The sequence below is a fragment of the Candidatus Arsenophonus triatominarum genome (genome assembly GCF_001640365.1).
In the GTDB taxonomy this organism is placed as follows: Bacteria; Pseudomonadota; Gammaproteobacteria; order Enterobacterales; family Enterobacteriaceae; genus Arsenophonus; species Arsenophonus triatominarum.
The window spans coordinates 56,681-114,351 of record NZ_LWMI01000014.1 but is presented as its reverse complement, the minus strand read 5'-3'; the positions used below and the strand labels follow the sequence as shown (position 1 = coordinate 114,351).

48 protein-coding genes, 20 pseudogenes and 1 other annotated feature (1 of these 69 cut by a window edge) are annotated in these 57,671 nt (G+C 37.1%); of the genes and pseudogenes, 26 read left to right on the top strand and 42 right to left on the bottom strand.

The features are described from left to right. From arnD to AYJ55_RS13040, 6 genes and pseudogenes are all read right to left on the bottom strand, one after another. A protein-coding gene (gene arnD / locus AYJ55_RS13065) for a 4-deoxy-4-formamido-L-arabinose-phosphoundecaprenol deformylase (protein ID WP_063656841.1) crosses the window boundary here: on the bottom strand, window positions 1-727 show its 5' portion. It extends 167 nt beyond the left edge of the window; the window shows 727 of its 894 coding nt (coding positions 1-727); the start codon lies at window positions 725-727; its stop codon lies beyond the left edge, outside the window. Continuing rightward, on the bottom strand, window positions 727-2,709 hold the full coding sequence (gene arnA, locus AYJ55_RS13060; protein ID WP_063656840.1) for a bifunctional UDP-4-amino-4-deoxy-L-arabinose formyltransferase/UDP-glucuronic acid oxidase ArnA: 1,983 nt from the start codon (window positions 2,707-2,709) through the stop codon (window positions 727-729). Before arnA ends, arnD begins: the two co-directional genes overlap by 1 nt. Beyond that, on the bottom strand, window positions 2,709-3,701 hold the full coding sequence (gene arnC / locus AYJ55_RS13055; protein ID WP_063656838.1) for an undecaprenyl-phosphate 4-deoxy-4-formamido-L-arabinose transferase: 993 nt from the start codon (window positions 3,699-3,701) through the stop codon (window positions 2,709-2,711). Before arnC ends, arnA begins: the two co-directional genes overlap by 1 nt. Continuing rightward, window positions 3,701-4,846 (bottom strand): UDP-4-amino-4-deoxy-L-arabinose aminotransferase, encoded by a 1,146-nt coding sequence (arnB, locus tag AYJ55_RS13050; protein ID WP_063656836.1) that lies wholly within the window; start codon window positions 4,844-4,846, stop codon window positions 3,701-3,703. Before arnB ends, arnC begins: the two co-directional genes overlap by 1 nt. A gap of 264 nt (window positions 4,847-5,110) precedes the next feature. Further along, window positions 5,111-5,350 (bottom strand): annotated as a pseudogene (locus AYJ55_RS13045) (transposase); the annotation flags it as partial. Window positions 5,351-5,582: 232 nt separating this feature from the next. After that, window positions 5,583-6,064 (bottom strand): annotated as a pseudogene (locus AYJ55_RS13040) (IS982 family transposase); the annotation flags it as partial. 69 nt (window positions 6,065-6,133) lie between these two features. On the opposite strand from AYJ55_RS13040, the pseudogene AYJ55_RS13035 reads away from it, so the two are divergent. Next, window positions 6,134-7,325, top strand: a pseudogene (locus tag AYJ55_RS13035) (IS256 family transposase). 32 nt (window positions 7,326-7,357) lie between these two features. Here the strand turns inward: AYJ55_RS13035 and AYJ55_RS36045 are convergent. Then, window positions 7,358-7,465: pseudogene (locus AYJ55_RS36045) on the bottom strand (IS982 family transposase); the annotation flags it as partial. A gap of 116 nt (window positions 7,466-7,581) precedes the next feature. Between AYJ55_RS36045 and AYJ55_RS13030 the strand changes: the two are divergent. Beyond that, window positions 7,582-8,031, top strand: a pseudogene (locus AYJ55_RS13030) (IS982 family transposase); the annotation flags it as partial. 240 nt (window positions 8,032-8,271) lie between these two features. Further along, window positions 8,272-8,465: pseudogene (locus AYJ55_RS29005) on the top strand (transposase); the annotation flags it as partial. 108 nt (window positions 8,466-8,573) lie between these two features. On the opposite strand, the gene ihfA reads toward AYJ55_RS29005, so the two are convergent. The 8 genes from ihfA to AYJ55_RS12990 all read right to left on the bottom strand — a co-directional run bounded on the left by ihfA (window position 8,574) and on the right by AYJ55_RS12990 (window position 16,798). After that, complete coding sequence (ihfA, locus tag AYJ55_RS13025; RefSeq protein ID WP_026821649.1) at window positions 8,574-8,870, bottom strand: integration host factor subunit alpha; 297 nt, start codon at window positions 8,868-8,870, stop codon at window positions 8,574-8,576. A 4-nt stretch (window positions 8,871-8,874) separates the two neighbouring features. Continuing rightward, window positions 8,875-11,262 carry a phenylalanine--tRNA ligase subunit beta gene (gene pheT / locus AYJ55_RS13020; RefSeq protein WP_063656828.1) on the bottom strand — a complete coding sequence of 796 codons (2,388 nt, stop codon included), beginning with the start codon at window positions 11,260-11,262 and terminating at the stop codon, window positions 8,875-8,877. A gap of 14 nt (window positions 11,263-11,276) precedes the next feature. Further along, entirely contained in the window at window positions 11,277-12,260 is a 984-nt protein-coding gene (gene pheS, locus AYJ55_RS13015; protein WP_063656826.1) for a phenylalanine--tRNA ligase subunit alpha, read from the bottom strand. A gap of 65 nt (window positions 12,261-12,325) precedes the next feature. Then, window positions 12,326-12,446, bottom strand: a sequence feature (Phe leader region). Between the two features lie 95 nt (window positions 12,447-12,541). Continuing rightward, window positions 12,542-12,898, bottom strand: a complete 357-nt coding sequence (gene rplT, locus AYJ55_RS13010) for a 50S ribosomal protein L20 (RefSeq protein ID WP_063656825.1) — start codon at window positions 12,896-12,898, stop codon at window positions 12,542-12,544. Window positions 12,899-12,955: 57 nt separating this feature from the next. Further along, window positions 12,956-13,153, bottom strand: a complete 198-nt coding sequence (gene rpmI, locus AYJ55_RS13005; protein WP_063656824.1) for a 50S ribosomal protein L35 — start codon at window positions 13,151-13,153, stop codon at window positions 12,956-12,958. Between the two features lie 87 nt (window positions 13,154-13,240). Then, a complete protein-coding gene (gene infC, locus AYJ55_RS26155; RefSeq protein ID WP_074168059.1) occupies window positions 13,241-13,780 on the bottom strand; it encodes a translation initiation factor IF-3 in 540 nt (179 codons plus the stop codon). A 3-nt stretch (window positions 13,781-13,783) separates the two neighbouring features. Next, window positions 13,784-15,706: a threonine--tRNA ligase gene (gene thrS / locus AYJ55_RS12995; protein WP_063656823.1), complete on the bottom strand. Its 1,923-nt coding sequence runs from the start codon at window positions 15,704-15,706 to the stop codon at window positions 13,784-13,786. A 432-nt stretch (window positions 15,707-16,138) separates the two neighbouring features. Beyond that, on the bottom strand, window positions 16,139-16,798 hold the full coding sequence (locus AYJ55_RS12990) for a transglycosylase SLT domain-containing protein (protein WP_063656822.1): 660 nt from the start codon (window positions 16,796-16,798) through the stop codon (window positions 16,139-16,141). 216 nt (window positions 16,799-17,014) lie between these two features. On the opposite strand from AYJ55_RS12990, the gene AYJ55_RS12985 reads away from it, so the two are divergent. Genes AYJ55_RS12985 through AYJ55_RS12970 form a run of 4 tightly spaced genes read left to right on the top strand, consistent with a single transcriptional unit; the run spans window position 17,015 to window position 20,566 of the window. After that, window positions 17,015-17,926 (top strand): metal ABC transporter substrate-binding protein, encoded by a 912-nt coding sequence (locus AYJ55_RS12985; RefSeq protein ID WP_063656821.1) that lies wholly within the window; start codon window positions 17,015-17,017, stop codon window positions 17,924-17,926. A 2-nt stretch (window positions 17,927-17,928) separates the two neighbouring features. After that, entirely contained in the window at window positions 17,929-18,813 is an 885-nt protein-coding gene (locus AYJ55_RS12980; RefSeq protein WP_063656820.1) for a manganese/iron ABC transporter ATP-binding protein, read from the top strand. A 3-nt stretch (window positions 18,814-18,816) separates the two neighbouring features. Further along, a complete protein-coding gene (locus AYJ55_RS12975) occupies window positions 18,817-19,707 on the top strand; it encodes a metal ABC transporter permease (RefSeq protein ID WP_063656818.1) in 891 nt (296 codons plus the stop codon). Further along, window positions 19,700-20,566, top strand: coding sequence for a metal ABC transporter permease (locus AYJ55_RS12970; protein ID WP_063656816.1), 867 nt, complete (start codon window positions 19,700-19,702; stop codon window positions 20,564-20,566). Before AYJ55_RS12975 ends, AYJ55_RS12970 begins: the two co-directional genes overlap by 8 nt. A 506-nt stretch (window positions 20,567-21,072) precedes the next feature. Here AYJ55_RS12970 and AYJ55_RS26150 read toward each other — a convergent pair. After that, entirely contained in the window at window positions 21,073-21,192 is a 120-nt protein-coding gene (locus tag AYJ55_RS26150) for a YniB family protein (RefSeq protein ID WP_245677374.1), read from the bottom strand. Between the two features lie 52 nt (window positions 21,193-21,244). Between AYJ55_RS26150 and AYJ55_RS12965 the strand changes: the two are divergent. From AYJ55_RS12965 to AYJ55_RS12935, 7 genes and pseudogenes are all read left to right on the top strand, one after another. Then, window positions 21,245-21,658: pseudogene (locus AYJ55_RS12965) on the top strand (HAD-IA family hydrolase); the annotation flags it as partial. A 186-nt stretch (window positions 21,659-21,844) separates the two neighbouring features. Continuing rightward, on the top strand, window positions 21,845-22,393 hold the full coding sequence (locus AYJ55_RS12960) for a metal-dependent hydrolase (RefSeq protein WP_063656812.1): 549 nt from the start codon (window positions 21,845-21,847) through the stop codon (window positions 22,391-22,393). A 202-nt stretch (window positions 22,394-22,595) separates the two neighbouring features. Then, window positions 22,596-23,309 (top strand): annotated as a pseudogene (locus AYJ55_RS12955) (cation:dicarboxylate symporter family transporter); the annotation flags it as partial. 36 nt (window positions 23,310-23,345) lie between these two features. Next, window positions 23,346-23,711 (top strand): IS630 transposase-related protein, encoded by a 366-nt coding sequence (locus AYJ55_RS12950; protein ID WP_063653415.1) that lies wholly within the window; start codon window positions 23,346-23,348, stop codon window positions 23,709-23,711. Then, on the top strand, window positions 23,635-24,168 hold the full coding sequence (locus AYJ55_RS26145) for an IS630 family transposase (RefSeq protein ID WP_342668157.1): 534 nt from the start codon (window positions 23,635-23,637) through the stop codon (window positions 24,166-24,168). Before AYJ55_RS12950 ends, AYJ55_RS26145 begins: the two co-directional genes overlap by 77 nt. Window positions 24,169-24,171: 3 nt before the next feature. Then, window positions 24,172-24,408 (top strand): annotated as a pseudogene (locus AYJ55_RS12940) (cation:dicarboxylate symporter family transporter); the annotation flags it as partial. Between the two features lie 161 nt (window positions 24,409-24,569). Beyond that, window positions 24,570-25,039: pseudogene (locus AYJ55_RS12935) on the top strand (cation:dicarboxylate symporter family transporter); the annotation flags it as partial. Between the two features lie 267 nt (window positions 25,040-25,306). Here AYJ55_RS12935 and thiD read toward each other — a convergent pair. The 8 genes and pseudogenes from thiD to AYJ55_RS12910 all read right to left on the bottom strand — a co-directional run. Beyond that, window positions 25,307-26,104 carry a bifunctional hydroxymethylpyrimidine kinase/phosphomethylpyrimidine kinase gene (thiD, locus tag AYJ55_RS12930; RefSeq protein ID WP_063656806.1) on the bottom strand — a complete coding sequence of 266 codons (798 nt, stop codon included), beginning with the start codon at window positions 26,102-26,104 and terminating at the stop codon, window positions 25,307-25,309. 792 nt (window positions 26,105-26,896) lie between these two features. Further along, window positions 26,897-27,067: pseudogene (locus AYJ55_RS26140) on the bottom strand (transposase); the annotation flags it as partial. 43 nt (window positions 27,068-27,110) lie between these two features. After that, window positions 27,111-27,329 carry a transposase family protein gene (locus AYJ55_RS34645; protein WP_162505268.1) on the bottom strand — a complete coding sequence of 73 codons (219 nt, stop codon included), beginning with the start codon at window positions 27,327-27,329 and terminating at the stop codon, window positions 27,111-27,113. A gap of 23 nt (window positions 27,330-27,352) precedes the next feature. After that, on the bottom strand, window positions 27,353-28,009 hold the full coding sequence (locus tag AYJ55_RS12925; protein WP_063656804.1) for a transposase family protein: 657 nt from the start codon (window positions 28,007-28,009) through the stop codon (window positions 27,353-27,355). 67 nt (window positions 28,010-28,076) lie between these two features. Further along, on the bottom strand, window positions 28,077-28,565 hold the full coding sequence (locus tag AYJ55_RS12920) for an IS630 family transposase (protein WP_063653499.1): 489 nt from the start codon (window positions 28,563-28,565) through the stop codon (window positions 28,077-28,079). Further along, window positions 28,534-28,899, bottom strand: a complete 366-nt coding sequence (locus AYJ55_RS12915) for an IS630 transposase-related protein (RefSeq protein WP_063653415.1) — start codon at window positions 28,897-28,899, stop codon at window positions 28,534-28,536. Before AYJ55_RS12915 ends, AYJ55_RS12920 begins: the two co-directional genes overlap by 32 nt. Window positions 28,900-28,976: 77 nt before the next feature. Next, window positions 28,977-29,397 (bottom strand): annotated as a pseudogene (locus tag AYJ55_RS33200) (IS982 family transposase); the annotation flags it as partial. Between the two features lie 29 nt (window positions 29,398-29,426). Further along, a pseudogene (locus AYJ55_RS12910) lies at window positions 29,427-30,299 on the bottom strand (IS256 family transposase); the annotation flags it as partial. 20 nt (window positions 30,300-30,319) lie between these two features. Here AYJ55_RS12910 and AYJ55_RS12905 point away from each other — a divergent pair. From AYJ55_RS12905 to AYJ55_RS34640, 3 genes and pseudogenes are all read left to right on the top strand, one after another. Next, entirely contained in the window at window positions 30,320-30,685 is a 366-nt protein-coding gene (locus tag AYJ55_RS12905) for an IS630 transposase-related protein (RefSeq protein ID WP_063653415.1), read from the top strand. Further along, window positions 30,609-31,142: an IS630 family transposase gene (locus AYJ55_RS12900; RefSeq protein ID WP_162505291.1), complete on the top strand. Its 534-nt coding sequence runs from the start codon at window positions 30,609-30,611 to the stop codon at window positions 31,140-31,142. Before AYJ55_RS12905 ends, AYJ55_RS12900 begins: the two co-directional genes overlap by 77 nt. 926 nt (window positions 31,143-32,068) lie before the next feature. Further along, a pseudogene (locus AYJ55_RS34640) lies at window positions 32,069-32,176 on the top strand (Rpn family recombination-promoting nuclease/putative transposase); the annotation flags it as partial. Window positions 32,177-32,236: 60 nt separating this feature from the next. Here AYJ55_RS34640 and AYJ55_RS12895 read toward each other — a convergent pair. After that, window positions 32,237-32,571, bottom strand: a pseudogene (locus tag AYJ55_RS12895) (anion permease); the annotation flags it as partial. A gap of 595 nt (window positions 32,572-33,166) precedes the next feature. Continuing rightward, window positions 33,167-34,585 (bottom strand): annotated as a pseudogene (gene gndA, locus AYJ55_RS12890) (NADP-dependent phosphogluconate dehydrogenase). Window positions 34,586-34,820: 235 nt separating this feature from the next. On the opposite strand from gndA, the gene AYJ55_RS12885 reads away from it, so the two are divergent. Both AYJ55_RS12885 and AYJ55_RS12880 read left to right on the top strand, forming a co-directional pair. Next, on the top strand, window positions 34,821-36,377 hold the full coding sequence (locus AYJ55_RS12885) for a TerC family protein (protein ID WP_063656800.1): 1,557 nt from the start codon (window positions 34,821-34,823) through the stop codon (window positions 36,375-36,377). A 139-nt stretch (window positions 36,378-36,516) separates the two neighbouring features. After that, window positions 36,517-37,389, top strand: a pseudogene (locus AYJ55_RS12880) (IS982 family transposase). Window positions 37,390-37,479: 90 nt separating this feature from the next. Here the strand turns inward: AYJ55_RS12880 and asmA are convergent. From asmA to apbC, 4 genes are all read right to left on the bottom strand, one after another. Continuing rightward, entirely contained in the window at window positions 37,480-39,303 is a 1,824-nt protein-coding gene (asmA, locus tag AYJ55_RS12875; protein ID WP_063656798.1) for an outer membrane assembly protein AsmA, read from the bottom strand. Between the two features lie 140 nt (window positions 39,304-39,443). Beyond that, window positions 39,444-40,046: a dCTP deaminase gene (gene dcd, locus AYJ55_RS12870; RefSeq protein ID WP_063656796.1), complete on the bottom strand. Its 603-nt coding sequence runs from the start codon at window positions 40,044-40,046 to the stop codon at window positions 39,444-39,446. Window positions 40,047-40,089: 43 nt separating this feature from the next. After that, a complete protein-coding gene (gene udk / locus AYJ55_RS12865; RefSeq protein WP_063656794.1) occupies window positions 40,090-40,731 on the bottom strand; it encodes a uridine kinase in 642 nt (213 codons plus the stop codon). A gap of 187 nt (window positions 40,732-40,918) precedes the next feature. Beyond that, on the bottom strand, window positions 40,919-42,034 hold the full coding sequence (apbC, locus tag AYJ55_RS12860; RefSeq protein WP_063656792.1) for an iron-sulfur cluster carrier protein ApbC: 1,116 nt from the start codon (window positions 42,032-42,034) through the stop codon (window positions 40,919-40,921). A 220-nt stretch (window positions 42,035-42,254) separates the two neighbouring features. On the opposite strand from apbC, the gene metG reads away from it, so the two are divergent. From metG to AYJ55_RS12845, 3 genes are all read left to right on the top strand, one after another. Further along, window positions 42,255-44,282: a methionine--tRNA ligase gene (gene metG / locus AYJ55_RS12855; protein ID WP_063656790.1), complete on the top strand. Its 2,028-nt coding sequence runs from the start codon at window positions 42,255-42,257 to the stop codon at window positions 44,280-44,282. A 133-nt stretch (window positions 44,283-44,415) separates the two neighbouring features. Beyond that, window positions 44,416-44,868 carry a CidA/LrgA family protein gene (locus tag AYJ55_RS12850; RefSeq protein ID WP_162505572.1) on the top strand — a complete coding sequence of 151 codons (453 nt, stop codon included), beginning with the start codon at window positions 44,416-44,418 and terminating at the stop codon, window positions 44,866-44,868. A gap of 5 nt (window positions 44,869-44,873) precedes the next feature. Beyond that, the gene (locus tag AYJ55_RS12845; RefSeq protein WP_063656789.1) at window positions 44,874-45,569 is read left to right on the top strand and encodes a CidB/LrgB family autolysis modulator; all 696 of its coding nucleotides are present in this window, start codon (window positions 44,874-44,876) and stop codon (window positions 45,567-45,569) included. A 284-nt stretch (window positions 45,570-45,853) separates the two neighbouring features. On the opposite strand, the gene AYJ55_RS12840 is transcribed toward AYJ55_RS12845, so the two are convergent. Both AYJ55_RS12840 and AYJ55_RS12835 read right to left on the bottom strand, forming a co-directional pair. Next, the gene (locus AYJ55_RS12840) at window positions 45,854-46,195 is read right to left on the bottom strand and encodes a transposase (protein ID WP_245677373.1); all 342 of its coding nucleotides are present in this window, start codon (window positions 46,193-46,195) and stop codon (window positions 45,854-45,856) included. A 25-nt stretch (window positions 46,196-46,220) separates the two neighbouring features. After that, window positions 46,221-46,586, bottom strand: coding sequence for an IS630 transposase-related protein (locus AYJ55_RS12835; RefSeq protein WP_063653415.1), 366 nt, complete (start codon window positions 46,584-46,586; stop codon window positions 46,221-46,223). Between the two features lie 223 nt (window positions 46,587-46,809). On the opposite strand from AYJ55_RS12835, the gene sanA reads away from it, so the two are divergent. Next, the gene (sanA, locus tag AYJ55_RS12830; protein WP_063656956.1) at window positions 46,810-47,505 is read left to right on the top strand and encodes an outer membrane permeability protein SanA; all 696 of its coding nucleotides are present in this window, start codon (window positions 46,810-46,812) and stop codon (window positions 47,503-47,505) included. A gap of 340 nt (window positions 47,506-47,845) precedes the next feature. Beyond that, window positions 47,846-47,995, top strand: coding sequence for a hypothetical protein (locus AYJ55_RS30805; protein ID WP_187153259.1), 150 nt, complete (start codon window positions 47,846-47,848; stop codon window positions 47,993-47,995). 190 nt (window positions 47,996-48,185) lie between these two features. Here the strand turns inward: AYJ55_RS30805 and AYJ55_RS12825 are convergent. Further along, a protein-coding gene (locus AYJ55_RS12825; protein ID WP_162505545.1) for an IS3 family transposase occupies window positions 48,186-49,351 on the bottom strand; the annotation gives its coding sequence in 2 pieces (ribosomal slippage) (window positions 48,186-48,937 and window positions 48,937-49,351; 1,167 coding nt in all). Window positions 49,352-49,420: 69 nt separating this feature from the next. Further along, window positions 49,421-49,687: pseudogene (locus tag AYJ55_RS12815) on the bottom strand (transposase); the annotation flags it as partial. Between the two features lie 258 nt (window positions 49,688-49,945). On the opposite strand from AYJ55_RS12815, the gene AYJ55_RS12810 reads away from it, so the two are divergent. Then, window positions 49,946-50,527 carry a biotin transporter BioY gene (locus AYJ55_RS12810; RefSeq protein WP_063656773.1) on the top strand — a complete coding sequence of 194 codons (582 nt, stop codon included), beginning with the start codon at window positions 49,946-49,948 and terminating at the stop codon, window positions 50,525-50,527. Between the two features lie 117 nt (window positions 50,528-50,644). Further along, window positions 50,645-50,923 (top strand): DUF1284 domain-containing protein, encoded by a 279-nt coding sequence (locus tag AYJ55_RS12805; RefSeq protein WP_245677372.1) that lies wholly within the window; start codon window positions 50,645-50,647, stop codon window positions 50,921-50,923. A gap of 343 nt (window positions 50,924-51,266) precedes the next feature. On the opposite strand, the gene AYJ55_RS12800 is transcribed toward AYJ55_RS12805, so the two are convergent. The 8 genes and pseudogenes from AYJ55_RS12800 to mlaA form a co-directional block, all read right to left on the bottom strand. Further along, complete coding sequence (locus AYJ55_RS12800; protein WP_063656771.1) at window positions 51,267-51,818, bottom strand: ORF6N domain-containing protein; 552 nt, start codon at window positions 51,816-51,818, stop codon at window positions 51,267-51,269. Between the two features lie 200 nt (window positions 51,819-52,018). After that, window positions 52,019-52,398 (bottom strand): annotated as a pseudogene (locus AYJ55_RS28995) (KilA-N domain-containing protein); the annotation flags it as partial. A 268-nt stretch (window positions 52,399-52,666) separates the two neighbouring features. Further along, the gene (locus AYJ55_RS12790; RefSeq protein WP_063656767.1) at window positions 52,667-53,107 is read right to left on the bottom strand and encodes a single-stranded DNA-binding protein; all 441 of its coding nucleotides are present in this window, start codon (window positions 53,105-53,107) and stop codon (window positions 52,667-52,669) included. After that, window positions 53,085-53,710: pseudogene (locus AYJ55_RS12785) on the bottom strand (ERF family protein). The gene AYJ55_RS12790 and the pseudogene AYJ55_RS12785 overlap by 23 nt, the downstream one beginning before the upstream one ends. Then, window positions 53,694-54,011 carry a hypothetical protein gene (locus AYJ55_RS12780; protein ID WP_187153258.1) on the bottom strand — a complete coding sequence of 106 codons (318 nt, stop codon included), beginning with the start codon at window positions 54,009-54,011 and terminating at the stop codon, window positions 53,694-53,696. The pseudogene AYJ55_RS12785 and the gene AYJ55_RS12780 overlap by 17 nt, the downstream one beginning before the upstream one ends. 325 nt (window positions 54,012-54,336) lie before the next feature. After that, window positions 54,337-54,651 carry a hypothetical protein gene (locus AYJ55_RS12775; protein WP_162505541.1) on the bottom strand — a complete coding sequence of 105 codons (315 nt, stop codon included), beginning with the start codon at window positions 54,649-54,651 and terminating at the stop codon, window positions 54,337-54,339. Window positions 54,652-54,754: 103 nt separating this feature from the next. After that, a protein-coding gene (locus AYJ55_RS12770) for an IS3 family transposase (RefSeq protein ID WP_162505540.1) occupies window positions 54,755-55,920 on the bottom strand; the annotation gives its coding sequence in 2 pieces (ribosomal slippage) (window positions 54,755-55,665 and window positions 55,665-55,920; 1,167 coding nt in all). Window positions 55,921-56,662: 742 nt separating this feature from the next. Continuing rightward, entirely contained in the window at window positions 56,663-57,433 is a 771-nt protein-coding gene (mlaA, locus tag AYJ55_RS12760; RefSeq protein ID WP_245677358.1) for a phospholipid-binding lipoprotein MlaA, read from the bottom strand. Window positions 57,434-57,671 lie beyond the last annotated feature (238 nt).

The following is a 57,671-nucleotide window of genomic DNA, read 5'->3' as shown; positions in this document are numbered from 1 at the left end:
ATTTAGACATACCTTCTACTTCAGTATGAATAGTATAAACAGGCGTTCCTGCATCTTCCTGCATCGCGTTAATAATAAAATCATTAAAGTTTTCATCTTTAACCAAAGTGCCAACAACTTCATCATAAGTCGGTAGTGTTACTGGAATTTGTACAGTACCAATCGAACCATCCGCTAAAATAGGACGAAAAGGATGGGTACCACGGCAATCACTATTATAGTCAAATTTAAAATTTTCTTTCGCCGTTAATACGCGTTCATCGGCCCGCCAACCAGCCACAGCTGAACATTTCACGGTAGCGCCCGTTGCGGCTTCAAGCACATCCACGCCTAATTTAATTTGTTCGACTAATTTGGTTCTTGGCCATTTACCTACATTAGCTTGCCAGCCTTGATGATCCCATGCATGTAGCCCAACTTCATGACCTGCATCCAATGTTTGTTTCATTAAGTAACCTAGATCATTGGCTATTTTTTTACCTGACCAGGCTGTACCGGCTAATAAAATATCCCAACCATAGAGTGATGTCGCATTCGATCTTAATATTTTCCATAAAAATTTAGGTCGAAACAGGCGCCATAAATGACGCCCCATGTTATCTGGACCGACACTGAAAAAAAAACTGGCTCGAATTTGATATTTAGCGAGCACTTTAAGTAACTGTGGCACACCTTCCTTGGTACCTTGATAGGTATCCACATCAATTCTTAAGCCAATTTTCTTCATTATTTTTTACCTAATTCTTCCGTCGCAGATTGCAAAAAGAAATCTAAAGTTTCATCAATAGTCTGTTTCATATCAACAGTTGGCTCCCAATCGAGCAAGCGCCGCGCATTTTCAATACTCGGTCTACGGTGCTCAACATCTTGATATCCTTTACCATAATAACTACTACTTTCAATCTTTTTAAGACCAGCAAATGGAGGAAAGTGTTTACGTAACGGATGTTTTTCAAAACTGTCAAGTAGCATATCAGCTAATTGAGCAATGCTTGCTTCATTGGTTGGATTACCAATATTAATAATTTGACCATCGCATTTTTCATCTTTATTTTCAATAATACGAAATAATGCTTCAATACCATCTTTAATATCGGTGAAACAACGCTTTTGAGCGCCGCCATCCACTAATTTTATCGGTGAACCTTCTACCAAATTTAAAATTAGTTGGGTAATCGCTCGCGAGCTACCAATACGGGCAGAATGTAAACTATCGAGACGTGGGCCCATCCAATTAAACGGTCTAAATAGAGTGAATTTCAACCCTTCTTTAACACCATATGCCCAAATAACGCGATCTAATAGCTGTTTAGAAACAGAATAAATCCAACGCTGTTTGTTAATTGGCCCGACAATTAAACGAGAAGTATCTTCATCAAATTCTTTATCATCACACATCCCGTAAACTTCAGAAGTTGATGGGAAAATAATACGTTTATTATATTTTACACAATAACGCACTATCTTTAAGTTTTCTTCAAAATCTAACTCAAAAACTTTTAATGGATTGCGGGTATATTCAATCGGTGTTGCAATAGCAACCAGTGGTAAAATGATGTCACATTTTTTAATATGATATTCAATCCACTCAGTATGAATACTGATATCGCCTTCAACAAAATGAAAACGCTGATCATTAATAAAACGTGCAACAGCAGAAGAACTAATATCCAAGCCATAGATATCATAGTGACCATCTGCTAATAAACGTTCGGTTAAGTGATTACCAATAAAACCATTTACACCCAAGATCAAAACACGCTTACGCCGTTTTACCTGGGTCGTCGGTTTAGCACCAACACGCACGTCATTCACAATTCCCATTTCAGCCGCTAAACGCGATCCTTCAACGTATAATCCAGCTCCACTCTGCCCGGTCAGAATTTCAAGCACACCTTGACCACAAGCTATTTGCAATGGTTCAGTAGAAATGATTGTACCCGGTAATTTATCGTGTGATTTTTCTAGCACACGGGCACGCCAGACAATCATTTTACTTTCAGCTAAATAAGTAAATGCACCTGGATATGGCTCGGTTACCGCTCGTACTAAGTTATTCACTTCGTTAGCAGATTTAGACCAATCAATTAAACCATCTTCAGCGCTACGACGGCCAAAATAGGTTGCCTTACTTTCATCTTGTGGCGTTGCTGAATAATCACCCATTTTAATTAAGGGTAATGTATCAGCCAAAAGCTGTTCAGCCGCCTGACGAATTTTCTTATGTAACACTAATGCGGTATCTGTTGCATCAATGGAGATTTTTTTCTGTGCAACAATATCACCCGCATCCGCCTTGGCTATCATCTTATGTAATGTGACACCCGTTTCTGTTTCACCATGCAAAATAGCCCAATTAATCGGCACACGACCACGATATTTAGGCAATAAAGAACCATGCAAGTTAAAAGCACCTTTAGGGGCTAACGCCAATAACTCTTGACTAAGCATGTGGCGATAGTAAAAAGAGAAAATAACATCCGGTTGCATTTTCTCAATACGCTCAATCCAAAGTGAATGATTGACATTTTCTGGCGCAAATACAGATAAGCCCATCTCAACCCCCAAACGCGCAGCTGAGGAAAAGAAATGATTCTCTTTAGGATCATCTGTATGTGTAAAAACAGCCTGAATTTCAAAGCCCGCCTTCTGTAGCGCCTTTAATCCCACACAACCAATATCATGGTAAGCAAAAACAATAGCTTTCATTATTTTTTTTCCTGATTTTCGTCAGTATCTAGATGAACACCAACTATCTTTTGAATAAAGTAACGGGGTCGGGCACGAACATCATTGTACATTCTGCCAATATATTCACCGAGTAGTCCCATGGCAATAAATTGCGCGCCAATAAATATGAATAGAATAGCAAACAGCGTAAAAACACCCTCTGCAGCCCACATTGCACCAAAAATAAGGCGCAAAATAATTAACAGAACCGCCAATAAAAATCCACTTGCCGCAATAAAACTACCAACAACACTCAACAAACGTAACGGGGTAGTAGTTAAACAAGTGAGTAAATCAAACATTAAATTGACTAACTTCATCAAGCTATATTTTGAATCACCAAACTCACGTTCTGCATGGGCAACATCAATTTCGATCGTTCTTTTAGCAAACGTATTTGCTAAAATGGGAATAAATGTACTGCGTTCATGACACTGTAGCATCGCATTAATAATATTACGCCGATAAGCACGCAACATGCAGCCATAATCGCCCATGGTGCGCCCAGTTGCTTTGGTGATCATGGCATTAATGATTTTTGACGCTGTTTTACGAAACCAAGAATCTTGCCGATTCATCCGTCTGGTACCGACTACGTCATAGCCTTCTTCCGCTACCTGTACCAGATGTGGAATTTCTTCAGGCGGGTTTTGTAAATCAGCATCTAAGGTTATCACAAGATCACCGGTTGCCTGTTTAAAACCAGCCATAATGGCAGAATGTTGACCATAGTTACGATTTAAAATCACTGCGATAACGTGATTTGCCAGATTTTCAGCAGCATCCATCAGCAATCTAGCTGAATTATCAGCACTACCATCATCAACTAAAATTAATTCATATGGCTGTTTCAATCTCTGACAAGCAGCCAATGTTCTTTCCAATAACTGGGGTAAGCTTTGCTCTTCGTTATAAATAGGGATAACGATAGAAACTTTTTTTATTTCTTCAAAATCATTTTGAAAAGACACTATCTCGGCTCCGAAAAAATTTCATTAATAGCAGCAACAACGCGATCAACATCTTGAGCATGCATGTCAGGGAATAGTGGCAATGAACATAAGGTCTTCGAGTTCCATTCAGAATTAGGTAGAGAAAGCGATGGATAATGTTCTCTATAATATTTTTGCGTATGAGCCGCTCGGAAATGTAGACCAGTACCAATATTCTTCTCTTTTAAGCGCTCCATAAAACTATCACGGTCAATGCCACAGACAGCTTTATCGACTCGAACCATAAACAGATGATTGGCATGTAAATGGGGATAATCGGGTACATCCAACATTTTTAACGGCAGATTGGCAAGCGCCTGTCGATAATAAGCAACAAGCTCTGCACGACGTTTATTTATCTGTGTTAACTTTGTCAATTGAACAACAGCAATTGCCGCATGAATATCAGAAAGATTATATTTAAACCCAGGTTCAACAACCTCTGCCTGTGGTTTACGACCCTGTATTTGTCGATCGAAGGCATCCACACAAAAACCATGAAATTTTAAACATCGCAGACGTGTGGCCAAGGCATCATCATCGGTAGCGACTAAGCCACCCTCGGCGCAAGTGATATTTTTAATAGCATGAAATGAAAAAATGGCGGTGCCCTGTTGACCAATCCATTCACTTTGATACTGAGTACCTACGGCATGAGCCGCATCCTCGATCAATGCGATATTGTTTCTTTGTGCTATCTCACGTAACGCATTAAGATCGCATGGCGCCCCGGCGTAATGTGCCGGAATAATCGCTTTTGTCTTAAGGGTAATCGCCTTCTCAACGACATCAGGCTGAACCATTAAAGTGTCACGATCTACATCAATCATGACTGGATGTGCCCCTAACAAGGTGATCATATTAATGGTTGAAACCCATGTTAATGAGGGGGTAATAACTTCATCTCTAGGACCAATTCCTAAGGCCATAAGCGTTATATGCATACCCGCTGTTGCCGAACAAAAAGCAATTGCATGCCGACAACCAAATTTATGGCGAAAGTCTTCTTCGAGTTGATGATTTTGCGGCCCTGTGGTGATCCAACCAGAACGTAATACATTTTCTACCGCCCTGATCTCTTCGTCACCTATTGCTGGGCGAGAAAAAGGAAGAAAATCATTCATGAGATTAACCTACTAACAATTCATCTGATATTTTTTTAGAGTCAGTTGTCTATAATATCATAAAATAGCTTAACTACACATCAACATGACAATAACTTTCCAATCGAACTAATCAGAACGGATTAATTTGTTAAATATACTTGGCTAAAGAGAATTTCATATTAGTTAAGTAAATTAAAAAACAAAATAAAACCCCTAATAATCTCTTACCAATAAGAAAGTGAGTAAATAAGAATAACCTGAGTTCGGGATAAGCATTATCAATTATGCTTGAAGATATGTTCCTGCCACCGGTATCTTTGGTTTAGATGGAATTAAACAATATGCAACCAGCCCTGCTAATAAATTCACTACAAAGTTAGCAGGAGAGCGGTGCCGCGTATGCGCTATCTGACAAAGATTTTTTAACTCATCAAATACCGTTTCAATGACAGAACGATGACGCAAGATGACTTTGTCGAAACAAGTCTGTTCAACAGGCTTCATTTTCTTCTTGACACGAGTTTCGCACCAATAAAAAAACGCTCTATTTTTAAGTTTAATTCAGCATAATATATAAATAGAAAAAATCTTATAAATTAAAAGCAACTTATTGTAATTTAAACAAATTTATACGTTTTAGTAACTTGCAAATTAACCATTGCTTTTAAGCCATTTCTGGAATTTTATATGCCTGTGCGAAACTCGTGCTTGATATTCGTTATAAGGTTAATTCCCATTGTTTTCGGTTGCTGTTTCAGTGAAGCCGATAAATACCCTTTAATCCGCATACAAACAACCAGAAAGATCTTTTATCAGCTCAGGTAATGGTTTCCGATCATCTGTGTTTCCTGGTGTAAGTCGAAAACTGAGTATTTCCCCCAAATGATTGATAATTACATGAAGTTTGAAACCAAAGAACCAACCTGTTGAGGTTTTTCCTCGTTCAGCTATCCCATCGAAGACTTTATGACGGCGGATCCGTAAGTTATCACACACAGCTATCGGAGTAGAATCGGCAACCGACAGAACCGTGCACTTTCCCTTAATTGACTCAAACAGTGCCGTTAAAGCTAAGGCACTGCGCGGAAGTAACTCTACGCAGCGTGAACATGATGGCAAGTTAGGAAATTCCTTCCTGAGATATAAACGAACATAATAGAGATAAAATACCTTGAATTGTCTGAATCGGAGTTGATGAAACAAAACAACCAGTGTCATCATTTCAGCCAATGAAAGCTGAGTCGTCTAGGTAGTGTTCAAAAATCTGTGTCATATCTTAAACTCAAAAAAAAAGAGGTATGACATATGAGAAATCAATCATTTAATTTTGATGAAGCGTTGAAGCAATTACAATCAGGTAAAAATTTACTCGGTACGGATGGAATACTCACACCACTCATAAAACAGCTGACCGAAGCTGCCCTGCAGGCAGAAATAGAACACTACCTATCGACAACATCAATCGATACGCGTAAAAATGGCTATACTCGAAAAACGGTTAAATCGACATCAGGTCAATTTGAACTGAAAACGCCCAGAGACAGGTCAGGTGCTTTTGAGCCTCAGCTCATTAAGAAAAATCAGACAAAATTATCAGAGGATATTGATAACAAAATCCTATCATTATTTGCATTAGGCATGAGTTATCGTGATATTCAAAAACATGTTGCAGAATTATATGGACTGGAAATATCAGATGGAGCTATTACGCATATTACTGACAAATTACTCCCTGAATTAAAAGCCTGGCAACAACGCCCTCTGGAGGCGCTCTATCCTTTTGTCTGGCTCGATGCCATTCATTACAAGATAAAACATGATGGTCACTATATCAATAAGGCAATCTACACAGTACTTGGACTAACCACCGACGGGCATAAGGAATGGTTAGGACTCTATATGTCTGAAACAGAAGGAGCACATCATTGGCTGAGCGTTCTGACTTACATAACCGTGGTATACAAGATATTTTAATCGCTTGTGTTGACGGATTAAAAGGGTTTCCAGAAGCGATAGCCAGTATTTTCCCGCAGACAGTCAGCTATGCGTAGTTCATCAAATTCGCAATAGCTTACGTTATATTGCCAGTAAAGACCAAAAAGCCTTTATGGCTAAGCCGGTTTATCGTGCAGATACTAAAGCGGCTGCTGAGCTTGCCCTTGATGAACTGGAAACGAAATGGGGTGAAAAATACCCGATAGTGCTAGAATCCTGGCGAAGTAAATGGGAGTTGCTCAGTGCTTATTTTCGATACCCTAAAGCCATTAGAAAACCCATTTATACGACCAATGCAGTAGAGGCGGTTCATCGGCAGTTTAGGAAATTAACTAAAACCAAAGGGGCTTTTCCTAATGAAAACAGCTTATTAAAATTACTCTATATTGGCATCAATCAGGTATCCAACAAATGGACTATGCCGATTAGTAACTGGGCGTTAACCATTGCTCAATTGTCCATCTATTTTAAAGGGCGCCTAGATGGTATAATCAAAATATAAAATCCCCTGACACAGAATTATGAACACCCTCACCGTCCACGACGCTTACTACCGTTATTCAGCAAAATTTCATGCATTTTTGGCTCGAAGTCTTTACAAAAATCATCCATCAGGCAATAAAGTTCAGTAAGATTTTCCATAATTGTTTAACAATGCTCTACTCTTTAACCAGATTGTTAGAGTATTTTAACGAAATATGCGCATTCAACTATTTGAATAGCAAGACTTTCACTTTATTTCTTATCCCGAACTCAGGTTATTTTATCTCTATTATGTCCGTTTATATCTCAGGAAGGAATTTCCTAACTTGCCATCATATTCACGCTGCGTAGAGTCACTTCCGCGCAGTGCCTTAGCTTTAACGGCACTGTTTGAGTCAATTAAGGGAAAGTGCACGGGTCTGTCGGTTGCCGATTCTACTCCGATAGCTGTGTGTGATAACTTACGGATCCGCCGGCATAAAGTCTTCGATGGGATAGCTGAACGAGGAAAAACCTCAACAGGTTGGTTCTTTGGTTTCAAACTTCATGTAATTATCAATCATTTGGGGGAAATACTCAGTTTTCGACTTACACCAGGAAACACAGATGATCGGAAACCATTACCTGAGCTGATAAAAGATCTTTCTGGTTGTTTGTATGCGGATAAAGGGTATTTATCGGCTTCACTGAAACAGCAACTGAAAACAATGGGAATTAACCTTATAACGAATATCAAGCACGAGTTTCGCACCAATAAAAAAACGCTCTATTTTTAAGTTTAATTCAGCATAATATATAAATAGAAAAAATCTTATAAATTAAAAGCAACTTATTGTAATTTAAACAAATTTATACGTTTTAGTAACTTGCAAATTAACCATTGCTTTTAGCCATTTCTGGAATTTTATATGCCTGTGCGAAACTCGTGTCAAGAAGAAAATGAAGCCTGTTAACAGACTTGTTTCGACAAAGTCATCTTGCGTCATCGTTCTGTCATTGAAACGGTATTTAATGAGTTAAAAATCTTTGTCAGATAGAGCATACGCGGCACCGCTCTCCTGCTAACTTTGTAGTGAATCTATTAGCCGGGCTGGTTGCATATTGTTTAATTCCATCTAAACCAAAGATACCGGTTGCAGGAACATATCTTCAAGCATAATTGATAATGCTTATCCCGAACTCAGGTTAAAAATAGAGCGTTTTTTTATTGGTGCGAAACTCGTGTAATAAAAAAGCCGCTTTAGCGGCTTTTTAGAATAATAATTCATTATTTATGAGGCTTTATCTTTTCAACCCGGCCTTTCAACTTTTGCCCTGGTCGAAAAGTCACCACTCGACGAGCAGTGATGGGAATATCTTCTCCAGTCTTTGGATTTCGACCTGGTCGTTGACTTTTATCACGCAGATCAAAATTACCAAACCCTGACAGTTTCACCTGCTCCCCATTTTCTAATGAACGACGAACTTCTTCAAAGAAAAGTTCAACCAGGTCTTTCGCATCACGTTTGCTTATACCCAGTTTTTCAAACAGACTTTCTGACATTTCAGCTTTTGTAAGCGCCATAGGTTTAGTCCCTCAAGGATGCTTGGAATCGCCGTTTTAACGCAGCAACACATTTATCAACAGTTGCGGCAATCTCTTCTTCTTCCAGAGTACGATTTGTATCCTGCAAGATTAAGCTAATAGCAAGGCTCTTATAACCTTCCGCTACACCTTTACCACAGTACACGTCAAACAAGTTTATGCCAACTATATGATTTATGCCAATTTTCTTGCATTCAGCTAATACGTCCGCTGTTGCTACCTCTTCTGGTACTACAACAGCAATATCCCGTCGGTTGGCAGGGAAACGTGAAATCATATTTGCTTTAGGAATAACACGCTCTGCAACAGTATCCCACAGCAATTCAAAAACAAATGTCCGACCATTCAAATCTAGCTTATTTTCCAGTTCAGGGTGAATAACGCCTATATATCCAATATAAACATTATTCAGATAAATCCCAGCGCTTTGTCCGGGATGAAGTGCAGGATCAGAATGGGCCTTATAAATAATATTGTCTAATTTTCCGGTTAATGCCAGTATTGCTTCGATGTCACCTTTGATATCAAAAAAATCAACAGCGCGTTTTTCTTGTGACCAGTGCTCTTCATAGCGATTGCCAGTAATCACACCCGCTAACATCAATTCTTGCCGAATACCATGCTCTGCTGTTAAATCCGGCACAAATCGTAATCCAGTTTCAAACAGTCGAATGCGATTTTGTTGACGATTTTGATTGTAAATTACTGTCGTTAGTAAGCCGGGCAATAAAGAAAGCCGCATTACCGACATATCTGCTGAAATAGGATCCGGTAAAATCATTGCATCAGAATCTGGATGCAGCAGTTGCTGAATTTTAGGATCAACAAAACTGTAGGTAATCGCTTCATTGTAATCACGATCAATTAATAACGTTTTCACTCGTTTTAATGGCAGCACTGACTCACAACGGGGGGTCATAACTAAATCTGCATGTAACGGTACATCAGGTATATTATTATAACCATAAACACGGGCTACTTCTTCAATCAGATCTTCTTCAATTTGCATATCAAAACGCCAAGAAGGAGCAACCACCTGCCAATTATCTTGCTCACCATTCACTTGACATCCTAAACGCTGAAGGATCTGGGTAACGTTAATATCTGGAATACAATGACCAATCAAGCGATCCAGTTTTTGCCGAGTCAGGGTTATTGTTGCCACTTTCGGTAAGTTTGTTTGATGGCTAACATCAATAATATTTCCAACCTCGCCACCACAAATTTCAACGATTAATCTAGTCGCACGTTCCATAGCTTTATATTGCAGCTGTGGATCAACGCCCCGCTCAAAACGGTGTGAAGCCTCAGTATGAAGACCATAATTACGTGCCCGGCCAGCAATCGCCAGTGGATCGAAAAAAGCACTCTCTAACAGGATATTAGTGGTTTTTTCATTAACGCTAGAGTGCTTACCACCAAAAATACCGGCAATCCCTAAGGCATTCTTCTCATCGGCAATGACTAAAGTATCTGGCTTCAAAGTTACCTTGCTGTCATCGAGCAAAACTAATGTTTCATCCTGTTTTGCCATCCGAACAATGATCGCGCCATTTAAGCGATCAAGATCATAAGCATGCAAGGGTTGACCTAATTCTAATAACACAAAATTAGTAATATCAACCACCGGATCAATACTGCGGATCCCCCCTAGACGTAATTTTTCTCTCATCCAGCTAGGGGTTTGCGCTGTAACATCGATGCCTTTTATTACTCGTCCTAAAAGGCGTGGACATGCCATAGGTGCTTCCACCTGAATAGGAAAAACACTAGCATCAGTGGCTTTAACTGGTTCAATTTCTATCGTATTTAACTCTAGGTTATTGATAGCTGCAATATCGCGAGCGATACCTAAAATACTTAAACAATCAGCACGATTCGGTGTCAAACTTACATCAAAAATATGGTCATCTAGTTGCAAGTAGTTACGAATATCGGTACCAATAGGTGCGTCCTGTGGTAGCTCAATAATGCCAGTATGGTCATCCGAAATGCCAAGTTCAGAATAAGAACAAAGCATACATTCAGAAAGCTCACCGCGGAGTTTTGTTGCTTTTATTTTAAAATTATCGGGTAAAACCGCGCCAATTGTTGCCACAGCGACTTTTAACCCTTGACGACAATTTGGTGCTCCACAGACAATATTGAGTAACTGTTCAGTGCCAATATTGACCTTTGTTAACCGTAACTTATCTGCATTAGGATGTTGAACACATTCAACAACCTCACCGACTACCACACCCTGAAATTGACCGGCGACAGGTTTAACATCACCAATCTCCAAACCCGCCATGGTCATCTGCTCTGATAAGGCTTCACTGCTTATTGCTGGATTTATCCATTCACGTAACCAAAATTCACTCAATTTCATGTGATAATCCTGCCTTATCTAAATTGTTTAAGAAAACGAAGATCATTTTCAAAAAAAGCACGTAAATCCGTCACACCATAGCGTAACATCGTTAAACGCTCCATTCCCATTCCAAAGGCAAAACCAGAATGTAAGTCAGGATTAATGCCAACATTGCGTAATACATTGGGATGTACCATGCCACAACCTAACACTTCTAACCATTTACCATTTTTATCCATCACATCAACTTCAGCTGAAGGCTCAGTGAATGGAAAATATGATGGCCGAAAACGGACGCAGGTTTTTTCTTCAAAAAAATGATTTAAAAAGTCATGCAATGTACCTTTTAAATTGGTAAAACTAATATTTTTATCAACAATCAAGCCTTCTGTCTGATGGAACATTGGCGTATGGGTTTGATCATAATCATTTCGGTACACTCGACCAGGGGCAATAATACGAATTGGGGGTTGTTTACCCTTCATGGTACGAATTTGCACACCAGAAGTTTGTGTGCGTAATAGACGCGTAGTATCAAACCAAAAAGTATCATGTGAAGCACGAGCCGGATGATGAGCAGGAATATTTAAAGCATCAAAATTGTGATAGTCATCCTCTATTTCAGGGCCGGAAACAACAGAAAAACCAAGTTCAGCAAAAAATTCTTCAATACGATCAATAGTACGGGTTACTGGATGAAGGCTACCATGTTCGGTCTGGCGACCTGGCAATGAAATATCTATTTTTTCTGCCACTAATCGAGCATTCAATATCGTATTTTCTAACTGCCCTTTGCGCATATTCAATGAATTCTGAACTTGTTGTTTCGCCTGATTAATAACTGCTCCTGCTGCAGGGCGCTCTTCTGCAGGTAGATCACGCAACGTTGACATCTGTAGTGTTAAATGGCCTTTTTTACCTAAAAACTCAACACGCACTGAATCCAACGCAGCAACATCCTGAGCTTTTTCTATGGCTGCTTTTGCCTGCGCAACCAACTCGACGAGATGTAGCATTGTTCCCTCTTCTTACGACCCTTTGGCCTAATCATTGTTGAAAATAAAATTTTTTAGCAATTACTAACAAAAAAGCCTCCATTTGGAGGCTTATCGCGGTTTTTCGTTTCTTTTCTTAAATGCGCGAAAGCCCCAAATTTTAGGTGCTGAAATAAAAAAAGAAACGAAAAAAAAACAATTTTCATCTTTAAGCGGCTATTTATAAAATAACTCTTACTTATAATACAACGGGTCATCGATAATAAAAAAGAGGGAGCTAAGTCCCCCTTAATTTAACTGATTTAAGCTAACGCACTTTTTGCCCTCTCGACTAATGCTGTAAATGCAACTTTATCAAAAACAGCAATATCAGACAAGATTTTACGGTCAATTTCAATTGAAGCTTTCTTCAAACCATTAATAAAACGACTATAAGACAAACCATTCTGGCGAGCAGCTGCATTAATACGTACGATCCACAATTGGCGGAACTGACGCTTACGCTGACGACGGTCACGATAAGCATACTGACCGGCTTTAATTACCGCCTGGAAAGCAACACGATAAACACGCGAACGAGCACCATAGTAACCTTTCGCTTGCTTTAATATTTTTTTGTGACGTGCGCGGGCTATTACACCACGTTTTACGCGAGCCATATATACCTCCTATCACTTCGAATTAAATTCGATAATCTTAAACTAAAAAATTCAAACTTATGCGTATGGCAAACAAGCCACTACCAAACCCAGGTCACCTTTAGAAACCATGGTTTTTGGTCGTAAATGACGCTTACGCTTAGTTGACTTTTTAGTCAGAATATGACGAAGGTTAGCGTGCTTACGTTTAAAACCGCCACTGGCAGTTTTTTTAAAACGCTTTGACGCACCACGTACTGTTTTAATCTTTGGCATTTTAAATATCCACTTCGCATTGTTAATTATAACTAGCCAGGCGAATAGTTTTCCATCTAGATAGAGCGCTATTACTTGGCTGCCTAACTATTTCTTTTTCGGTGCAAGCACCATGATCATCTGACGGCCTTCGATCTTGCTTGGAAAAGATTCGACGACTGACATATCATCCAAATCGTTTTTGATACGATTAAGCATATCAATACCGATTTGTTGGTGCGCCATTTCACGACCACGAAACCGTAACGTGATTTTGGCTTTATCACCATCATCCAGAAAGCGAATCAGGTTGCGTAGTTTGACCTGATAATCACCTTCATCTGTACCAGGTCGGAATTTAATTTCCTTTACCTGAATAACTCTTTGTTTCTTTTTTTGCTCTTTGAGCGATTTACTCTTCTCATAGAGGAACTTGCCATAATCCATCATACGGCAAACCGGCGGCTCGGCATTTGGACTGATTTCGACTAAATCAACACCAGCTTCCTCGGCTTTTTTAAGAGCTTCTTTTAGACTGATAATACCAATTTGCTCGCCATCTAAACCAGTTAAACGAACTTCAGAAGCACGAATCTCCGTATTAATACGATTCGGACGCGCTGTTTGAATTCTTTTTCCGCCTTTAATACCTTATTCCTCCAGTTGATAAATACGACGAGTGCGAATTTCATCAAGCACTCTTTCTGCAAATTCTGTGACGTCAAATGTTCCTAAATCTTTACCATTACGGGTTCGAACAGAGACCTGATCCGATTCAACTTCTTTATCACCAAAAACTAACATATAAGGAACACGACGCAAAGTATGCTCACGGATTTTAAAGCCTATTTTCTCGTTTCTCAAGTCCGCTTTTGCACGAATACCAAAATTACTCAATTTTTCTACTATTTTTTGTACAAAATCAGCCTGTGCATCCGTGATATTTATTATAACAATTTGTAATGGCGCTAACCAGGTTGGGAAGAAACCGGCATAATGCTCAGTTAAAATCCCAATAAAACGTTCAAGTGATCCTAAAACAGCACGATGGATCATTACTGGTACCTGACGTTCATTATTTTCATCCACATAGGAAGCACCTAAACGACCCGGTAATGAGAAATCGAGCTGTACAGTACCACATTGCCAAGCCCGATCCAAACAATCATACAGGGTAAATTCAATTTTAGGCCCATAAAATGCACCTTCACCGGGTTGATAATCAAATACGATATCCCCTAGTGCTTTGGCAAGATCGGCTTCTGCGCAATCCCATTGAGCGTCAGTGCCTATTCGTTTTTCTGGCCGGCTTGACAATTTAACGGCAATTTTTTCAAAGCCAAAGGTTGCATACACATCATAAATCATTTTAATGCAACTTTTCACTTCAGTTAAAATCTGATCTTCAGTACAAAAAATATGCGCATCATCTTGAGTAAAACCACGCACACGCATCAAACCATGTAAAGCGCCAGATGGCTCATTACGGTGACAGCTACCAAACTCTGCCATACGTAATGGTAAATCACGATAAGATTTCAAGCCTTGATTAAATATTTGTACATGTCCTGGGCAATTCATCGGTTTTATACAATATTCTCGGTTTTCCGATGATGTGGTAAACATGTTTTCTTTATAGTTTTCCCAGTGACCTGTTTTTTCCCAAAGAATGCGATCCATCATTAATGGACCTTTTACTTCTTGGTATTGATATTCAGTCAATTTAGTACGGATAAAAGTTTCCAATTCACGAAATATTACCCAACCATCATTATGCCAAAATGCCATACCTGGTGCTTCTTCCTGCATATGATAAAGATCAAGTTGTCTACCTATCTTACGATGATCTCGCTTAGCCGCTTCTTCTAAACGTAATAAATAAGCAGCTAATTGTTTTTTATCAGCCCATGCTGTTCCATAGATCCTTTGTAGCATTTTATTATCGCTATTACCGCGCCAATATGCGCCAGCCACTTTTTGTAATTTGAAGTAATGACAAAAACGCATATTAGGGACATGCGGCCCACGACACATATCAATATATTCTTCATGATAATAAAGTCCAAGATGATCATTTTTATTAATATTTTCATCCAAAATTTTAACTTTATAATCCTCACCTCGAGCAACAAACGTATCCCTAGCTTCCTGCCAACTAACCCGCTTTTTGATAACATCATAGTTCGTTTCAGCGAGTTCGTGCATGCGCTGCTCAAGTTTTTCTAAATCTTCCTGGGTTAAAGCGTGTTCCAGATCAACATCATAATAAAAACCATTTTCAATGATAGGACCAATTGCCATTTTAGTCGTTGGCCATAATTGTTTAATTGCATGGCCAAGTAAATGTGTGCATGAGTGACGAATAATCCCTAAACCATCGAGATCTTTACTAGTAATAATGGCTAATTGAGCATCATTATTAATTATATCACTCGCATCAACAAGTTCACCATTAACACGACCGGCTATACAGGTTTTTGCAAGACCTGAGCCAATATCCTTTGCAATATCCATTACTGAAACAGCATGCTCATATTGACGTTGACTTCCGTCAGGAAGAGTAATAACTGGCATTTAAAATCCTTAATTTACAGCGGTGACCCATACGCAAGATCACATGTATAGAAATATATTTTTATTAAAAGTGAGTTAAAGCAATTTCTTACTTCACCTTGTAAATGATGTACGTGATGAAATACCTAAAATAGAGCAAAAGGAATACCTTAGCGACGCATATTACCATCATGCAGGTCTAATTAATAGATTAAATCTGGGATAAGTTAAGAATAAAACGCTGAAAAACTAGTGACAAAATAATTGTCAGCTCTAGTTAAATTTTGATTAATTAACTTAATTTAAATTCATTTTTTATTATACAATGAAATAGCAATAAAAAACTAGTTTAGTTTATCGCTAAAATTTTATTCAGTTTGGGTCGCTATGATTTTTAGTAAAAAATATATCACAATAAAAATCATTATCAATTTTCTTATTATAAATCAATAACTAATCTATCATAGCTATTGAGTTGTAAGCGTTTTTAATTTTCCAAAGATAGCGTGGTGCCTGCGCATTGGGGTGTTTTGTTTGAATATGTTGATAAAACTCTTCTGCTGTTAGTTTATTAATTTTATCGATTGCAACGTGACGATTTTTATCAAAAATTCGTAATAATGCCCCTGCACCATTAACATAAGCAACCACAGTTGCATAATAAAGTACTTTTGGATCACGAATACCAACTAAATAATTTTCTTGAATAAAACGAATATAGGCGGTTCCCACATCAATATTGATCGCCGGATCTTTAAGTTGACTCGTGGTAGGTTGCCCCGCTTTGCCTTGTAACCGATACGCATCACGACCAGCAGTAGAAGCCTTAACTTGCATTAGACCTATTGAATTGGATTTACTCACAGCATTAACCCGAAAATTAGATTCCACTTTAATAATTGCTCTAATTAAATTTTCATCAATCGCATAGCGTTGCGCCGCTTGTCTAATTACCCCATCGTAAGGGGTTTTTGACCGTACACTTTCGCTTTGCTCTTCCATGAAATAGCGTAGATAATCGTTCTGATAGACTGTTTTGGGGTTATTAGATTGTTTGCTTGAACAGCCGATTAATAAAATAATGAAGACGACTCCACAACTTTTAAATTTCACCTTACACCAATCCTCTAGCGGTATGATCTATTTAGCATAGCCTAATAAAATAAAAATAAAAAATTACCCTCTTTAGCGTTAAGTTGTGAAGAGGTTCTCATATCTGCTACTTACATTACAATTACAATAATTGATCGTATTGACATCTTTCATATATAGTTGATAATCATTCTCATTAAAGTGCAATTTACTACTTTTTTTACTGGGAAACCACTTATGTATAAAAGATCCAACCTTTCATCTAAGCACACTTTTACTGGTTTAATAATAATCGCCGTTGTTCTTCTTTTTAATCCAATCGCTTACGCAAAAAAATTTACCGTTGTAACAACTTTTACTATTATTCAGGATATTGCGCAAAATGTGGCAGGTAATGCAGCCAATGTCCAATCAATTACCAAACCGGGGGCTGAAATCCATGAATATCAACCAACTCCCAAAGACATATTAAAAGCGTATAATGCTGATTTAATTTTATGGAATGGATTAGGACTTGAAACCTGGTTTAATCGTTTTTTTGAAAACTTCAAACATATTCCTGCCGTTACGGTTACTAAAGGAATAAAACCGATGCCTATTCGAGAAGGTGAATATCAAGGCAATCCTAATCCTCATGCCTGGATGTCTGCCCAAAATGCATTGATCTATATTGAAAATATTCGGGCAGCACTAGTAAAATATGACCCTAAAAATGCAGATATTTATAACCAAAATGCGAAAATATATGCTAGCAAAATTAGCAAAATTGATGCACCACTACGAAAAAGACTGGCACAAATCCCGCAGCAAAAACGTTGGCTAGTAACCAGTGAAGGTGCTTTTAGTTATCTGGCTAGCGATTATGGTTTTAAAGAAGCTTATTTGTGGCCAATTAATGCAGAAGAACAAGGTTCACCGCAACAAGTTCGTAAAGTTATTGATACTGTGAAAAAACATAATATTCCAGTTGTGTTTAGCGAAAGTACCGTTTCTGATAAACCAGCGAAACAAGTCAGCCGAGAAACCGGGGCTCAATATGGTGGTGTACTCTATGTTGACTCTCTGTCTACCCCCGATGGCCCAGTTCCAACATATATCGAATTATTAAAAACTACCGTTAATACTATTGCAAAAGGTTTTGGTCAATAATAATGAGTAACAATATTTTTTACGAAAAACCAAACTTAATTGTTGATAATGCTACTGTTACATACAATAACGGGCATACTGCTATTTACGATGCCAGTTTTAATATTACTGGTGGTTCAATTTGTGCGCTAGTAGGCGTTAATGGTAGTGGCAAATCGACGCTGTTTAAGACAATAATGGGTTTAGTAACACCAACAAAAGGACGTGTAACATTAAACAATGCTGCTATCAAAACAGCGCTTAAACAAAATATTATTGCTTACGTACCACAAACAGAAGAAGTTGACTGGAACTTTCCGGTTCTAGTTTCCGATGTAGTTATGATGGGCCGCTACGGTAAAATGGGTATTTTACGTATTCCAAGCCAGCAAGATAAACAAATTGTTGCTGAAGCATTAGCGCGGGTTGATCTTACGGGTTTAGAACAACGACAAATAGGTGAGCTTTCTGGCGGCCAAAAGAAAAGAGTTTTTCTTGCACGAGCACTTGCGCAAGAAGGAAAAGTATTACTGCTCGATGAACCTTTTACCGGTGTCGATGTAAAAACAGAAAATGCGATTATTGAGCTTTTACGCTCTTTACGTAGCAATGGCTATTTAATTTTGGTTTCTACACATAACTTGGGAAGCGTGCCTGAATTTTGCGATCAAGTTATTTTAGTAAACCGAACTATATTGGCTAGTGGGCCGATCGAAACAACCTTTACAAAAAAAAATCTTCAACTCGCCTTCGGCGGTGTACTACGCCATATTAATCTCTCTGGTGCAGAACTTCACGATGATGATGATCCTCGTTCATTAACTGTTATTACTGATGATGAAAGAGCAGTTGTTTTTTATGGCAACCATGAACAAGCATCTGTCATTAAAAAGCAACCAGAGGAATAAATCATGTTGGATCTATTACTTCAACCCTTTGAATATAACTACATGGTTAAAGCAATCTGGGTTAGTGCTATCGTTGGAGCAGTCTGCGCTTTTCTCTCAGCTTATCTAATGTTAAAGGGGTGGTCGTTAATGGGCGATGCACTTTCCCATTCAGTTGTTCCCGGTGTCGCAGGTGCCTATGCACTTGGCCTTCCCTATTCTATAGGGGCTTTTTTTACCGGTATTCTTGCAGCACTTTCCATGACATTGGTGCGCCATATTTCAAAACTAAAAGTAGATGCAGTAATCGGTTTTATTTTCTCCACCTTCTTTGCCATAGGATTGCTAATTCTTTCATTAAATCCCACTTCCGTTAATGTACAAACCATTATCTTTGGCAATATTTTAGGTATTGCAGATGAAGATGTACTGCAAGTTGAAATTATTATTACCATTTCTTTTATTATACTTATGTTTATCTGGAAAGATTTACTTGCCGTATTCTTTGATGAAAATCATGCCCGTTCTATTGGACTAAATCCACTAAAATTAAAAATCATTTTTTTTACCCTATTAAGCGCATGTACGGTTGCTGCCTTACAAACTGTGGGAGCCATACTTGTTATAGCAATGGTTATTACACCAGGCGCTACAGCTTATTTACTCACGGATCAATTCAAACGGTTACTTATTATTGCCATACTAATCGGATTTACTTCCAGTGCTTTTGGCGCTTATATCAGTTATTTTATTAATGGAGCGACAGGCGGAATTATCGTTACTTTGCAAACACTGATTTTTCTTTATGCCTTCTTTTTTGCCCCTAAATATGGTTTATTTACTTCCCGCCGCAAAGCACGACAAGAAATTGTACACCTCAAACAGTTAAAACAAGAGGTAAGCAACAATGAATGATTTGATGGAATTATTAATAACACCTTTTACTTTTCCTTTTATGCAAAAAGCTATCATTACCGCCCTTGTAACCGGAACAGTGTGCGCTATTCTTTCCTGCTTTTTTATACTTAAAGGTTGGTCTTTAATGGGTGATGCTATTTCTCATGCTGTATTACCCGGCATCGTTATCGCCTTTGTTATTGGTATTCCTTTATCAATCGGTGCTTTTATATCAGGAATTTTTTGTGCATTCGCGACCGGTTATCTAAAAGAAAATAGCCGCATAAAAGAAGATACTGTCATGGGTATTATTTTTTCCGGTATGTTTGCCTTTGGATTAGTACTATTTGCCCGTATCGATACAGATCAACATCTTACCCATATTCTTTTTGGTAATATCCTTGGCATTACTAAAGCCGAATTTAAACAAACGTTTTGGATCTCAGCTTTTACTATCGCGATTATCCTGTTAAAGCGCAAAGATTTTATGCTTTATTGTTTTGATCCTAATCAGGCAAAGGTTATTGGTTTACCCGTTAAATTTTTACATTATGGATTACTCTCTTTATTAGTACTTACCATTGTGGCATCTTTACAAGCGGTAGGAATAATTCTGGTCATTGCTATGCTTATTTCCCCTGGAATTATAGCTTTTACACTCTGTCAAAATTTCAATCGAATGTTAATTATTGCGGTTATCGCCTCAACCACATCCTCTTTAATAGGCACTACTTTAAGTTTTCATATTGATGCAGCAACGGGGCCTTGTATTGTAATAACTCAAGCAATTTATTTTATTGCTGCATTATTCTACAGATATATTATTAGTAAAATAAAAAAACGCTCTTCTTTCGATAAAATTTCAATTCGTCCTTGAGCTAAGAAATATATTAAAAATAACCAGAAAAAATTTAGGATTATCTTATTTATTACAGATGATAATCCATATTTTCTCATACAAATTCTATTTATTAACTATAAATTGTCATAATATGAGCTCAAGAATTGAAATGAATAATGAAATGACTTAGAATGCAAATAGGTAATAATTCATTTCATTATTCAAATTAACATTTTGCTATCATAAAAATCTTTACTAAAGCTAAATTAAAAAGCAATATATTCAACAATCTTAGCAAACTAAATATTGCAATTAATTGATTTTAAAATAATTAAACGGAATTTGGTCAAAGCTGGCTCGTGAAGAAGTTGACTTTTCCTTGCCAGCTTTGATAAACGTTAATTGATATATCAAGGATATTATTGTTAAATTGCTATAATAACATTCAAAACAATAGTTTTATTGCTAGATAAGTTATTACTGATGATCTTCATTCAATTATTCAATAAAATTATTTTTCAATTGATTATAATATAAGAAAACTACCAGCCTAAAATATTCATTATGAAGTAAAGTATTCCTCCTAATATAATCGGTAATATATACAGAATAAAAAACTGCTGGAAAATAGTATGACGAGGAATGGTAATTTTGGCTTCTATCTCTTCTTTTGATACTTCAGCACCTTTTGCTCTTTCAAAAATAAGATGATCTTCAATTGCTAATGAACTTCCCTACACTCTAGGATTACGTATCGATCAAGTGGTACAACTGTGGTATTTAGCTGCACCCTGGCAAGGAACCTCATTAGAAGAGGTGGCACATATTAGAAAAAGTACTCACTATGTTTATATTCGCGATTACTTTTCAGCCGTAGTATCAGCAATACCATTACCCTATAGTAAACCCCATCCAGAAGTTTATTTACAAGCAGCGAAACTGCTAGATATAGAACCAACACATTGTGGGGCTTTTGAAGACTCTTTTCATGGTATGGTTGCGGTTAAAGCTGCACGTATGCGTAATATCGTTGTCCCACCAAAAGATCATTTCACTGATCCACGTTGGACATTAGCAGACGTCAAACTCAATACGCTGGCTGAATTAACAACTAAGCATATCATTTAAATTTGATCAATTGGCAGTAATTTGATGCATCTGTATACTGCCAAACTAATGCAATATCACTTCTCTTACAAAAAATTGCTCTTATTATTTAATAAATAAGATATTTTTTCTATTACACTACTCAAACCAAGCCAAAACTATTATACTTTGTAAACTGTATAAATAAACAGTTGGATATTATATGCTATGACTGCCACTGGGCATCTGTTTTTTTCAGTATCATCATTAATACTTGTGCATAAACTTGCAATTACACCTGAGTTTGCACATGGTGATTGGCTTCATTTATTAGCCGGTGCGCTACTTGGCGCACTGCTACCCGCTATAGATCATCCATCATCTCTCGGACGTTTATTTCGTTTCATTTCTGTGCCAATTTGTCGTTTATGTGGTCACCGTGGTTTTACCCACAGTTTACTCGCATGGTTGCTCATTATGTTATTATCAACTCAATTGCCCAATAGTTACTGGCTTTCTGATGCCCTGGTTCAAGCATTCTTATTAGGTTATTTTAGTCATTTAGTCGGGGATATGTTAACCGCAAAAAGGATCCCTTTTTTATGGCCAGAAAAAATTTCTTTCTGTTTTCCTATCTTAGGTAATAATTCTAATCAAAGAGCAGAACATTCTATCGCCATATTATTAGCTATTTGTGCGATATTAATTCCATCGAACTATCAATTACCACTACGACCTCTATTACAAGAAACAAAAAAAATGTTATTACATATGTAGTTAATGAACTAAACGATTTAATTTTATTCCATTCACGATGAAACATTATGAATATAAAATTGCATTTAGTTATAAGAAAATTATTTTTATTGCTGATAATATATAAGGGAAAAGGAGTTTCATTGGAAGTTTTTCATCATCTTACTTCACCAATGACAAAGAATCTTATACCTAGAACAATAAACCGAGCTGGAGAGTGGGTATGAATTTCCCTGTAATTCTGAATGTACTTATCTTTATCCTATTATTGCTGTTATTGGCAAAAATAAGTGCAAATGATGGATGGAGTCTATCAAAAAAAGTTTTTGTGGGTCTTCTTAATTGGTACTGTTTTTGGTGTTGTTTTACATTTAGTATATGGTACTAATAATCAAATAGTGCATGATTCATTATCTTGGTTCAATATTGTAGGCAATGGGTATGTGAAATTACTTCAAATGATTATTATGCCTTTGGTATTTGCTTCCATACTAAATGCGGTAGCACGTTTGCATCAAACCTCTTCATTAGGAAAAATCAGTTTTTTCACCATTGTGATCCTTCTTTTTACAACAGCAATTGCTGCTCTCATCGGGATTATTATTACATACTGGTTTGGCTTAACTGCAGAAGGTCTGGTACAAACTAGTAATGAAACTATTCAACTTCGGATAATAGAAAATAACTATATCCACAAGGTTTCTGATTTAACAATACCTCAATTAATATTATCATTTATTCCTAAAAACCCATTTGCCGATCTGGCAGGAGCTAATCCAACATCTATTATTAGCGTTGTTATTTTTTCTACCTTTTTAAGCATAGCGGCTCCCCAATTAGCTAAAACTAATCCTGAAAAAGGTGAAAAAAAATATTATCTGCTATTGATATTTTTCAATCCTGGATCATGAAGCTGGTTCTGGTTCGTCTAGTTATATAGCTAGGCGACTTAATTTTGATTACAAGGTGTGTTATGAGTTATACAATTGATTTTCGACGTAAAGTAATATCTGTAAGGAAAGCCGAAGGTTTAACAATTCGAGAAACTGCGAAACAATTCCGTATTGGAAAAGCGTCTTTAGTACGTTGGCTTAAACGACCAGAGCCAAAAAATTCAACGCCACGTAAGAGGAAGCTCGATAAAAATGCTTTAGCAAAAGATGTGGAACAGTATCCAGATGCTTACCAAAAGGAACGGGCAGAGCGATTCGGTGTTTGTAAAAAGACTATTTGGCAATCCCTTAAAAAGCTGGGATTAACCTATAAAAAAAACTCTATTCCATCCAAAAACCAACGAAAGCGACAGGCTGGCACATCAGCAAAAAAGACAACAGTATGAAAAAAAAGATAAATCTGTTGTTTTTGTTGATGAAAGTGGTTTTTCACATGACACTCCACGAACTCACGGCTATTCCCCAAAAGGTCACCGTTGTTTTGGCCTGAAAAACTGGGGTGCTAAGGGAAGAACAAATGTTATTGGCGCTTTATTGGGAACAACCCTTTTTGCTATCGGATTATTTGATTGCAATATTAATCGTGATGTTTTTTATGTTTGGATCACAAAAATATTGCTCCCAGAACTTCCTGAAAATTCTGTTATTTTTATGGACAACGCTAGCTTTCACAAAGGTAAGAATATTGAACAGGCAATTATAAACGCAGGACACCAGATAGAATATTTGCCTGTGTATTCACCAGATTTAAATCCTATAGAACATAAATGGTCTCAAGCTAAACGTAAAAAGATGGAAACAGGATGCACTATCGATGACCTGTTTTTAATACATATGCTGTAATCAAAATTAAGTCGCCTAGCTATACGGCTTACACCATATGGAGTAATGGCTTTAATGATTAAAGTTGTTGCTAATTCAAACCTACAAGATATTATTAAACTTGACAGTTTTGTTATTGCTTCTTATTTAGCATTATCCTTAATGTTTATTGTCCATGGTATACTTCTTTCTTTCTCTGGCATTAATCCGATAAAATTTTTTAAAAAAGTCATTCCTGTCACGAGCTTCGCACAGGCATATAAAATCCCAGAAATGGCTTAAAAGCAATGGTTAATTTGCAAGTTACTAAAACGTATAAATTTGTTTAAATTACAATAAGTTGCTTTTAATTTATAAGATTTTGTCTATTTATATATTATGCTGAATTAAACTTAAAAATAGAGCGTTTTTTTATTGGTGCGAAACTCGTGCCTGTATTAATTTTTGCATTTACTAGTCGTTCTAGTACTGGCAGTATTGCATTAAACGTTGAAACACAAACTCAGCAATTAGTCATTCCTGAATCAATTGCTAATTTTTCAGCATCCTTCGGCACAACAATTGGCCAAAATGGATGCGCAGGTATTTACCCCGCAATGGTTGCCCCAACGGTTGAAATCAATCCGCTGGATCCTATATGGATCGCTACATTTGTTGGTATTGTCACCATAAGTTCTGCCGGGATGGCCGGCGTAGGTGGGGGAGCAACTTTTGCTGCATTAATGGTTTACCCGCGATGGGATTACCAATTACTTTAGTAGCGTTACTTATTTCGATTGAACCATTGATCGATATGGGAAGAACTGCATTAAATGTTAATGACTCAATGGTTGCAGGAACAATTACTAGCCAATTGATGCATCAAGCGGACAAAAGTATTTTCGATAAATAATATTTCAAACTTATAATCTCTATCCAAAAGTCCTATTAGAAATCTCTTTAGGACTTTAAAGCAACTAATCAATTTTATGGAATAGATTATTTTTATTATTAAATACTATTAACAATAACGATTATTTTAAAACTTAAATAATTATTATGTCTATTCATAATTTTCATTTTTAAATCCACTAGATAACCAATAAATTCATACTATCAAATAAATATCCTGTTTCTCACAATTATAGAATTGTTAACAGTTTTTTTACTAGATGAAAAATTACCACCAGGTATAAAAATGGTGAACAGGCCCAATTCCTTCTCCAACACTTAATCTATTGGCATGCTTCAAGGTATTTTGCACATAATTTTTAGCTGCAATAATTGTATCGTGCCAGTTGTCAAAGTAAGGACGCTGAGCAGCCAACGCTGCAGATAATGTACAACCAGTACCATGAGTATTTTGTGTTCTTACTTTAGGTAATGAATATCGCCATTCACCACTATGTGTAATAAGCCAATCGGGGCTTTCTTTATTATTAAGATGTCCACCCTTCATAAGTACAGCCGGGCAGCCAAATGATAATAGTTTTCTTCCTTGAGATACCATCTCCTGTTCACTTCTAGCCACATTGCAATTAAGAAGTACTGCTGCCTCAGGCAAATTGGGCGCAATAAGAGACACTTTAGGTAACAAAATATGAATAAGACTATCGATTGCATCAGCATCCAATAATGGTACCCCACTTTTCGCAAGCATAACGGTATCTAGTACCGTAAAAGATAATGAATATTTTTCTAGTGCCGCTGCTACTATGTATATATTTGTAGCATTTGATAACATACCAATTTTCACACTATCAATTCGAACATCAGTTAATACTGATTCAAGTTGTGAAGCGACAATTTCGCCAGGAAGATCATAAATTGACTGTACTGCGCAAGTATTTTGCGCAACTAATGCGGTTATCACAGCTGCACCATAATTTCCTAATGCTGAAAATACTTTCAAATCAGCATGTATACCTGCACCACCCGTTGGATCAGTTCCAGCAATTGATAAGGAATTATAAATCATAAATGTTCCTAATATTAAAATATTAATCAGAATAATTTATGCTACCTTACTTGACTTATTAGATTAAACCAATAGTTATCTTATATCACAACAAATAAATATATTACCTTTACTACCCTATTTCACTATTTTTTGTTTAGCATTAAGATATAATAAAAATCATTCTCATTATATATCTTTTATCAATTTTGTATTTTTAATGAAATAATCCAAATACAACTAATTTTGTAGCACTTAAGCATAATATTCTTCTTATCAAGAATGGCTTTAAAACTAAAAATTTTTATCGTATTTTATAAAATGAAATAATAAATAATTTATCTATCACTAGCGCTCATTTACAATAAATAAAGCCAATGGATATAACAGATTAGTCCCTTGCTTTAGCATAAAATAGTATTCAATATTGACAAGTTTATTGATAGGAACCAGTTTTATCAATAATAAAATTGAAATCAATTTTTTTCAAAACAAAAAAATAACACTATCATTGGATTATATTATCTTTCAATAGTGAAATATAATGAATCTTACAAGACTATCTGTTTTTATTAATTTAAATAAAAATTTTATATAGATAATAGTACATTAAAAATTGGATACCTAATACTGATTAACAAATACCATTTATAACTAATAAAACGATTTAACTGCATAAAAATTAATGTAGCGCATAAAATGCGCATTTATTATATAGTTTATTAAATGAAAATTGAACAATAAAGCATAAGAAACAAAAAAAATGCGACGATAATCTTATTATTAACCTGAGTTCGGGATAAGCATTATCAATTATGCTTGAAGATATGTTCCTGCCACCGGTATCTTTGGTTTAGATGGAATTAAACAATATGCAAGCCCTGCTAATAAATTCACTACAAAGTTAGCAGGAGAGCGGTGCCGCGTATGCGCTATCTGACAAAGATTTTTTAACTCATCAAATACCGTTTCAATAAGCGTGTTGCTTAATAGTGAAATAAGGGTATTTCGGTGATTGAAGTAAATTTTAGGCTGTTCTGAGATGGAAATTCCAAAGACCGGCACTAAGGAGTAAAAAGGTATCATCAATAAAGGGTCTACGATTCCGTAAAATTTGGGTCATACAACCGAGGCGCTTGATACCCGCGATGGCGTGTTCAACCGTAATACGGATGCCCGAGATTATTTTATTTTCTTGTTTTTGTTCAGGCGATAAAGGTCTTTTTCGAGTTCCTTTTTTTGGGATTTGTGTATTAGGATGCTGTTTATCTATACCTTAAAACCGGTATCGGCCCAGATGGTTACCCCAGGGGGAATATGGCGAATTATATCGACTTTATCGAGTAAGCGTTTATCGTGACGGCGCCCATTTTTGATCATGGGGATAAATCCAATTTTCCTCGTTTCGTCAGTCATAATAAGCCCTTTTCGAGTGGTCTGTCTTTTCTTTCCCGAATACATTTTTTTTCGCCGACGCAGATTCTTAGGCTTTTGGACAGGTCGCTCTGTCCCATCAATAAAGACGTCTTTAACTCCAGGAAAGGCGCGAAAAAATTCCTCAGCAGAGCGAATTTGACGAGCGGGCAAAACACATTCTCGCCCCAAGGTCATCTCTAAAACCGGCAATAATATTTTTACCCAGCGACATACCCGTGTTCTATCTAAACCAAAAAGAAGTCCTTGCAAATCATAGGTCGGATAACATTTTAAATACAATAAAATAAAAAGCAGTTTATCTAATGGGGTTGGGATAAATCCTTTCTGCCCTGCACCCATCTGCCGCTCGTGATCTTTTCGATTCTTTTTCCGATAAATCAAATAACAAGCTGAAAATTCAGCGGCTAAATTTTTCAATTCTTCGACTGATAATCCAATGATTGCTTTACATAAACGATTATCTCGTAACAACCGCTCTTTGTTGATCATTTCAAACCGTTATTTTCTAAGTTAAACCTCTTTTTATTGTCTATATAGCTAGGCGACTTAATTTTGATTACAGCATATGTATTAAAAACAGGTCATCGATAGTGCATCCTGTTTCCATCTTTTTACGTTTAGCTTGAGACCATTTATGTTCTATAGGATTTAAATCTGGTGAATACACAGGCAAATATTCTATCTGGTGTCCTGCGTTTATAATTGCCTGTTCAATATTCTTACCTTTGTGAAAGCTAGCGTTGTCCATAAAAATAACAGAATTTTCAGGAAGTTCTGGGAGCAATATTTTTGTGATCCAAACATAAAAAACATCACGATTAATATTGCAATCAAATAATCCGATAGCAAAAAGGGTTGTTCCCAATAAAGCGCCAATAACATTTGTTCTTCCCTTAGCACCCCAGTTTTTCAGGCCAAAACAACGGTGACCTTTTGGGGAATAGCCGTGAGTTCGTGGAGTGTCATGTGAAAAACCACTTTCATCAATAAAAACAACAGATTTATCTTTTTTTTCATACTGTTGTCTTTTTTGCTGATGTGCCAGCCTGTCGCTTTCGTTGGTTTTTGGATGGAATAGAGTTTTTTTTATAGGTTAATCCCAGCTTTTTAAGGGATTGCCAAATAGTCTTTTTACAAACACCGAATCGCTCTGCCCGTTCCTTTTGGTAAGCATCTGGATACTGTTCCACATCTTTTGCTAAAGCATTTTTATCGAGCTTCCTCTTACGTGGCGTTGAATTTTTTGGCTCTGGTCGTTTAAGCCAACGTACTAAAGACGCTTTTCCAATACGGAATTGTTTCGCAGTTTCTCGAATTGTTAAACCTTCGGCTTTCCTTACAGATATTACTTTACGTCGAAAATCAATTGTATAACTCATAACACACCTTGTAATCAAAATTAAGTCGCCTAGCTATAGCGTGACAAAAAATGCAAGTCTCTATTCAGCAACTATTTTAATGGTTTCCGATCATCTGTGTTTCCTGGTGTAAGTCGAAAACTGAGTATTTCCCCCAAATGATTGATAATTACATGAAGTTTGAAACCAAAGAACCAACCTGTTGAGGTTTTTCCTCGTTCAGCTATCCCATCGAAGACTTTATTGCCGGCGGATCCGTAAGTTATCACACACAGCTATCGGAGTAGAATCGGCAACCGACAGACCCGTGCACTTTTCCTTAAATTGACTCAAACAGTGCCGTTAAAGCTAAGGCACTGCGCGGAAGTAACTCTACGCAGCGTGAATATGATGGCAAGTTAGGAAATTCCTTCCTGAGATATAAACGGACATGAAGAGATAAAATACCTTGAATTGGCTGAATCGGAGTTGATGAAACAAAACAACCAGTGTCATCATTTCAGCCAATGAAAGCTGCGAGGGTGTTCATAATTCTGTGTCAGGGGATTTTATATTTTGATTATACCATCTAGGCGCCCTTTAAAATAGATGGACAATTGAGCAATGGTTAACGCCCAGTTACTAATCGGCATAGTCCATTTGTTGGATACCTGATTGATGCCAATATAGAGTAATTTTAATAAGCTGTTTTCATTAGGAAAAGCCCCTTTGGTTTTAGTTAATATCCTAAACTGCCGATGAACCGCCTCTATTGCATTGGTCGTATAAATGGGTTTTCTAATGGCTTTAGGGTATCGAAAATAAGCACTGAGCAACTTCCATTTACTTCGCCAGGATTCTAGCACTATCGGGTATTTTTCACCCCATTTCGATTCCAGTTCATCAAGGGCAAGCTCAGCAGCCGCTTTAGTATCTGCACGATAAACTGGCTTTAAATCAGCCATAAAGGCTATAACGTAAGCTATTGCGAATTTGATGAACTACGCATAGCTGAACTTCTGTCTGCGGGAAAATACTGGCTATCGCTTCTGGAAACCCTTTTAATCCGTCAATACAAGCGATTAAAATATCTTGTATACCACGGTTATGTAAGTCAGTCAGAACGCTCAGCCAATGATGTGCTCCTTCTGTTTCAGACATATAGAGTCCTAACAATTCCTTATGCCCATCGGTGGTTAGTCCAAGTACTGTGTAGATTGCCTTATTGATATAGTGACCATCTGTTTTATCTTGTAATGAATGGCATCGAGCCAGACAAAAGGATAGAGCGCCTCCAGAGGGCGTTGTTGCCAGGCTTTTAATTCAGGGAGTAATTTGTCAGTAATATGCGTAATAGCTCCATCTGATATTTCCAGTCCATATAATTCTGCAACATGTTTTTGAATATCACGATAACTCATGCCTATAGCTAGGCGACTTAATTTTGATTACAAGGTGTGTTATGAGTTATACAATTGATTTTCGACGTAAAGTAATATCTGTAAGGAAAGCCGAAGGTTTAACAATTCGAGAAACTGCGAAACAATTCCGTATTGGAAAAGCCTCTTTAGTACGTTGGCTTAAACGACCAGAGCCAAAAAATTCAACGCCACGTAAGAGGAAGCTCGATAAAAATGCTTTAGCAAAAGATGTGGAACAGTATCCAGATGCTTACCAAAAGGAACGGGCAGAGCGATTCGGTGTTTGTAAAAAGACTATTTGGCAATCCCTTAAAAAGCTGGGATTAACCTATAAAAAAAACTCTATTCCATCCAAAAACCAACGAAAGCGACAGGCTGGCACATCAGCAAAAAAGACAACAGTATGAAAAAAAAGATAAATCTGTTGTTTTTATTGATGAAAGTGGTTTTTCACATGACACTCCACGAACTCACGGCTATTCCCCAAAAGGTCACCGTTGTTTTGGCCTGAAAAACTGGGGTGCTAAGGGAAGAACAAATGTTATTGGCGCTTTATTGGGAACAACCCTTTTTGCTATCGGATTATTTGATTGCAATATTAATCGTGATGTTTTTTATGTTTGGATCACAAAAATATTGCTCCCAGAACTTCCTGAAAATTCTGTTATTTTTATGGACAACGCTAGCTTTCACAAAGGTAAGAATATTGAACAGGCAATTATAAACGCAGGACACCAGATAGAATATTTGCCTGTGTATTCACCAGATTTAAATCCTATAGAACATAAATGGTCTCAAGCTAAACGTAAAAAGATGGAAACAGGATGCACTATCGATGACCTGTTTTTAATACATATGCTGTAATCAAAATTAAGTCGCCTAGCTATATACGACTTCATAGCTTCCTCCTCCTGATAAAATATAAATAAACTAATATAGTTATACTTATATCAATTAAGATATTAAATAAAAAAAATAAAACTTAAATATCAATCAGTTAAAAATATAGCTCATTTAATATACGCATTTACAGGCGAAAACAAGCGATTTGACTCACTATAAATCAATTAGTTACAGTTTATAGTGAGTTACAATTTTAGCTGAAATCTCAGTTTTAACTCACGCTTTTTTAAGTCAAAATAACCTTAACCATTCGTTTAATTACGGAGAAATAGTTATGTCTAAATTAGTCACAATTCAAAATAGTCAATTACCTGTTTGGTCTGACTTTCACAAAACCACTTACACGCAACTAACAACTAATAGTTAACAACTTTCTCCAACGCTGCTAATATGATGCCATTAAGTGGGACTGAGTATCCCAATGATGAAATGGTCCACGGTTTATTTGAAGTTGACACGAGTTTCGCACAGGCATATAAAATTTCAGAAATGACTTGGAAGCAATGGTTAATTTGCAAGTTACTAAAACGTATAAATTTGTTTAAATTACAATAAGTTGTTTTTAATTTATAAGATTTTGTCTATTTATATATTATGCTGAATTAAACTTAAAAATAGAGCGTTTTTTTATTGGTGCGAAACCCGTGGTTGAGAAAAAAGCCAAAGAGACGGGCGCAGTGCTCGAAGAACGGAAGAAATACCGATTTATAGTCCGAGTCATTGAAAAATACCCCTGAGCAAGTAGGGCATGTTTTTAACTAAAGCTGGATTATGTGATGAATATACAGCGTATTTAATATAGCCTGTTTGTTTGTCATAATTCAACCTGACGCTAGCAAACATTGAAAATATCAGATGACTAAAAATTTACTCCAACGCCCCATGATGCTGTATTTCGGAATTTTTTAAGTGAAAAAGAAACCGCGCAAGATTTTTTCGATATCTGGTTGCCAGATGAGATTAAATCAATTTTTGATGTAATAGCTCAGACTTGATCTGACAGATACCGGTTATTTATACAGCACATGTTAGATCAAGTCTGAGCTACTACACACTAAGCCGGTCTTATTTAGACTAACAGAAATCATTATTGAAATACCTATCAACCAAATAAGTTGATTTGAAAAACCACTCAATGCATCATTAATGGCTTCCGTCGAATTATTAGGATTAGTTGCTCCCGTAATAGCAATTAAAGCAATTGCGATAATGGAAATTGCACCTATTGGTAAGGCTTTACCATAGCTATTATAGTCCCAATAAAAAGCGCAAATAATTGCCAAGCATTTACCTCAACACCATCAGGAGCAGAAATAATAAACCAGATGATGAGAGTGATTGTAATAGCAATTATGGTTGGTAAAGGTTTAAATGGGGTCAATTTATCCATATTGTATTATCCAATTAGTGAAATATATCTACACAAAAAATAATTAACAACTTATAAATGAAAAAATCACGTTAACAAATCATACAACTACTTATTATATAAATTTGTAGATTAGTAACTATATTTATTTTTATCAAGCTTAATAATAAATATTAATTTATAAGTTTATTAAATTATCCAATTTATTCTTTTAATTTTTATCTCTTTATTGTAAAAATAAGTTATTTTCATATGTTAAAACTGTGATATGTATTACAAAAATCACAATAAATTTTATTTATTAATTCACAGAAATAAACTTTTTCTTTTAGTGATTTTCATAATATAGCAAATTAATCATAATTATTTATGGTTAATTTTATCAAATAACAAATAAGTTCATTTATTTTATAAAAAAACAATAAATTTATTTAAAAATCAGAATTACTTTATAAAAAATAATATATTTTATATTACAATATAATGTGCAAATCTATTTATTTTTGAATAGATATAAAATTAAAGTCAAAAAAAGCAGCAAATCAATATGCCCATTTGTGCTAACCCAAAGCCAATAAAGACCATCCAATATGATTTTATATCAGTTTAGCTAGACTTATTTCTCTAACCATTCAGTATGAAAGATACCCTCTTTATCAATCCGTTTATAAGTATGAGCGTCAAAATAATCACGTTGTGCCTGAATTAAATTTGCCGGTAAAAAAGCAGAGCGATAACTATCATAATAAGAAATTGCTGCCGTAAGCGTAGGTAATGGAATACCATTTTGTATACCAAAACAGACAATATCCCGTAATGATTGCTGGTATTCATCAATAATGTTCTTAAAATAAGGCGCTAACATTAAGTTTACTAGAGATGGGTTTTGGCTATAGGCATCGGTAATTTTTTGCAAAAATTGCGCCCTAATAATACAACCGGCTCGGAAAATCCTGGCAATTTCGCCATAATTTAGCTGCCATTGATATTCATCCGATGCTGCTCTTAATTGCTGAAAACCCTGTGCATAGGAAACAATTTTACCTAAATAAAGTGCCCGACGAACTTTTTCAATAAATTCCTGCTTATCACCGTTAAATGAATTAACAGCCAGCCCACTCAGGATGTTTGCTGCTGCCACCCGCACCCGCTGCTCTTTTAAAGAAGAGAGATAACGCGCAAATACCGATTCAGTAATAAGCGTAACAGGTACTCCCAAGTCTAAAGCACTTTGACTGGTCCATTTTCCTGTTCCTTTATTAGCGGCTTCATCCAATATGACATCAATCAAATAATTACCGGTCTGGTCTTCTTTTTTACGAAAAATATCGGCCGTAATTTCGATTAGATAACTACTTAATTCCCCTCTATTCCATTCAGTAAAAATATCGGCTAATTCTTCATTATTTAATTTTAATGCGTTTTTAAGTATTGAATATACTTCAGCAATAAGCTGCATATCACCATACTCGATGCCATTATGCACCATTTTTACATAATGACCTGCACCATCGGGACCAATATAACTGACACAGGGCTCACCATCGACCTTAGCTGCAATTTGTTGCAAAATAGGTGCCTACTAAACCATAAGCCTGTTCTGTCCACCAGGGATGATAGAAGGCCCTTTTAATGCACCTTCTTCACCACCAGAAACGCCAGTTCCAATAAAGTTAAACCCTTGTGCTGAAAGTTCTTGATTACGTCGAATAGTATCCTGAAAATAAGTATTACCACCATCGATTAGGATATCACCTTTATCCAGATAAGGTGTTAAGGAAGCTATGGTTTTATCTGTCGCCGCACCCGCTTTTACCATTAATAAAATACGACGTGGTTTTTCTAATGAATCAACAAATTCTTCAATTGTATGACAGGGGATTAATTTTCTACCTGGATTTTCTGCGATCACTTCATCGGTTTTTTCTTTAGAACGATTAAAAACCGAAACAGAGTAACCTCGGCTTTCAATATTGAGCGCTAAATTACGTCCCATAACAGCCATACCAACTACACCAATTTGTTGTTTTGACATGAAAAACTCCTGTCTGACAATTCATTACCCACAATTAACGAGCAAATATATTTTTACGTATTGATATATTAACTTACTCTATAGTTTGGGTGATAGTGATTTCATGCCTTCAAGGACACTATAATTTCGGCTAAAAACGATTAAAAAAACGTTATTATATTGAAATTTTTGTTCAAAGTGTCCATTATTCTAAAAGTCGGCATAAGCCGTCATATTAGAAGGTAAAATAAATTTTATGGAATGGATCGCTGATCCTACAATGTGGGCGGGACTTCTTACTCTTATCGTACTCGAAATCGTGCTTGGCATTGATAATTTAGTCTTTATCGCTATCTTAGCTGATAAATTACCGGCTAAATTACGTAACAAAGCAAGAATAACTGGTTTAATCTGCGCACTATTTATGCGCATCATCTTATTGTTTAGTCTCACTTTACTCGTTTCACTAACCAATCCTATCATTAATATTTGGGGTCACCCATTTAGTGCGCGGGATATTCTGATGCTTGGTGGTGGGCTTTTTCTGCTTTTTAAAGCCACTATGGAGCTTAATGAACGGTTAGAAGGTAAAGATGAACAATCTGGCAAACAACGCAAAACGGCTAAATTTTGGGCTGTTGTAGCACAAATTATTGTATTAGATGCTATTTTTTCACTTGATTCGGTAATCACTGCCGTAGGTATGGTTGAACATATTGGCATTATGATTGCTGCAGTCACTATTGCTATAATCTTAATGATTATCGCTAGTAGACCATTAACCCTGTTTGTTAATACTCATCCAACTATTGTTATTCTCTGTCTCAGTTTCTTACTTATGATCGGTTTTAGCTTAGTTGCTGAAGGATTTGGTTATTTGATACCGAAAGGCTATTTATACGCTGCTATTGGTTTCTCTATTATGATCGAATCACTTAATCAATTTGCATTATTTAATCGACGCCGTTTTTTAAAAGGCACCAAATCACTGCGGGAAAGAACCGCTGAAGCAGTATTGCGAGTTTTAGATGGTCAACATGAACGCGCTGAATTAGATCATCGCACCTCTGATTTAATCGCTGATAATAATGGTATTTTTGATCCACAAGAACGACAAATGATTGTTCGTTTATTAGGATTCGCTCAACGTAATGTTAGTAGTATTATGACTTCGCGCCATGACGTTGAATATATTGATATCAACAAGCCTGCGGATAAGCTACTTTCATTGCTAGAAAAAACACCACATACCCGTCTTGTTGTTACGGATGAATCGATAAGCGATGAACCGGTCGGGGTTATACACGTTATCGACATATTAAATCAACAATTAAAAAAGCAAAAACTTAACTTACATGCCTTAATTACTCAGCCACTAATTTTCCCTGAAGGCTTATCACTACTTCAGGCATTAGAGCAGTTTCGTAAAGCTCATACCCATTTTGCCTTTATTGTTGATGAATTTGGCTCTGTCGAGGGAATTGTTACGCTGACGGATATTATAGAAACTATTGCCGGTAATATGCCAATCAGCGAAGCAGAGGTGGATTCTCGTCATGATATTCAACAATTAGAGGATAACCGTTGGGTTGCTAATGGCTTTATGCCTTTAGAGGATCTGATCCTGTATGTGCCAATCACGCTTGATGAAAAACGTGAATATGAGACAATTGCCGGATTATTAATGGAGCATCTACAACGAATGCCTGTGGTAGGTGAACGTATCAAAATTGAAAATTGGATTTTTGAACCATTGGAAGTCACCAGCCACCGCCTTAAAAAAGTGTTGATTACCCCCCCTGCAACTGGCTAAAAATGATGTTAAACAAAATATTACCTTAATATAACCTGAGTTCGGGAGTGAAAGTCTTACTATTCAAATAGTTGAATGCGCATATTTCGTTAAAATACTCTAACAATCTAGCTAAAAAGTAGAGCATTGTTAAACAATTATGGAAAATTTTACTGAACTTTATTGCCTGATGGATGATTTTTGTAAAGACTTCGAGCCAAAAATGTATGAAATTTTGCTGAATAACGGTAGTAAGCGTCGTAGACGGTCTACTCAGCTTTCATTGGCTGAAATGATGACACTGGTTGTTTTGTTTCATCAACTCCGATTCAGCCAATTCAAGGTATTTTATCTCTATTATGTCCGTTTATATCTCAGGAAGGAATTTCTTAACTTGCCATCATATTCACGCTGCGTAGAGTTACTTCCGCGCAGTACCTTAGCTTTAACGGCACTGTTTGAGTCAATTAAGGGAAAGTTCACGGGTCTGTCGGTTGCCGATTCTACTCCGATAGCTGTGTGTGATAACTTACGAATTCGCCAGCATAAAGTCTTCGATGGGATAGCTGAACGAGGAAAAACCTCAACAGGTTGGTTCTTTGGTTTCAAACTTCATGTAATTATCAATCATTTGAGGGAAATACTCAGTTTTCGACTTACACCAGGAAACACAGAAGATCGGAAACCATTACCTGAGCTGATAAAAGATCTTTCTGGTTGTTTGCATGCGGATAAAGGGTATTTATCGGCTTCACTGAAACAGCAACTGAAAACAATGGGAATTAACCTTATAACGAATATCAAGAAGAAAATAAAGCCCTGTTGAACAGACTTGTTTCGACAAAGTCATCTTGCGTCATCGTTCTGTCATTGAAACGGTATTTGATGAGTTAAAAATCTTTGTCAGATAGCGCATACGCGGCACCGCTCTCCTGCTGACTTTGTAGTGAATTTATTAGCCGGGCGGGTTGCATATTGTTTAATTCCATCTAAACCAAAGATACCTGTGGCAGGAACATATCTTCAAGCATAATTGATAATGCTTATCCCGAACTCAGGTTAATATAAAACATAACGCGCTAATCATGGCGCGTTACATTTGTTATGGATATTAAGCTAATAACTAATTTTGCGATTTAACTTCTTTTTCTAACCAACTATCCAGTGCTTTTTTAGCTTGTGATTGAAACTCATCACGCAGCAATTTTTCAATATTCAATTGATATTGTAAATTTTTCCACTTACCATAAATACGCAGAGGAATGGCCAATTGATTAATTTTATTAATAAAATTATCATTTCCATGCCAGCCTTTATTGATATTAACCAGCAATTTCACGTCTGCTGATTTCCCCGCTAAATTTAGCCAACCGTTACCATCGATACTCATAGCGTCTGAAGAAGCAACCAGATTTGAGAACGATAGCATGCCTTTATTAAGTTTTGTATCAACGGTTAAATTTTCAATTTGAGTATTATCGTCAAGATTTTGCGGAGTATCAATTTTATCAGTAAGGCGTGAAAAGGCGTGTTGGATCAGTGAAGCTATATTTAATCCTGTTAACTGTGCCTTGAATAACATCACATTAGCGTTACCGGACCAAAAATTTAGCAGCGCAAATTTATCATATCCAGGCCCTGATAAATTTGCTGCTAACATCAATGAACCATCTAGTTTGGTCGGCATGTCAAAGAATTGCAGCAAAGGAGCTAACTTAACATGATTAAATTTGGGTTTAGCCGTGACAATAACCGGACTATTTTGATAATTTAAACTTATAGGTAATTCAAAATTTCCACCTAATAATCCACCTTCTAATTGACTAACATTTAATAACGCTTTTTTATTGGTTATCTTAGACTTAAAGCTATCAACAACTAAACCTCGATATATAAGTTTATCGGCAGAGATTGTTGCTTGAAATGGAAATTGCTTTAAATAACTTAAATCATAACTATCGGTTTCAACCGTCGCAATAACAGGCTTAGTACTTACTTGAGGCGTTATCTTTGTCTCTGTTAAAGGTTGTAATAAAGATTGCCAACCTAAAATCTTATCTAGATCCAGTTTTGTGGAAGTAATATTTAATTGATAATCTGGTGATTTACCTAAATAAGCAACTAAATTTCCAGTTAAATTACTATCATTAACGTCAATAGCTAAATTAGACAGGGTTAATATTGGTTGTTGATCATGCAAATAATCAAACAATAAAGTTGCATTGCCGTTAATGCCATCTGTTGGTAAATTAATACCACTAATTTTATATTCTAATTGATTAATTTCTCCTGCAATCTGATGCGGATAATCTGCAATATTTAACTTACTTTTTAAAGAAAAAATGAGATCTTGCTGATCCTTACTTACATTGCTACTAAAATTAACGCTAATAAAATGATCATCTTCCCTTCTGAGCGACAACATAATATTACGCATATTTAGCTGGGTATCATTATCCAACTGCCAAATTAACAAACTATCAGTTAGTTTTATTTTATTAATCTCAAATAACCATTTGCTATCATTATTATTTTTCCTACTAATACGGTTAAGGCCTTCTGGAGCAATTGGGGCATCAGGATTTGATTTTGCTTCACTATCTGGAGTAGCGCGCAAAACTGCATTACTGATTACTATCTGTTCAACAGAAAGTTGGTGGGAAATTAACGGCCACAAGGAAACATCAAGCCGCATGTTATCTGCACTAATGGCCGGCTTAGTCGCGCCCTGCGCGGTGAGTGAAATCGGCCCAGTAATAATACTTAGGCTGGGCCATACATGCCAACGCATTTCGCCTTGAAAAACTAAATGATAGCCGCTTTTTTGTTCAACTTTATCAATTAAATAGTGACGAAAATCATTGGGATTAACTAGCAACACTAGCGCCGTTAAGCCTGCTAAAATAACCACCATCAGAATAACTAATGTGGTCAAAAATCGTTTCATCACTGTCTCCATCAATGGTATTCAAACAAACAATTAATGACTTCATCTTTAGATAGCTTATTTTCCGTAACCTGAAAAAATAAAATTATTTTGGTTATAGCATGATTTCAGCGAAACACCGAATTAATTAACTTAAAATCTCACAATTTATGATTACTTTTATCATCTTCACTAATTCTACTCCCTACTGCACCTTGTTGATTTTTATATTTTGCATCCTGACGGCGATTATAGGGGCGCTCAGCTGAACCAGATAAAACTTCAAAACTTAATGCGCCAATAACCATACCCGGCCGTAGTGCCAATGGCAGTTTACCTGAATTATAAAACTCTAGCACAATCTGACCGCACCAACCGGGATCAATACGGTGAGCAGTAACATGCACCATCAATCCCAAGCGAGCAATAGAAGAACGGCCATCAAGCCAACCAACAGCATTATCAGGCAAAGTGACTGATTCTAAAGTGACCGCCAATGCTAATTCACCCTGATGCAAAAAAAACGCATCATTATGGCTTAAGGTAATTTCATCACTCATCACCCGATCTAATGCAGCATTAACTTCATTTTTGGGCCCACTAAGATCGATATAAGGTGCAGTATAGCCCTGAAATATTCGAAATTTATTGCCTAAACAAACATCAACGGTTACCCCATTGATCCGTTCGATTGATGGGCGTGGTTCAATAACCAATTTCTTTTCATCAAGCCATTTAACTATATCACGGTCACAAAGTCGCATTTTTCCATCTCCTTGCGAGAATGCCTAATCTATTTATAGATAATTATTGGCAGAACTCCTCTATTTTTGCTTTTAGAATATCAATCGCCACTCGATTTTTTCCGCCACGAGGAACAATAATATCTGCATATTGTTTCGATGGCTCAATAAATTGAAGAAACATTGGACGAACAGTTTTAGTATATTGTTCAATAACAGAATCTAATGTTCTTCCTCGTTCATTGACATCCCGTTTAATTCTTCTTACTAAGCAAATATCCAGTGGCGTATCAACATAAATGGAAAAATCCATATTATTACGTAAGCACTTATCGGTTAATAATAAAATACCTTCAATAATAATCACTTTTTTAGGCTGAAAAAAAATGGTCTCTCGCTTACGCGTATGCTGAGTATAATCATATTGTGGCAGATCAATGCCTTTTCCTGCCTTCAACAATTGAAGATGATGAAAAAGCAAATCATGATCCATTGAGTTGGGATGGTCGTAATTTACTTTCACTCGTTCTTCCATCGGAATGTCATGTTGATCTCGATAGTAACAATCCTCAGTAATCACACCAATATTGTGGTCACCCACTTGAGTACGTAATTCATGATAAAGCGTTTTCGCAATAAGACTTTTACCCGATGCTGAAGCACCAGATATACCTACAATAGCACCCTTATGTGCTGGATCAGCCATTTTAAATAACCTGAGTTTGAATAAAAGAAATTAATATAATTAAATATTATGAGCGCCGGAATTATAAGGGGTTATTGTAATATCTTCCAGCATTTAAAATTAGGTCTGGCTAATTTTCATAACAAGACCTAATAATAATTATCACTTCATATTTATTTTCAATCAATAAGCTATGGAATTAATCAGTTTAAATAGCTCGGAAAGCAATTTCAGTGGGAATTTTTTCTCCTGCCCAATACATCTGAGCAGAAATCGTCGATGCTATTTCCCGATAAATATCAGCGAACTCACCATTAGGATCGCGCATTACTGTCGGTTGACCTTGATCTAAATCCTCACGCAAAGAAATATGTAATGGGATCTTACCTAACAGCTTGCATTGGTATTTTTCAACCAATATTTCTGCTCCACCTGAACCAAAAATAGGCTCTACGTGGCCACAATTACTACAAATATGTAGACTCATATTTTCAACAATACCCAATACCTGCACTTTCACTTTGTCGAACATCGCGATGCCTTTCATCGCATCAAGCAAAGCAATATCTTGTGGTGTGGTAACAACAATCGCCGCGGTAACGGGTATATTCTGTGCTAAGGTTAATTGAATATCACCAGTTCCAGGTGGCATATCAATCACTAAATAATCTAAATCTGGCCATTCGGTATCCTGTAACATTTGCATCAAAGCCTTGCTAGCCATTGGACCACGCCATATCATCGCATTATCATCATTAATCAAATAACCAATTGAATTAGTCGCTAGCCCATAATAAGCTTTTATAGGTACCATATGATGCCCATCAGGTGATGTGGGCCGCTGATTTTTAGTTGCCAACATAGTCGGAATAGAGGGGCCATAAATATCAGCATCCAGAATACCTACCTTCGCTCCTTCTTGCGCTAATGCCAACGCCAAATTCACTGTTGTGGTTGATTTGCCAACCCCTCCTTTACATGAACTGACAGCAATAATATTACGCACTCCATTAATGCTAGGCAAATTATTCGCTCTACGTAATGTATTGATATTATGACGTAATTTCCACTCTACTGTTTGAGCGCCAGTTATTTTTCGTAATTGCGGTGTCAGCTGCTCAATTAATAACTTAAACGGCGTTTTCCAGGCAAAGGGCATGACTAATTCAATATGTAAAACATCATCGAGTAATACACAATGACATAATGCCTTTAATGTACTCAGATTACTTTGCAGTGTTGGATGAGAAAATGTGTCTAAAATCTCAGCGACTTGCTGAGTTAACTTTTCTGCTTTTGTTTGTTTCAAGGATCCTGAATTCATCGCAGCTCCTTTTATATTAGTATTAAATTATCAACAATTAATCACTACAACATACCAGAGAACAATTTAATTAAGATAACATAGATAATAAAAACGACGCTTATCAAGCAAAATTACGATAAAATAATGATTGATTAGTCATGTTCAGGCCTAGCCGGAAAAAACGCAATCAGTTAACATCAAATTATTGTTCAATTTTTATGGAAATTAGATCCTTACTATGCCTCAAGTCGCGAAAAAACTTTTGGTAACCTGTGCGTTACCTTATGCTAACGGTTCAATACACCTTGGCCATATGTTAGAGCATATTCAGGCCGATATTTGGGTTCGTTATCAACGAATGCGCGGCAAACAGGTTTACTTTATTTGTGCCGATGATGCCCATGGCACTCCAATTATGCTAAAAGCTCAGCAATTAGGTATAACGCCTGAGGAGATGATTAGTAAAGTAAATCAGGAACATCAACACGATCTTGCTGACTTTGCCATTAGTTATGATAATTACCATTCAACTCATAGTGTAGAAAATAAAACATTATCTGAACAAATTTATTTAACACTAAAAAAGAGTGGCTATATCAAAAACAAAACTATCTCGCAACTTTATGATCCTAAGCAAGGTATGTTTCTACCCGATCGCTTTGTTAAAGGGGGTTGCCCAAAATGCCAAGCCGCTGATCAATACGGTGATAATTGTGAGGTCTGTGGCGCAACTTATAACCCAACAGAACTTATCAATCCCCACTCGGTGATTTCTGGAGCAACGCCTGAAATGCGTGAAACAGAGCATTTTTTCTTTGATTTACCCGCATTTAGTCATATGCTGCAAACTTGGACACGCTCAGGGGCTTTGCAACCACAAGTGGCAAATAAAATGCAAGAGTGGTTCGAGGCGGGTTTACAGCAATGGGATATTACTCGTGATGCCCCTTACTTCGGTTTTGAAATTCCTAATGAACAAGGCAAATATTTTTACGTCTGGTTAGACGCTCCTATTGGTTATATGGGGACATTTAAAAATCTATGTGACAAACAACCCAATATTGATTTCGATAGTTATTGGTACAAAGATTCTACTGCCGATCTTTACCACTTTATGGGTAAAGACATTGTCTACTTCCATAGCCTATTTTGGCCAGCAATATTAGAAGGTAGTGGTTATCGTAAGCCTACCAATATCTTTGTTCACGGTTATATCACTGTAAATAGCGCAAAAATGTCTAAATCACGGGGTACTTTTATTACCGCGCGCGCCTATTTAGATCAGCTGGATGCTGATTGTTTACGTTACTATTATGCCGCTAAGCTTTCTTCCCGCATTGATGATATTGACCTTAACTTAGAAGACTTTGTCCAACGGGTAAATAGCGACATCGTGAATAAAGTCGTCAACCTCGCGGCTCGCAATGTTGGATTCATCAATAAACGCTTTCATGATAAGTTATCATCGCAACTTGCGGCTCCTGAGCTTTACCAGCAATTTATTGCCGCAGCAGACAAAATTGGTCAACAATTTTGTCATCGTGAATACAATAAGGCGATTCGTGAAATTATGTTACTTGCCGATCTAGCCAATCGTTATATCAATGAGCAAGCACCCTGGGTAGTTGCTAAGCAGGAAGGTTGCGAACAAGATTTACATGATATCTGTTCGATGGGTATCAATTTATTTCGCGTACTAATGACTTATTTAAAACCTATATTACCGGGACTCACGAACAGGGTAGAAACTTTTTTAAATATTTCACTCAACTGGGATGATATTAGCGACCCTTTGCTAAATCATGAAATTATGCCATTTAAAACCTTATTCCAGCGAATTGAAACGAACAATGTAACCGCTATGTTAGCGGCATCTAGCGAAAATATAACGGCGCAAACAATGACTAATCAACAAGATTCCGAAAATTCTTTCCAAGATGTCATAAATTTTGATGACTTCAACAAAGTCGACTTACGAGTTGCTTTAATTAAGCAAGCTAATTTAGTCGAAGGCTCCGATAAGCTGCTAAGACTACAATTAGATTTAGGTGATAGCAGCCGACAAGTTTTTTCTGGTATTCGCGCGGCTTATCCTGATCCGAAAATACTTGAAGGGCGCTTAACGATCATGGTCGCTAATTTAGCACCACGAAAAATGCGTTTTGGCGTTTCAGAAGGGATGGTATTAGCCGCCGGTCCTGGTAACAAAGATATCTTTCTATTAAGTCCAGATGCTGGCGCCAAGCCCGGTATGCAAGTAAAATAGATAACATAGAAAACATTAAATTAAAATGGCGACAATAGCATTTTCGCCATTTTTAATCCCAGTGACTACTCCAGCCTGGCACATTAAGTGGGCTAATTGTATTATCAGTATGTTTTGTTATAGGACTTGTATTATGTTGTTTTGCAAAAATATCCTTTATATTAGTTGGCAATATTTACGCGCTTTTTTACTCATTTATCTCTGCCTAATAATAGGAAACCTAATATCAAATTTACTGCCTTTTTCTATGCCAGGTAGTATAATTGGCATGCTGGTGTTGTTTAGCTTATTAACTGTCCAAATCATACCTGTCCACTGGATACAACCGGGTTGTCACTTGCTACTCAAAAATATGACATTGCTATTTATTCCAATTGGGGTAGGCATAATGAATTATTATGATATGCTTAGCCAACAAATTATCCCTATATTACTCTCCTGCGTTATTAGTACCTTAATTATTATGATTATTGTTGCTTATAGCTCACACTATATTCATCGTGAACCTAATTTAAATACCTCGGATGGTGGTAAGCAGCAGAAAAAAAGCCAAATTAAGCCAAAAAATAAGCCAAATAACGAGTAACAACAATGTTAAATCATATCTGGTGGTCACTACCTTTTACCATTATCGTTTTCTTATTAGCGAGAAAATTATCCCAAAAATATCGATTAACTATTTTAAATCCCCTGTTAATTTCAATCAGTATCATTATTGCTACTTTACTAATAACACATACTTCATACAGCCATTATTTCTCTGGTAGCCGTATTCTCAATGATTTGTTACAGCCGGCAGTTATCACCTTGGCTTTACCATTATACGAGCAATTACATCAAATTCGTGCCCAATGGAAATCCATTATTAGTGTTTGTTTTATAGCGAGTCTTATTGCTATGGTAACAGGAACCGCTATTGCGTTATGGACAGGCGCGAGCGTCGAAATGGCTGCTTCAATATTACCAAAATCTGTTACAACACCCATTGCGATGGCTGTTTCACAAGCGATTGGCGGCATACCAGCCATCAGTGCAGCTTGTGTGATTTTAGTTGGCATTTTTGGTGCTATGTTTGGACAATTACTGTTTAATTTTTTGCGTATAAAAAACCCTATTGCTCGAGGATTAGCGATGGGAGCAGCCTCACATGCAGTAGGTACTGCGCGTAGTGCCGAGATAAACTACATTGAAGGTGCCTATAGTTCTCTCGCATTAATGACGTGTGGCATAATCACCTCATTAATTGCCCCTTTCATTTTTCCTTTAATAATCGATTTATTACATTAAATGATTAGCTATAAAAAATGAATCAACAACATAGTAATCACTTTCTCTATATTTTATGTAGAAAAGTTAATCTCACTGGCGGGCGATAACTTTAATTTTTTAGACTATTTTAGTGAATAAATTTAAATCAAATCTAGCCAGTTGCCACAGTAGTCTTTAACAATGTGTTATAGCTAGGCGACTTAATTTTGATTACAGCATATGTATTAAAAACAGGTCATCGATAGTGCATCCTGTTTCCATCTTTTTACGTTTAGCTTGAGACCATTTATGTTCTATAGGATTTAAATCTGGTGAGAATACACAGGCAAATATTCTATCTGGTGTCCTGCGTTTATAATTGCCTGTTCAATATTCTTACCTTTGTGAAAGCTAGCGTTGTCCATAAAAATAACAGAATTTTCAGGAAGTTCTGGGAGCAATATTTTTGTGATCCAAACATAAAAAACATCACGATTAATATTGCAATCAAATAATCCGATAGCAAAAAGGGTTGTTCCCAATAAAGCGCCAATAACATTTGTTCTTCCCTTAGCACCCCAGTTTTTCAGGCCAAAACAACGGTGACCTTTTGGGGAATAGCCGTGAGTTCGTGGAGTGTCATGTGAAAAACCACTTTCATCAATAAAAACAACAGATTTATCTTTTTTTTCATACTGTTGTCTTTTTTGCTGATGTGCCAGCCTGTCGCTTTCGTTGGTTTTTGGATGGAATAGAGTTTTTTTTATAGGTTAATCCCAGCTTTTTAAGGGATTGCCAAATAGTCTTTTTACAAACACCGAATCGCTCTGCCCGTTCCTTTTGGTAAGCATCTGGATACTGTTCCACATCTTTTGCTAAAGCATTTTTATCGAGCTTCCTCTTACGTGGCGTTGAATTTTTTGGCTCTGGTCGTTTAAGCCAACGTACTAAAGACGCTTTTCCAATACGGAATTGTTTCGCAGTTTCTCGAATTGTTAAACCTTCGGCTTTCCTTACAGATATTACTTTACGTCGAAAATCAATTGTATAACTCATAACACACCTTGTAATCAAAATTAAGTCGCCTAGCTATAAAGTAACTAATTGGAGGTAATTCCAGCTAGTCTGAATATCGTATTTACAAATTTGCTGCCTTCTGACTATTATAAGTCTTATCTAGCAATAAGCTGTTGAATTAATCAGGGGCCGCGCATGATAATAAGTAAAATAGCCCTTATTAAGCTGACTTTCTCTATCCTGTAATCTATAGGCATAAATGATGAGGAAATTCCTTATTTATAGCTTACTTACCATTATAGTAACAGCAATCGTTGCTACTCTGGCATTCGATCGTTGGATTAGTTGGAAAACTGCTGACTATATCTATGATGATGTAAAAAAATTACCACCTCGCAGCGTTGGTATGATTTTAGGTACATCAAAATATTATTCTGCCGGTTTACCTAATGAGTACTATAAATATCGAATTCAGGGCGCTATTAACGCTTATAATAGCGGTAAAATAAAATACTTGCTCGTTAGCGGTGATAATGCCCATTACAATTATAATGAACCTATCACCATGCGTAGAGATCTAATCTCAGCTGGTATCCCAGCCGCAAAAATTGTGTTAGATTTTGCAGGCTTCAGAACATTGGATTCTGTTGTCCGAACCCACCAAGTGTTTGCCACTAACAACTTTACTATTATTACCCAACGTTTCCATTGTGAAAGAGCATTATTTATCGCTATGAAAAAAGGGATAGATGCACAGTGCTATGCAGTTTCCTCGCCAAAAAAAATCATTAAAGTTCGTTTACGCGAGGTTTTTGCCCGTATTTATGCCCTAATTGATCTCTATATATTAAAAAGTGAACCCCGTTTTTTGGGACAACAGGAATCTATTCCCGCACCGATAAAAATGCCTGATGGCATCAAAGGATATCCTGCCGTTTTACCTAAAGAGCTGAAATAATTTCAGCTAGCAAGTAGCGAATTTTTGAAATAACAAGTTAGATAAAGTATATATTATTAATCATCAAGTTATTTAATTTCATGATGTTTTAATTTATTTTTATATACACAGTTATGTACAAATTATTTTTTCACCCCCGTGTGCTATCTTTGGCAAAATACCAAGAACAAAACTACAATCTCACACAAAGCCACTTACACCCAACCAACAACTAATAGTTAACAGCTTCCTACAACGCTGCTAATATGATTCCCCTTGGATGGGGCTGTTTGTTTAAAGGGTTAAGATGAATAATGGTTAAAGAAAATCAAAGCTACCAAAAAAGGATAGTGAAGTCTGGATGGCAAGACTGGAAAATGGCACGGGCGACGCTTGGCGATTTCGAGACGGTGAAATAGTCCACGGATTTTTTGAAGCTGAGAAAAAAGCTAAAGAGATGGGCGCAGTGCTCGAAGAACGGAAAAAATACCGATTTAGTCTGGGTCATTAATCATGTTTTTGTATAAAAAACGCACCATAATGATTTATGGTGCATTAAGAAAATGGCAATTCTATTAAAAAAATGGAAGAAGAGATTTTTTCTAAGAGTCCATAATATAATTTATGGGGTTATGATGACTTATTAAATACCTCATTTTTAGGTAAATTTTTAATGACTAAAAGATTCACCTCTGTAGTGGTCAACTAAAATTGGCCACCCTACCTGACTGTTCACGGAACAGTCGCTCTGATTCGTTTGGCGTTAATCCACCGTTATACCAGTGAGGTCTTATATCGCTATAGTAGTGGGTTATGTAGCGAATAATGGCTGACTGAGCAGTACTAAAGCTTTGGTAGCCAGTCGTTGGCACCCATTCGGTCTTCAGACTACGGAAGAATCGTTCCATCGGACTATTATCCCAACAATTCCCTCTGCGACTGATACTTTGGGTCATCTGATAACGCCACAATGCCTGCCTATACTGACGACTGGTATAATGACTTCCCTGATCACTATGGAACATCACCTGTTTGGGATGCCCACGTAGTTCCCAAGCCATTTGTAGTGCTTTGGCGGTTAATTCTGAGTCTGGTGCAAATGACATTGCCCAGCCCACCGGTTTTCGGGCAAACAAATCCAATACCACAGCCAGATAGGCCCATCGTGAGCCTGTCCAAATGTAGGTTACATCGCCGCACCAAACCTGGTCAGGCTTTGTAACAGCGAACTGCCTATTGAGCAGATTTGGAATATCAATACGTTCATTTCCACCGCGGTTGTATTTATGTTTTCGCTCTTGGCAACTGACGATGATTAATTCTTTCATCAACTTACCCGCTAACCACCGCCCAAGTTTCACGTTGTGTGTATTGGTAACCATCGTGGCGATAGTCCTTGCGCCAGCAGAGCCGCCACTAACGTTCCACGCTTCGCTGACTAGGCTACGTTTATCGTCCGCTCAATATCTGGCTCCTTAGGCCGACACCAATAGCGATAACTGCTTCGGTGAACATTAAAAATACGACACAAAGTTTTCACCGGATAAAGCACTCTTAGCTTTTCAACTACCGAAAATTTTTCAGTGAGTCGGACATTAAGGAGCGCAGTAGCCTTTTTTAAGATGTCATTCTCCATTTCCAGCCGGTGGATTTTTTTCTTCATTTCTCTGAACTCAATTTGTTCAGGTGTTAATGGCAGATCAGGCGATGTTTTCCCTTGACGTTCTAAACGAAGGGCTCTTACCCACCGGCTAATCGCTGAAAGACTGACGTTCATGCCTTTCGCGGCTTCCTGGTAGGTGTAATTTTGGTCAAGGACTAATTTGGCGGTTTCACATTTAAATTCAGCAGTAATTATTTTACTCATTTCGGCACCTATAAAAATTATGAGGTAAGCATATCACCTCAACTTAGGTGGCCAAATTTAGTATGCCACTACAAGCTGAGGCTCAAAAGCACCTGACCTGTCTCTGGGCGTTTTCAGTTCAAATTGACCTGATGTCGATTTAACCGTTTTTCGAGTATAGCCATTTTTACGCGTATCGATTGACGTTGTCCATAGGTAGTGTTCTATTTCTGCCTGCAGGGCAGCTTCGGTCAGCTGTTTTATGAGTGGTGTGAGTATTCCATCTGTACCGAGTAAATTTTTACCTGATTGTAATTGCTTCAACGCTTCATCAAAATTAAATGATTGATTTCTCATATGTCATACCTCTTTTTTTGAGTTTAAGATATGACACAGATTTTTGAACACTACTCAATAAGTTGCTTTTAATTTATAAGATTTTGTCTATTTATATATTATGCTGAATTAAACTTAAAAATAGAGCGTTTTTTTATTGGTGCGAAACTCGTGATATTGTCCAGTAAAAAATAATTAATCAAAATAACTGATTAATCTGGTATGCTAAAAAATCTTTGTAAATAATGGTCCATTGAAATTAAATAGAAAGGAAATAATATGAGTAATTCATTTGAATCTGTTATTAAACCTACTTTTAATCTTATACCCTTGAAGAATCAATCACCTGCATGGAAACTTGTAGCACTCATCTTTGGGAACCTCTTTTTAACATTATCATCGTATATTGAGGTACCAATGATTCCAGTGCCAATGACGATGCAGACATTCGCTGTTACGCTGCTAGGTGCACTTTATGGCTGGCGTCTCGGTGGCATGACGATCATAGCATGGTTGATTGAAGGTGTTTTGGGCCTGCCTGTGTTAGCTGGAGGTGCTAGCGGCCTTCATTACTTTGTTGGTCCGACCGCAGGATATCTATTTGCCTTCCCCATTGCTGGGATTCTAATGGGATGGTTATCAGAACGAGGCTGGAATGGTAGCCGAGTACTTCTTGCCTTTAACGGTATGCTCATATGTAATGCTTTTTGTCTCTTATTCGGAGCAGTATGGCTTACCAGCATCATTGGATATAAGCAGGCCGTGGTTCTAGGCGTGATACCTTTCTTAGTGGGTGGAATTGTCAAATCTGCTCTAGGAGCCATAACACTAAAGCTTCTAACAAGAACTGAGAAAAAATGACCATCAAGATACGTCCTCATCATCTGCTCTGCCTGTTAACCTATGCTGGAGAAGGCTATAACGATGCATTTATTGATAACTTTAACAAGATTGTCCACCGTCTGAAGCTAGGTGAAGATGTTCTTACTTGTTTCTGGGCCAGACGACATATGTGCACCGCTTCTTGAACTTGATGAAGTAAGAGAACCACATTGTCTTCGCAAAAGTGTCAGTGAACGAGATCACCTCGCCGTAAATGATATTGGCAGATTTCTAGGTTACCGGATTGCAGAAGGTGAGAAGATTATTCTCGATTTTGAATTTTTACACCGAATGCGCCAAGTGTTCGCAAGCGGCCAAACTCGCCAAGCTTGTATTGGTTGTGAATGGAGTGAGTTTTGCAGTTTAATCGCGTGAAATGACTATGCTAAATCATCAATTCAAACATAAGAACAATTGTTTTTAAGTTTCAATACAGTTGCCGCTGTTGAAAGTTTCATCTTCAGTGGCACTACAGCTTGATACTATCACCATAATAAAGAATGTTTGTGTAATTCTATTTGACTAACTGCGATAAAGTCAATCGCTCACACGAGTTTCGCACAGGCATATAAAATTCCAGAAATGGCTAAAAGCAATGGTTAATTTGCAAGTTACTAAAACGTATAAATTTGTTTAAATTACAATAAGTTGCTTTTAATTCATAATATTTTGTCTATTTATATATTATGCTGAATCAAACTTAAAAATAGAGCGTTTTTTATTGGTGCGAAACTCGTGGAATAGCAACACTGAGTTTACCCATTGCAGAAGCTTCACGAGTGCGACTGATTTGTGATTTTGTCCTAATTGCTTCATCACGTTCATCTGAAATAACCAGCTTTTCTTTTTCTGACTCAACTAGAGTTTCCAATGCTTGAATATAATTTCCAGGTAATGCTTTTGGAGATTGAGCTGAACGGAAATAGGCGTTTTCCATTTTTTCAAAGAAAGAGCATGCTTCATCAGTATCAACAACTTTTGACATACGAGCTGCGCCTTTCTCTGTCCATAATGTCAATGATGTTGTATGTTTATTAACCGAGTGACCATTAATAACTTGGTTACGAAATGTTCTAAGATCATTATTTTTGATAGTAAATACATGAATACCTTCTATGAATCTATCTTTATTGCGTGACAGATTTTTTCTAATATTTGCTTCAGTTGTTCCGTATCCTTTAGCAAGTGTTTCAGTAGTCACAACACGAGCATTTTGCCACTCGATGATGGGTAATGGATTAGAATCGATAGTAATTAATTCATATTTCATCGTAATTATCCTTTAGTAAATTGGATATAATGTGGGTTGAGCTATAAAGGAATTAAAACTTTCAATAAAGTACTGTTTGGCTATATCATGGGAAAGGTGGTACTCATTTGCTGGACTCCCAACATTTTTTCTATTTGCTCGGTATAACTAATCAGCATTTTTTGTAATTGTGCTGGATTATCTAACCAGTCTGTTGTTGAGATGACAGGAGCTAATCTTCCTGTTTTGTAATCAAGGAAGGTTTGGTAACCATCAATCTGAACTTTGGCGCAATCCATCCTGCATACTCAATGGCTAAAGGCTCATGAGCAAACGTGCCTGGTGATGAGCCACCATTAACAACATTGAGTACTTTATGAGCAGGCTGCATATTTGCAGTCTAGTTATTTTTCAATAAGTTAGCCTCTAATTCTAAGATGAGTTCTTTTGCCTGTTTAGTTCGTAGCCATTGGTTAGGTGCTTTATGTTCACCTTCACCACTGGCTTTATGTAACGCATTAAGGTTGAAACGACCTTCTGAGTCTGTCGTGATTTCTACACCCGCAATAATGGGATAATTTTCATTTGTTAGATTTTGCATATAGTGATTCCTCAAAGTTAATTGATGAATGTGTATTGATGTTGATTAAGTAGGGTAAATACAGGTAGGGTAATTACTTTTTAACGCAAATGGCTTTGGCATCTATATCTTTGAAAGTTTCAAATTCCCGCTCAAACTGTTTAGCGGCGAATTGATACATGTTCTCAGTGTTAAACTCCTGTGTATTAACGCTTGCAAAGTTACTTGATGCGTAAGGGCTGGCCGTACATGGCTAAAATTAAAATCCACATGGTGGTTTCTCCTGCGTTTAAAAGGGGATGTCTTGGTCTTCAAAATCAGCTTGATGAATAGCGTTACTGTTTGGCTGGCTTGTCGTTGGTATATTCAGTTTACCTTGGCTTTCCTGCGGTTTTTTCTGTTTTCTATTTCCCAATATTTCAATGTCATTGACCAGAAATTCAGGTGATATCCTTTGCTGACCGGATTTGTCTGTCCATTTATTTTCCTGATAAGTTGCCGTAATACGAACAAAAGTGCCTTTTTGTGCATAATTATTGATATATTCGGCTATTTGCTTAAATGCCTTGCAATTTATCCATGTGGTTTCGTCAATCCATTGACCGCTATTATCTTTCCTTGCTTTACTGATAGCGATTAATAATACGGTGATGGGAATTTTATCCTGGGTATAGCGAATTTTTAATTTACCGATGCGTCCGGTAAAGTTACATTGGTTTTGGTTTGCCATAAGATTCCTCCAATTCTGATTTACGCATGTCATAAACTTCTTTGGCTTTAGCCTGCTCAATTGTTCCGTCTAATGTTTTCCATGCCGTGCTAAAGTATTTTTTAGTTCAATAACTGTTTTTGATGAAGTCGCTTTCCCTGTAAACTCAGTGAGGATATCCGCTGAGGTTTCCTGTTTGTAAACAACATCATGAGTCTCAGCGTCAGGGGCAATAGCTGTTTCTTCTGTTGGGATACAAAACGCTTGAAACGCCGCATATTTGTAAGCAATGGACATGGCTTTGTTGGTCGCTTTGTCTCCAGCATCCATCGCCTCACCAAATGTGGTTACGGTATGTTTGCTACCATCTTCAGTGGCAATAAAATTAACGGTGACATAAAATAAGCTTCCGCCATTTCTTGTTTGTCTCTCTGTCACATTGCGTTCAATAATGCGAGGTAAAATAAGCAATCCGTGCTTAACAAGAGCCGGAGAGAGGGCGTTATAAACTGCATCAATACTTCTGAATTTAAAATTCTGTGTTGTATTTTCTCCTGTCTTTTTTATCCCTATTTCAGATAAATGTTTAGCGACCTCACTAATGGCTTTATAAACCTGACTCATTGTTAATCCCCCATGTATCTACTTGACCATATCCCCGCTCGTCTGCTTCTGAGAATGGTGTTTTAGATTGCCAATTAATCGGTGATTCAATGATTGAATCATTCAGTTTTTTCAATCGCTCATAATGCGATTCCATAGCAAGTTTCTTTTCTTTGGTGGAGGGTGAAAGTGGTGTTTTTCCTTGCTTTATTACCTCAATCTGTTCCATTGCATAAGCGATCGCCTCATCACTTGATTTGTTTCGTTTGTTGTCCGTTAACCTTGGCTTGTTCATGTAAAATCTCCTCGAAAATCCTGCCAACTGATAGGGACGTTTTTTTGTCCTAACACTTCACGTTGATGTTCATACTTTGTTATGCTCGTTATGCTCGTTATGCTCGTTAAGCTCATTGCTTTTTTTTCGCTCCTTGAGCAACTGGGTCAATTCAAACAAGGTCATGAGTTATTCCTATCTTGCTAAGAGTAAAACGAGGCTTGCTAACGCGATGATTAGCAAGGTGGGGATAATTTTTATGGTGTCTTTTTTAAGCTATTTAAGACGTAGCGAAGCTCCTGCTGTTTAAACTGGTTCATATTGTTAACTCTTAATTGATATTCAGATGGGATTGATTGGTAGAATACGGTTTTTATGCGTCCGTTTTCTTTGATTGATACTTGAGTAGCGCCTGTGTTGCTCTGCGGTGTCGACGGTGGGCGTTATAGAGTTCACGCTTTTTCTTCATTAACGCTATATAGTGGGGGATTGTATGCTTGATGACCCCTTCGTATTCCGGTTTTTCTGGGCTAAGTGAACCACAATGTGCTCTGGGGTCACCATGCTTAATCAAATATTGGCGTATGGCCGAATGATAAATATCTTTCAGCGTCACGATGGTTTTTTCGCAAGCAAAAATATCTTTGGATGCTGCAATGATGCGAGCAATAATAACGTCCTGATTCATCGTCATCTTATGCCACCTGACTATATTTGTCGTGGGTGAATTCACCGTTCCAGTCTTTCTTCATCGGTAGCTTACCTTTAAGGTATTGGTTATATTGTAGTGGTCAACTAAAATTGGCCACCCTACCTGACTGTTCACGGAACAGTCGCTCTGATTCGTTTGGCGTTAATCCACCGTTATACCAGTGAGGTCTTATATCGCTATAGTAGTGGGTTATGTAGCGAATAATGGCTGACTGAGCAGTACTAAAGCTTTGGTAGCCAGTCGTTGGCACCCATTCGGTCTTCAGACTACGGAAGAATCGTTCCATCGGACTATTATCCCAACAATTCCCTCTGCGACTGATACTTTGGGTCATCTGATAACGCCACAATGCCTGCCTATACTGACGACTGGTATAATGACTTCCCTGATCACTATGGAACATCACCTGTTTGGGATGCCCACGTAGTTCCCAAGCCATTTGTAGTGCTTTGGCGGTTAATTCTGAGTCTGGTGCAAATGACATTGCCCAGCCCACCGGTTTTCGGGCAAACAAATCCAATACCACAGCCAGATAGGCCCATCGTGAGCCTGTACAAATATAGGTTACATCGCCGCACCAAACCTGGTCAGGCTTTGTAACAGCGAACTGCCTATTGAGCAGATTTGGAATATCAATACGTTCATTTCCACCGCGGTTGTATTTATGTTTTCGCTCTTGGCAACTGACGATGATTAATTCTTTCATCAACTTACCCGCTAACCACCGCCCAAGTTTCACGTTGTGTGTATTGGTAACCATCGTGGCGATAGTCCTTGCGCCAGCAGAGCCGCCACTAACGTTCCACGCTTCGCTGACTAGGCTACGTTTTATCGTCCGCTCAATATCTGGCTCCTTAGGCCGACACCAATAGCGATAACTGCTTCGGTGAACATTAAAAATACGACACAAAGTTTTCACCGGATAAAGCACTCTTAGCTTTTCAACTACCGAAAATTTTTCAGTGAGTCGGACATTAAGAGCGCAGTAGCCTTTTTTAAGATGTCATTCTCCATTTCCAGCCGGTGGATTTTTTTCTTCATTTCTCTGAACTCAATTTGTTCAGGTGTTAATGGCAGACCAGGCGATGTTTTCCCTTGACGTTCTAAACGAAGGGCTCTTACCCACCGGCTAATCGCTGAAAGACTGACGTTCATGCCTTTCGCGGCTTCCTGGTAGGTGTAATTTTGGTCAAGGACTAATTTGGCGGTTTCACATTTAAATTCAGCAGTAATTATTTTACTCATTTCGGCACCTATAAAAATTATGAGGTAAGCATATCACCTCAACTTAGGTGGCCAAATTTAGTATGCCACTACAAGGGATAAAGGCATGGTTACAAGAAAAACTGTTCCTTTCTTGTCTGTTAGAGCATCTGCTGACAATCAGCAGACGTTTTTCCCCTCAAAAACTCCGATAAAAAACTTAATGATTCAGCTAGCAGATGGCAATCTATATCACTGATATTTAACCTGTTAATTCACGTTCTTTATCCCGCAGTATCACTCTTTGAATGTATATCAAAGTGGGACAAAACACAGTGAGAGCTTAAAGGCTCTCGAAGTCGAAAGCGACAATATCAGACTTCATCATTGTCTCAATTTAAATTTGGTTAGCGCTTATGGGTACACGCCCCTGCCGGCATATGAATTTAAATCAAGTGGCAGCGCCTGGGTTAGCTGGCGTTAACTTTAACTACAAATTCTAATTTTTTCTTAAAAATACAAAAGGATAGCAATAGCTATCCTTGCTAAAATCGATTAGTAAGAAATATTTAGTAATGATAATATTAAATCCAAATATCACCACTGATGCCACCATTCACTAATTAAATAATTTATCGTAAATGATAATTAGCAAACAATTATATTATTAATTGATTTTTTAATTTATAAAGATTTAAGTTAATGTGACCATAAAAATCAATAAATTATCTCACCGTTATTTTTTTACTCATGAACATTTAAATTAAAATGTACCAGTCTATTACTAATCAATAGAATCCAAATCTTCTTCAATCACAGCGGCATTAGGATTAATAGTCGGCTTCAACACATCTCCCTGCGCCTTAAAATCTTTATTCTGAAAATATGCCTCTCTTACCATTAAATATGGATCAGAAGAGTTTTGTAGTATTCCATCAGAGTCTAAAAAAAGTGCCCGTTTTTCGATTCCCTCTAATACCCATTTTCCGGCTGACATCCAAAAAGTAAGGTAACTTAACATCGGGTAAGCCTTGTCAGCCCAGTCACCTCCATCTTCTCGTAGGGTAAAACTACCATAACCTGGCAATACCACATATGGACCGTAGCCAACCTGATAATATCCCAAAGTACTACCAAAACGATTAGATTCTTGTTTAGCAAGTTTAGGATTAGCCATTGAAGCGATATCGATCAATCCCGCCATACCAAAAACACTATTTAGGAAAAAACGATTGAAATGTTTCATTCCTTGATAAATATCACCGCGTAGAAAATTATTCACCATACTCGCAGGCTCTTCTAGGTTAGCCAAAAAATTGACTAAACCATTACGTACAGGCATAGGAACATAATCACGCCAAGCGACCGCAACTGGACGCCCCACATAACGATCCAGAACATGATAATTAAAATCAAACATCGTTCGATTAAAATGCTCTAGCGGATCAGAGCGCTGTTGATTATCGGTCGGTGTACTCGAACAGCTCGTAATCAATCCTACTGCAAAAAATACGCCGCATAATCGATATGTTTTAAATCTTGTTTTTCTATTCAACAAAACACCCTCACATAGATTGTCCATTCATAATTATATATCCTCATTAATTTAATCTTACTTACTTTTTGATTTAATAATAAGAATTTAATCACTATTTATCTAAGCATATAATGTGCAAGCAATTATTTTAAATAGGGGATAAGTTAAAAAAACAAATAAATAACACTAAGTTATAGCCCCAAAATATAAAAAAACAAACAATAATAATTATTCTTAAAATGATAAACACATGATA

What these genes read in the sequence shown, in the direction of transcription:
- arnA (WP_063656840.1), bottom strand. Translation starts at nt 2,709, where the DNA reads ATGAAAGCTATTGTTTTTGCTTACCATGATATTGGTTGTGTGGGATTA.
- arnB (WP_063656836.1), bottom strand. Translation starts at nt 4,846, where the DNA reads ATGAATGATTTTCTTCCTTTTTCTCGCCCAGCAATAGGTGACGAAGAG.
- ihfA (WP_026821649.1), bottom strand. Translation starts at nt 8,870, where the DNA reads ATGGCGCTTACAAAAGCTGAAATGTCAGAAAGTCTGTTTGAAAAACTG.
- pheT (WP_063656828.1), bottom strand. Translation starts at nt 11,262, where the DNA reads ATGAAATTGAGTGAATTTTGGTTACGTGAATGGATAAATCCAGCAATA.
- pheS (WP_063656826.1), bottom strand. Translation starts at nt 12,260, where the DNA reads ATGCTACATCTCGTCGAGTTGGTTGCGCAGGCAAAAGCAGCCATAGAA.
- rplT (WP_063656825.1), bottom strand. Translation starts at nt 12,898, where the DNA reads ATGGCTCGCGTAAAACGTGGTGTAATAGCCCGCGCACGTCACAAAAAA.
- rpmI (WP_063656824.1), bottom strand. Translation starts at nt 13,153, where the DNA reads ATGCCAAAGATTAAAACAGTACGTGGTGCGTCAAAGCGTTTTAAAAAA.
- thrS (WP_063656823.1), bottom strand. Translation starts at nt 15,706, where the DNA reads ATGCCAGTTATTACTCTTCCTGACGGAAGTCAACGTCAATATGAGCAT.
- AYJ55_RS12985 (WP_063656821.1), top strand. Translation starts at nt 17,015, where the DNA reads ATGTATAAAAGATCCAACCTTTCATCTAAGCACACTTTTACTGGTTTA.
- AYJ55_RS12980 (WP_063656820.1), top strand. Translation starts at nt 17,929, where the DNA reads ATGAGTAACAATATTTTTTACGAAAAACCAAACTTAATTGTTGATAAT.
- AYJ55_RS12975 (WP_063656818.1), top strand. Translation starts at nt 18,817, where the DNA reads ATGTTGGATCTATTACTTCAACCCTTTGAATATAACTACATGGTTAAA.
- AYJ55_RS12970 (WP_063656816.1), top strand. Translation starts at nt 19,700, where the DNA reads ATGAATGATTTGATGGAATTATTAATAACACCTTTTACTTTTCCTTTT.
- AYJ55_RS12960 (WP_063656812.1), top strand. Translation starts at nt 21,845, where the DNA reads ATGACTGCCACTGGGCATCTGTTTTTTTCAGTATCATCATTAATACTT.
- AYJ55_RS12950 (WP_063653415.1), top strand. Translation starts at nt 23,346, where the DNA reads ATGAGTTATACAATTGATTTTCGACGTAAAGTAATATCTGTAAGGAAA.
- thiD (WP_063656806.1), bottom strand. Translation starts at nt 26,104, where the DNA reads ATGATTTATAATTCCTTATCAATTGCTGGAACTGATCCAACGGGTGGT.
- AYJ55_RS12925 (WP_063656804.1), bottom strand. Translation starts at nt 28,009, where the DNA reads ATGATCAACAAAGAGCGGTTGTTACGAGATAATCGTTTATGTAAAGCA.
- AYJ55_RS12915 (WP_063653415.1), bottom strand. Translation starts at nt 28,899, where the DNA reads ATGAGTTATACAATTGATTTTCGACGTAAAGTAATATCTGTAAGGAAA.
- AYJ55_RS12905 (WP_063653415.1), top strand. Translation starts at nt 30,320, where the DNA reads ATGAGTTATACAATTGATTTTCGACGTAAAGTAATATCTGTAAGGAAA.
- AYJ55_RS12885 (WP_063656800.1), top strand. Translation starts at nt 34,821, where the DNA reads ATGGAATGGATCGCTGATCCTACAATGTGGGCGGGACTTCTTACTCTT.
- asmA (WP_063656798.1), bottom strand. Translation starts at nt 39,303, where the DNA reads ATGAAACGATTTTTGACCACATTAGTTATTCTGATGGTGGTTATTTTA.
- dcd (WP_063656796.1), bottom strand. Translation starts at nt 40,046, where the DNA reads ATGCGACTTTGTGACCGTGATATAGTTAAATGGCTTGATGAAAAGAAA.
- udk (WP_063656794.1), bottom strand. Translation starts at nt 40,731, where the DNA reads ATGGCTGATCCAGCACATAAGGGTGCTATTGTAGGTATATCTGGTGCT.
- apbC (WP_063656792.1), bottom strand. Translation starts at nt 42,034, where the DNA reads ATGAATTCAGGATCCTTGAAACAAACAAAAGCAGAAAAGTTAACTCAG.
- metG (WP_063656790.1), top strand. Translation starts at nt 42,255, where the DNA reads ATGCCTCAAGTCGCGAAAAAACTTTTGGTAACCTGTGCGTTACCTTAT.
- AYJ55_RS12850 (WP_162505572.1), top strand. Translation starts at nt 44,416, where the DNA reads ATGTTGTTTTGCAAAAATATCCTTTATATTAGTTGGCAATATTTACGC.
- AYJ55_RS12845 (WP_063656789.1), top strand. Translation starts at nt 44,874, where the DNA reads ATGTTAAATCATATCTGGTGGTCACTACCTTTTACCATTATCGTTTTC.
- AYJ55_RS12835 (WP_063653415.1), bottom strand. Translation starts at nt 46,586, where the DNA reads ATGAGTTATACAATTGATTTTCGACGTAAAGTAATATCTGTAAGGAAA.
- sanA (WP_063656956.1), top strand. Translation starts at nt 46,810, where the DNA reads ATGAGGAAATTCCTTATTTATAGCTTACTTACCATTATAGTAACAGCA.
- AYJ55_RS30805 (WP_187153259.1), top strand. Translation starts at nt 47,846, where the DNA reads ATGGCAAGACTGGAAAATGGCACGGGCGACGCTTGGCGATTTCGAGAC.
- AYJ55_RS12810 (WP_063656773.1), top strand. Translation starts at nt 49,946, where the DNA reads ATGAGTAATTCATTTGAATCTGTTATTAAACCTACTTTTAATCTTATA.
- AYJ55_RS12805 (WP_245677372.1), top strand. Translation starts at nt 50,645, where the DNA reads ATGTTCTTACTTGTTTCTGGGCCAGACGACATATGTGCACCGCTTCTT.
- AYJ55_RS12800 (WP_063656771.1), bottom strand. Translation starts at nt 51,818, where the DNA reads ATGAAATATGAATTAATTACTATCGATTCTAATCCATTACCCATCATC.
- AYJ55_RS12790 (WP_063656767.1), bottom strand. Translation starts at nt 53,107, where the DNA reads ATGGCAAACCAAAACCAATGTAACTTTACCGGACGCATCGGTAAATTA.
- AYJ55_RS12775 (WP_162505541.1), bottom strand. Translation starts at nt 54,651, where the DNA reads ATGAATCAGGACGTTATTATTGCTCGCATCATTGCAGCATCCAAAGAT.